The sequence below is a fragment of the Chromobacterium sp. S0633 genome (genome assembly GCF_024158805.1).
Classification (GTDB): Bacteria; Pseudomonadota; Gammaproteobacteria; order Burkholderiales; family Chromobacteriaceae; genus Chromobacterium.
Map to the genome: position 1 here is coordinate 1 of NZ_JAMZGH010000044.1, position 52,268 is coordinate 52,268.

The following is a 52,268-nucleotide window of genomic DNA, read 5'->3' on the forward strand; positions in this document are numbered from 1 at the left end:
TGGGGAGTCGGGGGCGGGGGGGGGGGCCCTGGGGGGCGCGGGGGGGCGCCGCGCGCGGCCGGGGGGCCGCGGCCGCCCCCACCACCAGCAAGATCAGATCGGCGCGCTTCAGCTGCACGAAGGCCTGCTGATTGTCGAGCAGCGCCGGCGCTTCGATCAGCGCCACCTCGCCGGCAGCGACGCGCGCGTCCCCGGCGGCCAGCCGCGCTGGCACGCCGCGCTCGGCCAGCACCCGCAAAAAATGGCCGGCGACGAAGCTGACGCCCTCGCCGCGCCGCGACGACGCCAGGCCGATGACCAGGCCGTCCCGCGCCAGCCTGTCGGCCGGCAACTGGCTGTACAGGCGATAGACGCTGGCCTCGAAGGCCGGCGGCGGGGTCCGCCCCGGCTCCAGCTCCATCAGCGTGCTCCACAGCGGCACGCCGAAACGGCGCTCTACACCGCCGCCGTCGTGGATGCGCTGGTCCAGCAGATAGCACAGGTAAAGCGCGAACAGGCCCACCGCCAGGCCGGCCGGCGCCGCGGCCAGCAGGATGGCCAGGCTCTTGGGAAACACTCGCGCCGGGCTGAAAGTGGCCTGCTCTATCACCGCGATATTGCTGATGCGGCTATTGTCCAGCTCGCGGTCTATGCGCGCTTTTTCCAGGCTGTCGCGGTAGAGCAGGTAGTTCTTTTCCGCCACCGCCAGATTGCGTTCCAGCCGCGATAGCTCCGGCTCCACGCCGAGAATGCGCGCGCGCTCGTCCTTCAGCTCGGCGATGGCCTTGTCGTAAGCCGCCACCTTGGCCTTCAGCTCGCCGGCGCGCATGCCGCGCTCCAACTTGCCGCGCTCCAGCAGATTGACGAGGTCGCTGGGCGCGCGGTTTTCCGAGCGCTGCACCGTGTCTTTTTCCCGGGCGATCAAGTTCTTAAGCGCAGCGATGTTTTCATCCAGTTCGCGGATGGGCGGCGCGTCCGGCAGATAGGTCTTGAGCTTGTCCAGCCGTTCCAGCTCCAGGCCGTTGAGCTTGAGCTTGAGGTCTTGCCGCGCCGGGTTCAGGCTCAGTTCGCGCTCCTTGACGATTTCGCGCGGCAGCTTGCCGCCGCTGGTCTGGGCGTTGGCGATGCCGCCCTGCATCGCCGTCCACTCCGCCTGATCGGCGCGGCGCGCCGCCTCCAGCTTGTTGAGCTGGTCGGTGAGGCTGTCCAGACGCTCCTTGGAGTTGATGCCGTCGATCTGGCGCAATTGCTGGCCGATCCGCTCCTTGTAGCCGGCGATCTGCTCGGCCAGCTTGCCGCTTTCGGTTTCGTAAAACGCGTACAGGCTTTTGCGCCCCAGCGCGCGGCTGCGCTCGTCGATGTACAGCGCCAGCCATTTGTTCAGCACTTGCCGCGCCACCGCCGGATCGTCCCAGCTGAAAGCGATTTCCATCACCGCCGAGCCGCTTTGGTGGCTGACGCTGAATTGCTTTTCCAGCTTGGCGGCCAGCCGCTCCTGCGGCGTCTGCGTTTCCACCACCCCGATCAGGGCCAGCGCGTCGCGCGCGCCGTCCAGCACAGCGCCGGCCGCCTGCTTTAGCCGGTGCTTGACGGTTTTCCACCAGCCTTGCGGCGGCGGCGAGCGCATCTCGTTCAGGTAGTAGTCGGCCACTTGGTGGATGATGGGGCGGCCGGTCAGCAGCTTTTCCTCGTCGACGATGGGGTCGCGCTGAGTGCTGGGCGCCACCAGCGTCTGACGGTCGGCGTATTCGATCGGCAACGTACTGGTGTCGCGGCCGGGTTTGACCAGCAGCCGCGCTTCGGATTCGTAGCGGGCCGGCAGCAGGAAGGCGCCCAGCGCCGCCACCAGCACGGTGGCGACGAAGGCCCATTTGAACTCGCGCCGGAAGATGAAGAACAGGCGGGCCAGGTCGCGGAAGGAGCGGATTTCTATCATATCGCTATCGCCGGTGCGGACCAGGGGCTAGCCGCCGGCCTTGATGGTGGGGTTGTTCTGGATGTTGACGTTGTTGCTGCCCTTGCCGCCCAGGTCGTAATTCAGTCCTATGCCTATCGCCTTGGAGAAGGGCAGCAGCTGGTTGACGTACATGTCCACGCCTTCCACCGCCTTGCCGATGGCGGACTTGGGCACGAACACGATGTCGCCGCGCTGCAGCATCACCCCGCGCCGTCCGGCGGCCGGGTCCAGCATCCGCGCCAGATCGGTGAAATAAATCTGATACAGGCCGGTCTCGTCCATGCGCAGCAGCGCCACGTGCTCGCTGTCGGCGGACGGCAGCACGCCGCCGGCGCCTATCACCGCCTGTTCGATGCTGGCGGCGGCGCTCAGCTCGAAGGCGGACGGATTGCGCACCGCGCCGCCGACGAAGACGCGGTTGCCCGGCGCGACGGCGATGTTGACGGTGACTTGCGGCTGGCGGTACAGCGCGGACAGCCGCTCGGTGATCTCCGCCCCTATCTCCTCCGGCGTACGGCCGCCGCCGCGGACCAGGCCGGCGTTGGGATAGGAAAAGCTGCCGTCCGGGCGCACGAAGAACAGCGCCATCTCGTCTTTTTCCGCCGGGGATTGCGCGTCGCGGACGATGCGCAGGGTGTCGCCGTTCATCACCCGCGTCGTCGGCGGCGGCAATTGGCTGATGTCGCGCAGCGCCAGCCGCCGCGCTTCCACGGTCTTGGCGTCCGGCAGCGCGATGGTGCTGGGGGTGGAACAAGCCGTCAGTCCGCCCAAAAGGGCGGACAACAAGACGGCGGCGAGCTTGGCGGTGGTCATCGCGTTCATTTCCAGTAAGCGGGGAACATGCTGAGGCGGCGCTTGAGCGCGCGCGGCAGCCAGCGTTCGACATGGCCCAGCCGGTAGCCGGCCAGCTTGAGCGCGCAGCGCAGCAGCACTTCGGACTGCCGCCAGGGCTGGCCGGCGCGGCGAACCGTCTCCAGTTCCGAACGCACAAAGCGCCGCCCTTCCGCGCCGGCGCGGCCGAAGCGTTCGGCGATCCAGCGCTCGCGGCCGTAGAACACGCCGATGTCGAAATAACGGCGCATTTCCTCCCACAGCCCGTAATCGTGGGAATGGTGGACGCAGGCGGCGGCTTCGTAGCGCACCGACCAGCCGGCCAGCAGCATGCGGCCGGCGACGTGAGCGTCTTCGGAGCCGATCACGTCCACGGGGAAACCGCCCACCCCGCGCAGCGCCTCGCGGCGATAAGCGGCGAAGGAGTCCGAGCTGAAACAGGTCTTGATGCCCAGCTCGGCGGCGTCGGCCAGCCGCTTGGTGCGGCTGAACGGCGGATAATTGAAGCGGCGCGCGTGCGCGCCCAGCAAGCCGGCGTCCGGCTGCGGCAGTTGACGGCCGTAGGCGACGCCGATGTCGTCCTCCGCCAGCAGCGCGTCGCGCAAGCGGCGCAGGGCGTCGGGGCCGGCGGGAATGGCGTCCTGGGTCAGATAGATCAGCACTTTGGCGTCGGTCAGCTCGCTGGCCAGCCGGCGGGTGCCTCCGTGATTGAAGTCCGCGGCGCGCACCGGCACCACGCTGGCGCCGGCGGCCAGCAGGCGCGCCCGGCTGCCGTCGCTGGACTCGCTGTCCAGCACCAGCCATTCGTCCGGGCGCAGGCTTTGCGCCGCCAGCGCCGGCAGCAGCCGGTCCAGATGGCGGCCGGCGTTGCGCACCGGCAGGATCAGCGCGGTTCGGCTCACGGCGCGGCCTCCGAACGGCCGTAGTCGTCGGCGAAGCGCACGATGTCGTCCTCGCCCAGGTATTCGCCGCTCTGCACCTCGATCAACACCAGGTCGATCAGGCCGGGATTGCTCAATCTATGGGTTTCGCCGGCGGGAATGAAGGTGGATTCATTGGTGTGCAGCAAGCGCTCTTCTTGGCCGTGGGTCACCATCGCCGTGCCGCTGACCACGATCCAGTGCTCGCTGCGGTGATGATGCATCTGCAAGGACAGCGCCGCGCCGGGCTTCACCACGATGCGCTTGATCTTGTAGCGCTCGCTGTCCGCCAGCACGGTGTAATGGCCCCAGGGCCGCTGCGAGCTCAGGTGCAGCCGCCAGGCCGGGTGGTTCTGCTCCTGCAGCCGCCGCGCCAGCTCCCTCACGTCCTGGCTGCGCTCGCGCTTGGCCACCAACAAGGCGTCCGGGGTGTCCACCACCGCCAAATTGTCCACGCCCAGCATCGCGATCAGCCGGCCGCGGCTCTGGATGAAGCAATCCCGGCTGTCCCGCAGCAAGGCGTCGCCGCTGACGCGGTTGCCGTCCGCGTCAGCCGGGAACTGCTCGGCCAGGCTGTCCCAGTTGCCGATATCGCTCCAGCCCAGCTCGCAGCGCACCACCGCCGCGGCGCGGGTATGCTCCATCACCGCGTAGTCGATGGAAATGTCCGGGCAGCGGCCGAAGCGCTCATGCTCCAGCGCGCGCAGCCTGTGGTCCGCGTGCGGGGACGCCGGGCTGTGCGCCAGGCAGTCCCGCACCGCCGCCAGCACCTGGGGCGCGTGTTCGGCCAGCTCTGCGCACAGCGCGGCGGCGGAAAAACAGAACATGCCGCTGTTCCACAGATGACGGCCGCCGGCCAGATAGCTCTCGGCGGCGGCGCGGTCCGGCTTTTCCACGAAACGCGCCACCTCCTGGCCGTCGGCGCCGATCGCCGCGCCGGCCTCGATATAGCCGAAGCCGGTTTCCGCGCGGCTGGGCGTCAGGCCGAAAACGACGATGCGGCCGGCGGCGGCCAGCCGCGCGGCCTTCTCCACCGCGGCGGCGAAAGCGGCTTCGTCGGCGATCAGATGATCCGCCGGCAACGCCAGCAGCAGCGGATCGGCCTCCGGCTCGCGCTCCAGCAGGTCCGCGGCGGCGGCGGCCAGCGCCGGCGCGGTGTTGCGCCCTTCCGGCTCCAGCAGCAGCTCCAGCGCCAGTCCGCCGGCGTTGACCGCCCGGCATTCGTCCAGGGTGCGCAGCTGCGCCTGCTGATTGGTGATGATCATCACCCGTTTCACCCCCGGCAGGCGCGCGGCGCGCAGAAAGGCTTTCTGCAACAGGCTCTGATCGTCGGCCAGCCGGATGAAGGGCTTGGGAAACGCTTGCCGGGACACCGGCCACAAACGGGTGCCGGCGCCGCCGGACACGATGCAGGGAATCAGTTCTGGTCTTGGGCTTTGCATGGCGGCCTCAATAGGCTTCGTCGGCCGAGAGCACGGCCGGCAGGGTGCGGATCAGGATGTAGGCGTCGAACCACAGCGACCAGTTCTCGATGTATTCGAGATCGTGCGCCACCCGGCGCTCTATCTTGGTCAGCGTGTCGGTCTCGCCGCGGTAGCCGTTGACCTGGGCCCAGCCGGTAATGCCCGGCTTGACCCGGTGGCGGGCGGAATATTCCGCCACCGCGTCCTCGAACAAGACGCCGGCGGCCTTGGTGGCGGTGGCGTGCGGACGCGGCCCCACCATGGACATGCTGCCGCCCAGCACATTGAGCAATTGCGGCAACTCGTCCAGGCTGGTCTTGCGGATGAAACGGCCGACGCGGGTCACGCGCGGATCGCTGCGCGTGGTTTGCGCCTCGGCGTCCGCGTCGGCCTGCTCCACGTACATGGAGCGGAATTTGTAGACCTCGATCAGGCGGTTGTTGTAGCCGTAGCGCCGCTGCCGGAACAACACCGGCCCCGGCGAATCCAGCTTGATCGCCGCGGAGATCAACAACATCAGCGGCGCGGCCAGCGTCAGCGCGCAAGCGGCCAGCAACACGTCCTCGCAGCGCTTGAGCAAGGGCGACCAGCCCTTGAGCGGCCGCTCGGAAATATTGAACATGGGCAGCCCGGCCACCGCGCTCACCCGATGATGGGCGTGCCGCAAGCCCGCCATGTCCGGCGCCAGCAGCACCGTCACCGGCAAGCGCCGCAGCAGGCTGACCAAATCCCCCATCCGCTTGACCGCCGCCCAGGGCAGCGCCACCAGGATTTGCTGCACCTCGCCCTCGCGCACCATCGCCTCCAGCCGCTGCATGCCGCCCAAATAGGGCAGGCCGGCCATCGCGTGCTGCAAACGGTCGGAGCGGTCGTCGACAAAACCAATCACGCAAGCGCGGATGTCCGCGTTCTCCCGCAGGAAGCCGGCCAGCAGGTGGCCGCTGGCGGTACAGCCCAGAATCACCGTGCGTTGCAGGCCCACGCCGCGGCGCACCAGCCGGCGGCACCAGACATGCACCAGCAAGCGCTGCGACAGCAAGAGCGTCAGCGTCGCCGCGAACCAGACCGGCCACAGCCGGTCCGGCAAGGCCGCCAGCGCCGGCGACAACCCGCGCGCCAGCCACAAGACCGCAAACAGCAGCGCGCACGCCGCGGCCAAGGGCCGCAAACGCAGCTGACGCAGAAACATGCCGCCGCCGTAGACGCCAAAAGCCTGAAAAGACAGCAAGGCCAGAACGCCGGCAAGCAGCAAGACCTGCACGGCCTGCCCGCGGGCCTCCGCCGAAACCGGCTCAAGCAGCAGCAAAACGCAGCCGGGCGCCAACACCATCGCCAAATGCGTCAGCCGAGCCAGCAGCCGCAGATAGGTCAAGGTCTCGGGGTAGAACTGCACCAAGCTGTCCACATTGCGAATTCGCATCACATAAACCGTTAAGTTTAATTTGCTTAAACAAAAACGCCTTTTCAGTTTAAAATTTTGCTTAAATGTCTTTAAATCTTTTACGCAATATCGCAGCAAAGCTTCTCCGACGCAACCAGATTTGCGTTACAGTTTGAAATCTGTTGTCAAAAAGAATGTAAAGCGGGCGCTCAAGCTGACTGCGCGGCGATTTATCGATTAAAATCACGACATCACCCCAGAAGGAACGATGCGATGTATCAGTCCGATTTCACCCAATTCATCAACGGCTTCCTGGAAGAACATCCGGAAGTGGACAGCCAGCGCCGCGAACTGCGCCTGACCCTGTGGGATCGTCAAGTGAACGCCGACGACCAGGAACGCTGGAAAGAATCCCGCGTGCCGCAGCAGCCCTATGTCTACCAGCCGGAATAAGCCCGGCTCCCCGCCTGACCCGACGCCCGCGCCGCGGGCGTTTCCGATTGCACTGCACACCCCATGACCAGCCGCACCGTGGCGCTAGACGGCGCCTTGCACGATTACCTGCTGAACATCAGCCTCAGCGAACACCCGGTGATGCGCGATCTGCGCGAATTCACCGCCACCCACCGCATGGCCAAAATGCAGATCGCGCCGGAACAGGGCCAGTTCATGGCCTGGCTGGCGCAGCTGATAGGCGCGCGGCGCTATCTGGAGATCGGCGTATTCACCGGTTACAGCGCGCTGGCGGTGACGCTGGCGATGCCGGAAGACGGCCGCACGCTGGCCTGCGACGTCAGCGAAACCTTCACCGCCATCGCCCGCGACTACTGGGCCCGCGCCGGCGTCGCCGAGCGCATCGAACTGGTGCTGCAACCGGCGCTCGCCACCTTGCGCGAGCAGCTGGACGCCGGCCAGGCCGGCCAGTACGACCTGGCCTTCATCGACGCGGACAAACCCGCCTACCGCGACTATTACGAAGCCTGCCTGCAGCTGGTGCGCCCCGGCGGCGTGATCGCCATCGACAATATTTTCCTGTCCGGCCGCGTGGTGGAGCCCAAGCCGGAAGACCCGCCCGGCGTGCATCTGATGCATGAATTCAACGCCGGCCTGAAGCACGACCCGCGCATCCGCATGTGCGTGCTGCCGGTGGGGGACGGGCTGACCCTGTGCACGCGGCTGGCCTAAGAACCTGTTTACGATCTGCTGCGCGTCGGCGATACGGCGTTGAAACCAAGCTCAAAATGCTCATGTACCACGAGTACATTCCGCTTTTTCGCTTGTTTTCGCCTTGTCTCGCCTTAGCTCGCTAGATCGTAAACACGTTCTAAGCGCCCCCAGGCCGGCGCGGCCATGAACTTTTCATGATCCGCCGCGGTCTGATCCGCTTCCCCCGGACACCTAGACCGGAGCCCGGTGTATCATGACCGCTTGCCAACGCTAACAGACGCTCCATGCTCAATCGCCGTCCCCGCCGCCAGATGAACCAGATGAACGTCGTGCCTTACATCGACGTGATGCTGGTGCTGCTGGTCATCTTCATGGTGACCGCGCCGATGTTCACGCCCGGCGTGATCGAAGTGCCCAGCGTGTCCCAGGCCGCCAGCATCGACACCCGTCCGCTGGAAGTGACCGTGGACGCCCAGGGCAAGATCCAACTGATAGACAACGACCGCAAGACCGACGTCGCCTCCGTCGCCGACCTTGCGGTGCAAATCCAGGCCTTGGGCGCGGCCGAACGCCCGGTGGCCATCTCCGCCGACGCCAACCTCAAGTACGCCGAAGTGGTGCAGATCGCCGACAAACTCCACCAGGCCGGCGTCAAGCGCGTGGCGCTGACGGTCAAGCAGCAGAAGCAGGGATGATGGCCGCAGTGTCCACCTCGCCGCGTCCTTGGTCGCTGATCGTTTCGGTACTGCTGCACGTCGCCGTGGTCGGCCTGCTGCTGTGGGGCGGCTTCCATTCCCAAACCCTGCAGGAACAGGCGCCGGTGGCGCTGGAGCTGTGGACCACCGCGCCGCCGCCGCCCGCGCCGGCCGCGGTGGCCGAACCCAAGCCCGCGCCGGTGGCGGAACCGCCGCGCCCCGTCGTGGCGGAGCCGCCGGCCGACGTCAACCTGGGCCGCGGCAAGAAACCGCCGGAACCGCCCAAGCTCAAGCCGGAACCCAAGCCCGAGCCTAAACCGGAGCCCAAGCCGGAACCGGCGAAGAAGCCCGAAGCGAAAAAAGCGGACAAGCCCGCCGAGAAAAAACCGGAGGCCAAAGCGCCGCCGGCGCCGGCCGCCAAACCGCAGGCCAAGCCCAAACCGTCCAAAACCTACAACCCGGAAGCCGACGACCTGTTGGCCAGCCTGGACAGCCCGCGCACCAGCGGCAAGGCCAATGCGCGCAGCGATCAGGCCGGTTCGCCCAACGGCGTGGCCGGCGGCGCGGCCAACGGCTCGTCGACGGCCAAGGCCGGCTGGATCAGCCGGGTCAAGGCCAAAGTCACCCCGCTGGTGCAAGTGCCGCCGGAACTGAGCGGCAACCCCAAGGTGGTGTTGCAGGTCCGCCTGCTGCCCTCGCTGGAAGTGAACCGGGTGCAGCTGCTGCAAAGCAGCGGCAGCAAGGCTTACGACGACGCGGTGCAAAGGGCGATCTGGGAAGCGAAAACCTTCCCGGCGCTGCCGCCCGGCGCCAATTTCAACGATGGCTACCGGCAGTTCAAGATGGAGTTCCGGCCCAAGTCATAAGGCGGACCAAACACAAGCCATGATGGACCGGCTGCGGCGTCGCCTCATGCCGATAGACTGATTCGAGGGAACTAATGTCCAGCTTCAAAACTCTGTTGAATATGCTGCTCGTCACGCTGGGCCTGATGGCCGCAGGCGGCGCGCAAGCGGAAATGACCATCGAGATCGTCGGCGGCGGGGCCAATCGCCACGCCATCGCCATCGCGCCGTTCAAGGACGAAGCCAACGCCCAGGGCGGCCTGAGCCCGGTGATCAAGAACGATCTGACGATTTCCGGCGTCTTCCGCATGGTGGACGCCGCCGGCGTGGCCAATACGCCGTTTGAGCCAGCCGACATCCGCTACCCGCTGTGGCAGGCCGCCGGCGCGCAGTCCGTCGCCATCGGCAAAGTGGAGGCCGCGAGCGGCGGACAGTTGAAAATCAGTTTCCGGCTGATGGACGTCGCGCAGAAGAAGCAGCTGACCGGCGGCGAATTCACCGTCACCCCGGACCGCACACGCCAGGTGGCGCACGCGATCGCCGACATGATCTACGAGGCGATCACCGGCCAGAAAGGCTTCTTCAACACCCGCATCGTTTACGTGCTGAAGACCGGCGGCAGCTATCTCTTGCAAGTGGCGGACGTGGACGGCGGACGCGCCCAGACCATTCTGCGCTCCAGGGAGCCCATCATCTCCCCCAGCTGGAGCCCGGACGGCGGACGCATCGCCTATGTGTCGTTTGAAAGCAAGAAGCCGGTGGTCTGGGTGCAGAGCCTGGCCACCGGCCAGCGTTTCGCCGCCGCCAACTTCAAGGGCAGCAATTCCGCGCCGGCCTGGAGCCCGGACGGCGGCAAGCTGGCGGTGGTGCTGACCACCAGCGGCAATTCGCAGATTTACGTGATCAACGCCAACGGCGGCGGCGCGCGCAGGCTGATGTACAACGGCGGCATCGACACCGAGCCCACATGGAGCCCGGACGGCGGCAGCTTGTACTTTGTCTCCGACCGCGCCGGCGGCCCGCAGATTTACCGCGTGTCCGCCGATGGCGGCAACGCCCAGCGCGTCACCTGGGAAGGACGCTACAACGTGTCGCCCAAGGTGTCGCCGGACGGCAAGACCCTGAGTTACATCCGTCGCGAGGGAGGCAACTTCCGCGTGATGGCGCAAGACCTGGCCACCAACGACAGCCGCGCGCTGTCGGACAGCGGCTACAACGAACGCCCAAGCTTCGCCCCCAACGGCCGCATGGTGCTGTACGCCAGCGACGCCGGCGGCAAGAGCGTGTTGTACGCCGCCACCACGGATGGCAGCAGCAAAGTGAAATTGGCCGTGATCAACGGCGATGTACAGGACCCGGCTTGGGGCCCATTTAATCGTCCTTAATTGGAGCTATTGATATGAACTGGAAACAACTCGTCCTCGGCACCGCCACCGTTACCCTGCTGGCCGCCTGCGCCAGCACCAAACCAGCTGACACCACCGCCGGCACCCAGCAGCCCACCACGCCGCAGACCACCGCGCCGGTGGACACCGGCAGCGGCAACCAGAACCAGGTGTCCGTGGATCCCTTGAACGATCCCAACAGCCCGCTGGCCAAGCGCAGCGTCTACTTCGGCTTCGACTCCTCCTCCGTTGACGCCAGCGGCAAGCCGGTAGTGGAAACCCACTCCGCCTACCTGAAGCAGAACGCTGACAAAAAAGTCATCATCCAGGGCAACACCGACGCCCGCGGCAGCCGCGAATACAACCTGGCCCTGGGTCAGCGTCGCGCCGAAAGCGTGAAAAAGGCGATGGAAGTGCTGGGCGCCAAGGAAAGCCAGCTGGAAGCGGTCAGCTTCGGCAAGGAAAAACCGCGCGCCACCGGCAACACCGACGCGGACTTCGCCGAGAACCGTCGCGCCGACATCGTGTACCAAGGCCACTAAGCCCAAACCGCCGGCCCGATTCAGGGCCGGCTTTTACAGCCGGACATCGGGCGGATGCGTTTTCACGCGCTTGCCGTTAAGATATCCGGCTGTATTCATTGCCACCCACCTTACAAGCGTCGTCCCCTCCGGGCCGGACGGCGGGACATCCCGGGACAACCATGAAACGGCTCACCCTCTGCAGCGCGCTCTTGCTGGTTCTCACCGGCTGCGCCACCACCGGCGATCTGGAAGAAACCCGCCGCCAGCTGGACCAAGTCAACCGCCAGGCGTCCACCCGGCTCAATGAAGTGGAAAGCAAGCTTTCCAATGAAAAGCTGTTGGAAATGGTCAGCCAGCTGGAAGCGATGAAGGCCGAAGTGGCCAAGCTGCGCGGCGACGTGGAAGTGCTGAACTACAATCTGCAAACCACGCAGAAGCGCCAGAACGACCTGTACAACGATCTGGACGGCCGATTGGGCCATCTGGAGAACAGCGGCGCCAAGCCCATGCCCGCCACGCACGGCGACGCGGCCTCCGGCTCCGCGGACGGCGGCGCCGCCACCAGCCCGGATTACGACAAGGCGCTGAACCTGCTGCGCGCTCGCGACTTCGCCAAGGCCGCCGACGCGCTGCGCGGCTTCATCGAACAAAACCCGCAAGCGCCGCAAGTGGCGGAAGCCACATACTGGCTGGGCGTGTCCCACACCGCGCTGCGCCAATACGACGCCGCCATCGACATCCATCGCCGCTTCGTCGAGCAGTTTCCGGACAACCACTTCGCGCCGGAAGCCCTGCGCAATATCGGCAATTGCCAGCGCGACCTAGGCCAGATGGACCAGGCCAAAGCCACTTACAAACGCCTGATCAAACTGTATCCCAAGACGGACTCCGCCCAAAAAGCGCGCCAACAACTGGCAAAAATGTAACACCCCGGCCGGCTCCCCTCCGGCCGTCATGCCCCATTTTGAAGCCAGCCCGCCGCGGCTGGCTTTGTCTTCCGCGTCGTTTCCGTCGCTGGCAAATAGCTGATTTTTCAATAAAAAATTAAAACACAAATAATTATAACCAATGGTTATCCGCTCGCCGCACCAAAATGGCGCAGCGCTCCGCCTCCCTCTCCTTCCGCCGCCTCCGCTCCCGCTTGCCTTATCCATGCGTTTTCTCTACCAAACATGCTTATCGCATGACAATATATTCGTTCTGGGTTTAAACCCAGGATAAAAATACAAACGACAAGATCTACAAAGGAGTTACCCGTGATGAGAACCACACAAGCAAGCGGAACCCAATGGTTCCGGCTTGGCGCTATCGCCGTGGGCGTAGCGCTGATCGGCGGCCTGTCCGGCTGCGAAGACGACGGCAGCGGCAGCCAGCCCGGCGACGGCTCCAGCCATCATGGCGGCAGCGGCCGCCTGGCGGTGGACATCTTCGGCAACCGCGGCGGCGTGCTGACCGCGGTGCCCAGCGGCCTGTGCCTGGGCCAGCCGCGCGTGCAATGGAGCAACGGCGCCCGCGGCTTCAGCGCCGAAGACAGCGCGCCGGACCAGCCGCTGACCGCCACCGTCAGCTGCGCGCTGACCAGCGCCAGCCAGACCCTGGTGCCGCAGAACGTGTTCAGCGCGCCGTCGGTGTTCGCCGTGCTCAAGGCGGACCGCACGCTGGCGGTCTGGGGCAGCCGCCGCCTGGGCGGCGACACCTCCGCCCTGCCCGCCCAACCCAAGGACGTGGTGGCGGTGGCCGGCAATGAACGCGCGATGGCCGCGCTGCAGGCCGACGGCACCGTCGTCGGCTGGGGCCGCGCCGGCTCCGGCGCCAGTTTCGCCGGCCCGGTGGGCGTAGGCAGCGCCGACGCCACCTCCCCGGTGGCGCCGCTGGGCAAGATCGCCAAGCTGTGGCCCACCAAACGCGGCTTCGTCGCGCTCAACGGCGACGGCAGCGCCACCAGCTGGGGCAATATCGAAACCACCTTCGACGGCAGCGGCGGCTCCAAATCCATCTCCTCCTACTTCGACGCCGCCCGACTGGCCGCGCTGAAGGACGTCGCCAGCGTCAGCCACAATCTGGGCGCGGTGGCGGTGCTGAAGAAGGACGGCAGCGTGCTCGCCTTCGGCGATCCCAATTCCGGCGGCGACGCCTCGCCGCTGGCCGCCAAACTCAACAATGTGGCCAGCATCGCCGCCACCGACTACAACTTCGCCGCGCTGAAAAAAGACGGCAGCGTGGTGGTGTGGGGCCTGAACTGGGACGGCCAGACCAGCGACTACTACGACGGCAGCGAGCCCATGCCCGCCGGCGTCAGCGCCGTGCAGACCAACCTCAACGTCTTCGCCGCGCTGAAGCAGGACGGCTCGGTGGCCACCATAGGCAGCGCCTATTTCGACCGCGGCGCCGACACCGGCCCGGTGGCCGGCAACCTGGCCGGCGTGGCCAAGCTCTACGCCAGCAAGACCGCCTTCGCCGCCTTGCGCAAGGACGGCAGCGTGGTCACCTGGGGCGACAGCGCCCGCAACGACGCCAGCGGCGTGCAACACCAGCTCAACCGCGTGCGCGCCATCGCCTCCACCGAGCTGGCCTTCGCCGCGCTGCGTCAGGACGGCAGCGTCGTGACCTGGGGCGACGAACTGCGCGGCGGCGACAGCAGCGCGGTGCGGCACCGCCTGCGCGATGTGGTGGCCGTGTTCGCCAACGACTACGCCTTCGCCGCCTTGAAGGCCGACGGCAGCGTGGTCACCTGGGGCGCGCCCACCCACGGCGGCGACAGCTCCGCCGTCCGCTCGCGCCTGGTCAATATCCGCGCCATTTACAGCACTCCGCTCGGCGGCTTCCTCGCCGTGGCCAAGGACGGCAAGTTCGTCGCCTGGGGCAGCCCGTCCGCCGGCGGCAATGCCCCGGCCGGCCTCGCCGCCATCCCCTACGTCAAGAACTAAGCCGTCGCCGCATTGGAGCAATAACACATGAACCGCAAAACCTCGCTGTCCCTGCTGACCGCCGCGCTGCTGGCCGGCGCCGGCGCCGACATCGCCGCCGCGGCGCCCTCCGCCGCCGGCATCACCGGCATCATCGTCAAATACCACAGCGTCTCCCAGCTGCAACTGACCCAGGCTCGCATCGCCAACGGCGGCCGCGCCCCGTCCAGCCGCCCAGCGGATTTCGCCGCCCGCACCCAACGCGTGCAGCAACTGAGCGGCAGCCCGCTGCAATTCCATCACCAGATGGGCACCGGCGCCTACGTCTATCAAAGCGGCAAGGCGATGAGCGTGGCCGAAGCCCAGACCCTGGCGCGCAAGATCCAGCAAGACCCGGCGGTGGAATACGCCGAGCCGGACTTCGTCATGAGCCCCAACTACCTGCCCAGCAGCCCGCTCTACGCGGCCAAGCAATGGGATATGCAGGCCAGCGCCGGCGAACCGGGCGCGATGAACCTGCCGGCGGCCTGGGACCTGTCGCTGGGCGCCGGCGTCACCGTGGCGGTGCTGGACACCGGCTACCGTCCGCACGCCGACCTCAAGCCCAATCTGCTGGAGCCGGGCTACAACTTCATCTCCGATCCCAAGCGCGCGCGCCTGCCGGCGGTGGCGCAGACCAATGCCGACGGCAGCCCGCTGCTGGACAGCAACGGCCAACCGGTGCAAAACGCGCGCACCAACAACGGCCTGGATCAGGGCGATTACAGCGACGGCAGCCTGTGCCGCGCCGGCAACAGCAGCTGGCACGGCACTCACGTGGCCGGCACCATCGCCGCGGCCGCCGGCGACGCCAACGGCCTGACCGGCGTGGCGCCCAAGTCCAAGCTGCTGCCGCTGCGCGTGCTGGGCCAATGCGGCGGCGCCAGCTCGGACATCGCCGACGCCATGCTGTGGGCGGTGGGCGCCACCGTGCCCGGCGCGCCGGTCAACGCCAATGTGGCGCGGGTGCTGAGCATGTCGCTGGGCGGCGCCCAGCCGTGCAGCCGCACCTACCGCGACGCCATCCAGCAGGTCAACGCCCGCAACGGCGTGGTGGTGGTGGCCGCCGGCAACGCGATGAAGAACGTGCGCAACACCAACCCGGCCAGCTGCCCCGGCGTGATCACCGTCGCTTCCAACGGCAAGTCCGGCGGCATCGCCTCCTACTCCAACTACGGCGCGATCACCACCGTCACCGCGCCGGGCGGCGACCTCAACAGCGGCGACCCCGGCATCTATTCCACGCTGAACAGTGGTACTACCGTGCCGGGCGCGGACAGCTACGCCGCCTTCCAGGGCACCTCCATGGCCACGCCCCACGTGGCCGGCCTGGTGGCGCTGATGCTGTCCTCCAACCCCAGCCTCAACTGGAAAGCGGTGCGCAACATCCTGATCAAGACTGCCCGCCAACCGGCGGCGGATTGCGAAGGTTGCTCCGCCGGCATCACCGACGCCGCCGCCGCGGTGCGCGCGGCCAAAGCCAACTAAGCCGGCCGGCGGTCGGCGCCCCGGCGCCGGCCGCCGGTTCGCTTGCGGCTTCCTTTCCCTGCACACCGGGAGCCTGCCGCCGCGGCTCTGGCCCAAAACCAGACGGCGGCGGCTTTTTTCTCAACGCTTTCAGGGCGCGCTTACGATCTCGCGAACCAAGACATGACATGGCGTTGCGGTGGGGAAAGCGGAATGCACACACGGTACATGAGCATTTTGAATGCCATACTCACCGTGCCACGTCTCACGACGCGCAGCAGATCGTAAACAGGTTCTTAGGTATCATTCAGTATCCAAACCCATCCCGCCGCGAGCCCGCCATGCCCCTGCCCACCCCGCCCCTGCCGGATTCCCTATCCCTTGCCGCCTTCCTCCTATTGGCCCTGGCCTTGCTGGCCGAAAGCCTGCGCCTGCGCTGGCCCTCCCGCCTGGCCGCGCTCAGCAGCGCCGGCGTCGCCGTCGCCTGCGGCCTGGTGCAGCCCTTGGGCGCCGCGGCCCTCCTCGCCGCCCTCGCCGTCAGCCTGGCCGCGCGCCACTACCGGCGGCCGGAGCTGTGGCTGGTCTGGATCGCGCTGCTGCTGGCGCTGGCGCTGCACGCCTTGCCCGGCTTCAACAACCCGCTGCTGTGGCAGGGCCTGAGCACGCCGAACAGCGCGCCCTACCGGCTGTACTGGAGTTACGACAAGGGCGCCGCCGGCTGGCTGCTCTTGATGGTGCTGGCCGCCAGCCCGCAAGTGGAGCGGCGCTGGGGCCCGGCGGCGGCCGGCGTCGGCGCGCTGCTGCTGCTGGTCGTGCTGGGCCTGGCCAGCGTGGCCGGCGTCATCGCCTGGGCGCCGAAATGGCCGCATTGGCTGCTGCCCTGGCTGTTCGCCAACTTCTTCCTGGTTTCGCTGGCCGAGGAAGCCTTCTTCCGCGCCGGCCTGCAACGCTGGCTGGAATTGCGCACCGAGCCCTTTCCCGCCCTGATGGCCGCCGCGGTGGCCTTCGGCCTGGTCCACGTCGCCGGCGGCTGGGTCTGGGTGGGGCTCGCCACCCTGGCCGGCCTGGGTTACGGCCTGGTCTACGCCGCCACCCGCCAGGTCTTGTGGGCGGTGCTGGCCCATGTCGCCTTCAACGCTGTGCACCTGATTCTGTTCACTTATCCGCGGCTGATGTGATATGCCCTAAGTACCTTGATGTCAAAATAAAAAACCATAACGGCAGCAGGCCCCAATCGGGTAAAATCCCGGCTTTAGCCTCAACCAGCGAGCTTCTCCGCCATGATTGAAGTCGGCATCGTGATGGGTAGCAACAGCGATTGGGAAGTCATGCAGAACGCCGCCCGCGTGCTCAAAGACTTCGGCATCGCCTGTGAAACCCGCGTCGTCTCCGCCCACCGTACTCCCGACCTGCTGTTCCAATACGCAGAAACCGCTGCCGAGCGCGGCCTGAAGGCCATCATCGCCGGCGCCGGCGGCGCCGCCCACCTGCCGGGCATGCTGGCCGCCAAGACCCATGTGCCGGTGCTGGGCGTGCCGGTGCCGTCCAAATACCTGCGCGGCGAGGATTCCCTGCTCTCCATCGTGCAAATGCCCAAGGGCATCCCGGTGGCCACCTTCGCCATCGGCGAGGCCGGCGCCGCCAACGCCGCGCTGTTCGCCGTGGCCATGCTGGCCGCCACCCGCCCGGAACTGGCGGAACAACTGATCGCCTTCCGCCGCAAGCAAGAAGAAACCGTGCTGGCGATGACCCTGCCGGAGATCGAATAATGGCCGCCATCCTGCCCCCGGCGATGCTGGGCATCCTGGGCGGCGGCCAGTTGGGCCGCATGTTCGCCGTCGCCGCCAAGACCATGGGCTACCGCGTCACCGTGCTGGATCCGGATGAAGCCGCGCCGGCGGCGGACTTCGCCGACCGCCACCTGTGCGCGCCGTTCAACGATCCGGCCGCGCTGGAAGACCTGGCCAAGAGCTGCGCCGCCGTCACCACCGAATTCGAGAACGTCAACGCCGACGCGATGCGCCTGCTGGCCAAGACCACCCGCGTGTCCCCGTCCGGCGACTGCGTCGCCATCGCCCAGGACCGCATCGCGGAAAAAGCCTGGATCGCCAAGGCCGGCCTGCCCACCGCGCCCTATCTGGCCATCCAGAGCGTGGAAGACATCCAGGTCGAACTCTCGCCCTATCTGCCCGGCATCCTGAAAACCGCGCGTCTGGGCTACGACGGCAAAGGCCAGGTGCGGGTGAGCACCGCGGCCGAGGCGCGCGCCGCCTACGCCAACCTGGGCGGACAGGCCTGCGTGCTGGAAAAAATGCTGGACCTGCAGCTGGAAGTGTCCGCCATCGTCACCCGGGTCAGCGCCACCCAGAGCGCGGTGTTCCCGGTGGCCGAGAACATCCACGCCGACGGCATCTTGGACGAATCCATCGTGCCGGCGCGCATCAAGCCGGCGCTGGCGGCCGAAGCGCAAGCCATGGCGATGCGGCTGGCCGAGGCGCTGGACTACGTTGGCGTGCTGGCGGTGGAATTCTTCGTGCTGGCCGACGACAGCCTGGTGGTCAACGAAATCGCGCCGCGGCCGCACAACTCCGGCCATTACACGCTCACCGCCTGCCTGACCGACCAGTTCCAGCAACAGGTGCGCGCAATGTGCGGCCTGCTGCCGGGCCGCACCGAGCTGCTCAGCCCGGTGGTGATGGTCAATCTGCTGGGCGATGTGTGGAAGGACAACGGCGCCCAGCCCAATTGGGACGTGCTGGCGGAAGCGCCCAACGCCCAACTGCATCTGTACGGCAAGAAAAGCGCGCGCCCCGGCCGCAAGATGGGCCACTTCAATGTGATGGCGGCTACGGCCGACGAAGCCTTGGATCAGGCCCGGGCCTTGAAGGATACCTTGTAAGCAGATGGCGAAGCTTTCCGGCTTCGCCATTTTTTCGCCATGAAGCTGAACGGACTCAATCACCTGACCCTGGCGGTGCGCGATCTGGAGCGCGCCTGGGACTTCTACGCCCTCACCCTGGGCTGCCAGCCCCACGCGCGCTGGGACGGCGGCGGCTATCTGAGCCTGGACGGCCTGTGGCTGTGCCTGTCCTTGGACCCGGCCGCCGCGCCAGCCCCCGGCTACACCCATTACGCCTTCGGCGTGGACGCCGCCGACTTCCCGGCCTGGCGCGAACGCCTGGCCGCCGCCGGCGTCCGTCAATGGCGGGACAACCGCAGCGAAGGCGACTCGCTCTACTTCCTGGACCCGGACGGCCATCAGCTCGAGCTGCACGTCGGCAGCCTCGCCTCGCGGCTGGCCGCCTGCCGCGCCCGGCCTTACGCCGGCATGCGCTTCTTCGACGAGGCGCCGGCATGAACGCCGACATCGCCGCGCTGCGCGCCGGACTGAGCGCCGCCGCCGTCCCGGAACAGGCCGCGCCGATGCGCGCCTATATGCGCGGGCAGTTCGACTTTCTCGGCGTGCCCACGCCGGCGCGCCGCAAGGTGTCCACGCCCTGGATCCGCGCGCTGAAGACCCAAACCGCGGAATACTGCCTGGAGCTGGCCGAACAACTGTGGCGGCAGCCGGAACGCGAATTCCAATACGCGGCGGTGGACCTGCTGACCGCGCGCGCCGAGGCACTGCCGGCCGCCAGCCTGCCGCGGCTGCTGACCCTGGCCGCCGCCAAGCCCTGGTGGGACTGCGTGGACGGCTTGGCCGCCTGGGTGGTCGGCACGCTCGCGCGCCAACACCGCGATCTGCAACACGATATGGACGCGCTCAGCGGCGACGCCGACTTCTGGCTGCGCCGCGTCGCCATCCTGCACCAGCTGCGCTGGAAAACCGACACCGACGCCGAACGCCTGTTCCGCTACTGCGCCGCCAATGCCGGCGACGCCGAATTCTTCATTCGCAAGGCCATAGGCTGGGCCTTGCGCGAATACGCTTACACCGACGCCCGCGCCGTGCGCGCCTTTGTCGCGGCCACGCCGCTATCCGGGCTCAGCCGGCGCGAAGCCTTGAAACACATTGCCCGCTCCACCGAGGATTTCCGATGACCGGACTCAACACCACCCAACTGACCAGCTTGAAGAAAATCTACTCCGGCAAGGTCCGCGACCTGTACGAGATCGACGACCAGCGCATGCTGATGATCGCCACCGACCGGCTGTCCGCCTTCGACGTGATCCTGGACGATCCCATTCCCGGCAAGGGCCAGATCCTCACCGCCATCTCCAACTTCTGGTTCGACAAGCTCAAAGATCTGGTGCCCTGCCACCTGACCGGCGATGCGCCGGAAGACGTGGTCTCCGCCGCCGACCTGCCGCAAGTGACCGGCCGCGCCGTGGTGGCCAAGCGCCTGAAACCGGTGCCGATCGAAGCCGTGGTGCGCGGCTACCTGGCCGGCTCCGGCTGGAAGGAATACCGCCAAAGCGGCACCGTCTGCGGCCTGGCGCTGCCGGCCGGCCTGCGCGAGGCCGACAAGCTGCCCGAACCCATCTTCACCCCGTCCACCAAGGCGGCGGTGGGCGACCACGACGAAAACATCAGCTACCAGCGCTGCGAGGAAATCGTCGGCGCCGAGCTGGCCGCCCAGGTGCGCGACACCGCGATCAAGCTCTACCGCGCCGCCGCCGAATTCGCCGCCAGCCGCGGCATCATCATCTGCGACACCAAGTTCGAGTTCGGCCTGGACGAGAACGGCGTGCTGACGCTGATGGACGAGGCGCTGACCCCGGACTCCAGCCGCTTCTGGCCGGCGGACAGCTACGCGCCGGGCGGCAACCCGCCGTCCTTCGACAAGCAGTTCGTGCGCGACTGGCTGGAAGCCTCCGGCTGGAACAAGCAGGCGCCGGCGCCGACGGTGCCGCTGGAGGTGCGCGAGAAGACCGCGGCCAAGTATAGGGAAGCGCTGGACAGGCTGACCGCCTGAGAACCTGCTTACGATCTGCTGCGCGTCGGCGATACGGCGTTGAAAACCGTTTCGAAATGCTCATGTACCGTATGTACACTCCGCTTTCTCAGCAGTTTTCGCCTTGTCTCGCCTTAGCTCGCGAGATCGTAAACAGATTCCAAGTTTCCACCCAAGCCCCGCCCCGGCGGGGCTTGCTTTTTAAGCCGTTTCATATGACATTGGCGACTCAATCCCGCGACAGGAAACCCCGATGAAAACCGCCCTGCTGATCATCGACGTGCAAAGCGGCATGTTCGACCACGAACCCCGCGCCGACCACGCCGACGCCGTCATCGCCCGCCTCAATCAACTGGCCGCCGCCGCGCGCGCGGCCGGAACGCCGGTGGTCTGGGTTCAGCATGAACGCGCCAGCGCGCCGCTGATCCACGGCTCGGCGGAATGGCAATTGGCCCGCGGCCTGGACGCCCAGCCGGACGACCACTACCTGCGCAAGACCACGCCGGACTCCTTCCTGCGCACCGGCCTGCATCAGCAACTGCAACAATGGGGCGTCGGCCAACTGGTCATCGCCGGCTACGCCAGCGAATTCTGCATCGACACCACCACCCGCAGCGCGGCGGCCCACGGCTACGCCATCATCCTGGCCAGCGACGCGCACACCACCCACGACAAGGACCACGCCAGCGCCGCCCAGATTCGCGCCCATGAAAACGCCACCCTGCCCAAGCTGGGCAGCTTCGGCGTGCCCATCCTGCTGCGCGCGGCGGCCGAGATCGCCTTCCCCGCCAGCGCCTGACCGCTCCGCATGCCCATCGCCCAGCCCACCCTCAACACGCCGCGCCTGCTGCTGTTGCCGGCTCAGCCGGCGCAGGCGCGCGCGATGCTGGATTTCCACGTCCGCAACCGCCAGCACTTCGAACCCTGGGACCCCAAGCCCGGCGACATGTTCTTCACCGAGCTGTACTGGACCATGCAGCTGCGCCAGCGCGCCCGCGACTGGGAAGAAGGCCGCGGCGGCCGCTTCCTGCTGGCGCTGCACGCCGAGCCGGAACGGGTGATCGGCAGCGTCGGCCTCAGCAATATCAGCCGCGGCGCCTTCCAATCCTGTCACCTGGGCTATGGGCTGGACCAGCACTGCCAGGGCCAGGGCCTGATGCGCGAAGCGCTGGAAGCGGTGATACGCTGCGCCTTCGACACCCTCAGGCTGCACCGGGTCCAGGCCAACTACCAGCCACACAATCTGCGCAGCGCCGGCCTGCTCAAGCGGCTGGGCTTCGAGATCGAAGGCCACGCCAAAAATTATCTCTATCTGAACGGCGCCTGGCGCGACCACGTGCTGAGCTCGCGGCTGAATCCGGACTTCGACCCGGAACACATGCTGGCCTGAGCGCCTGTCCACCATCCGCTGCGCATCAGTAGGACGAGTAGCCACGCTAAAAGCCTGTGCACGACCTGTTCAGTGTTTTGGCCCTGGCTTGGCGCACAGGACACCGCCGATCCGAAGCTCTCCAAGACCTCCGCGTGGGTATCGCTGCGCTCCACCCACCCTACTCATGGCAAACGGTCGTGCGTAGGGTGGGTGGAGCCGCAGGCGATACCCACCAGCACCCGCGGTTGAGGATTACGCCAACCAAGGCGAAACAAGGCCTTGCTCGCGACACGCAACGGATCGTAAACAGGTTCTAAGACGTGACCGTCTCCAGCCTCTCCATCGCCCCCTGCAAACGCTGCTGCAAAGGCTCCAGCAAGGCCCACAGCGCCTTGCCGCGCACTTGCGCGTTTTCGGTGTGACGCAGCATCAACAGCACCGCGCCCAAGGCCTCATTGCATTGACGCAACTCTTCGGCGATATCGTCGTAATGCTCGCAGCAACGAGCTAAATGAATCAGAACGGGATCGATGGCGGCAAGCGCGGTATTTTCCGAACGCAGACCTTGCAGATGTTTGACGGTCTTGATCAGACGGCTGGCCGCTGGGAGAGCGGCTGGAGATTGAGCGGCCTCCTTGGGCGGAGGCGGTTTGGAAAGCAGGGATAGAACTGACAATAGAGGCATGACGGGCTCCGATCCAAAATGAGCCTGCCATCCCGCTTCCAATCACGATGGGCAGGCATATGACAGGGTTGGAAGGCAGGCGAATCGGAGCCAGCAGGCCAAAGGCCTCCCTGCCATAACCTGCCCTGATGGGCGCAGCTATAGCGTGGCATTGGGATGATATCCCCCGATTCTATTCAGGCTTCCATTCCTGATGCCACGCTGTATGAAACGGCACGCGGCTCATGGTGCCCACCCAGCTTGGTCTGGTCAAGCGCGGCGCGTCCGGGAAGGCCTAGCAAAACGGCCCCCACCCCATGGCGGCGAACAGGCCAGGACATTTGGATAGCGCTTGCCAGCATCCTTGCGCCATGTTCTGCTGTGAAGCCGCCGCTTCGCCGCAACCCTGATGCCGCGGCGCAGTCAAAACAGGCCATAAAAGGGCTCAACACCATGCAAACCTTCCATCTGAACGCCGACGACGGGGAAATCCTGCACGCCGCCTGCTGGCTGCCGGACGGCGCGCCGCGCGCCGTGGTGCTGATCTCCCACGGCATGAGCGAATACGCGGTGCGCTACCACCGCTTCGCCCAAACCCTGACCGCCGCCGGCTACGCGGTCTACGCCCACGACCACCGCGGCCACGGCGCCGCGCCGCGGCTGCGCGGCCATTTCTCTGCCGACGGCGGCTGGGACAAGGTGGTGGCCGACGTGGACACCCTGCGCCGCCACGCCACGGAACGCCATCCCGGCCTGCCGGTGGCGCTGTTCGGCCACAGCATGGGCTCCTTCATCGCCCGCGCCTATTTCCTGCGCCACGGCGCGGCGCTGTCCGGCCTGGTCCTGTCCGCTACCGGCTACCGCCAGTGGCCGCTGGCCTGGCTGCTGCGCGGCCTGGCGCGGCTGGTGGCCCGCTTCGGCAGCCCGGAACGCCCCAGCCGGCTGCTGGCGCGGCTGGTCTTCGGCAGCTTCAACCTGGGCTTTCTGCCCGCCCGCACCGGCATGGACTGGCTGAGCCGCGACCCGGCGGAAGTGGACAAATACCTGGCGGACCCGCTATGCGGTTTCGACCCCTGCCCCGGCCTGTGGATAGATTTGTTCGGCGGCATCATCGCCATGGAACGCGGCGAGGCGAGCGGCGACAGCCTGCCGCGCCGCTGTCCGGTCTGGCTGCTGGCCGGCAGCCGCGACCCGGTCAGCCTGGGCAAGCTGGGCCTGGGCCAGCTGGAAATCCGCTACCGCGAGGCCGGCCTGCTCGACGTGCAGACCACGGTCTACCCCGGCGGCCGCCACGAAATGCTGAACGAAACCAACCGCGTGGAAGTGGAGCAGGACATGCTGCGCTGGCTGGAGCGGATTAGCGCGCAGCCGGCCAGTTAGACAGGCGCATTGAAACCAGCGCCCAAGCGCGCCGGCGCGAATTGGACTAAAATCCGGCGATTCGTTTTTCGCAGGAGGCCGCCATGAGCCTGATTCCCGAGATCAAACCGCAGCAATCGCTGGAACTGCTCAAAGAGCTGCACATCCTGACCCGCGACGGCAAGATCAACCAGGACACCCGCCGCAAGCTGAAACAGGTTTACCACCTGTACCAGTTCATCGAGCCGCTGATGGCCGACGTGCTGGCGGAAAAAGGCGAGATGAGCCTGGCCGACCACGGCGCCGGCAAATCCTATCTGGGCTTCATCCTTTACGACCTGTTCCTGAAGGACAAGGCCGCCGGCAGCGTCTACGGCATCGAAACCCGGCCGGAACTGGTCAGCCGCTCGCAAGAGCTGGCCGCCCGCCTAGGCTTCGAACGCATGGGCTTTTTGAACCTGAGCGTGGAACAGTCGATCACCTCGGAGCAATTGCCGGAGCAGGTGGACATCATCACCGCGCTGCACGCCTGCAATACCGCCACCGACGACGCCATCCGCTTCGCGCTGGCCAAGAACGCGCGCTACATCGTGCTGGTGCCCTGCTGCCAGGCGGAAGTGGCCGGCGTGCTGCGCCAGAAGAAAAACCAGAGCTTCGGCCTGACCCCGCTGTCCGAGATGTGGCGCCACCCCATCCACACCCGCGAGTTCGGCAGCCATCTGACCAATGTGCTGCGCTGCCTGCAGCTGGAAGCGCGCGGCTATCAGCTCACCGTCACCGAGCTGGTGGGCTGGGAACACTCGATGAAGAACGAGCTGATCATCGCCAAGTACACCGGCCAGCGCAAAAACAGCGCACGCGAACGCCAGGAGGCGATTTTGAAAGAGCTGAACCTGGAAGACCTGCGCGAGCGCTTTGTTTACTAGTAGCCAGTTCAAAGGCTTTAATGATTCGCGGGTTGCGGCATCGTTAATACGATGGAAACCGCGTATTCGACGCGCCCTCACTCCCTTCAAGCCTGCCGACGGGTGGCAGGCCCGAGGTCTTAAGCGGCTGCCTGTTCGAGCAGCGCGACGTTAGCGCGCTGCGAGTTCAGCCGCGCCTCGGGACTGACGGGAACCGGCGGGAAGCCGTAGGCCAGGCTTGCAGGGCGGCCTTTGGGGTAAAGGGGAATTTGGCCGCGCAAATTCCCCTTTCCGTTTTATTCCCTCGCGACGCTACGCTTGCTTCGCTCGGTCAGGGCGGAACCGGCCCTAAATCATCATCCGCGTAGCGGACTCAAAACTCAAAATATCGTAAACAGGTCCAACTACGCCACTGACACCCGTCGCCTCGGCCCGTTTCCGGGCCCTGAGCATAATGGGAACGACGCACCCGGACCGCCCCGCGCGGCCGGTCCCGCCCCCGCCCGCTTCTCCTCCCGCCTCAGATTCTTCCGAGCGTTTCTCCGCGTCCGCCGGGGGCCCTTCCCAGGAGCCCGACATGAATATCAGCGCCAACGGCGTCAAACTGATCCAGCAATTCGAAGGCCTGCGCCTCAAGGCCTACCAGGACGCGGTGGGCGTCTGGACCATAGGCTACGGCCACACCGGTCCGGACGTGACGCCGGGTCTGGTCATCAGCCAGGCCCAGGCCGACGCGCTGCTGGCGCGCGATTTGAACCGCTTCGAAACCGGCGTCTCCCGGCTGGTCCAGGTGCCGCTGAACCAGAACCAGTTCGACGCGCTGCTCAGCTTCAGCTACAACCTGGGCCTGGGTTCGCTGCAGAACTCCACCCTGCTGCGCCTGCTCAATCAGCGCGACTACGCCGGCGCCGCCGCCCAGTTTCCGCGCTGGAACAAGGCCGGCGGCAAAGTGCTGCCCGGCCTCACCCGCCGCCGCGCGGCGGAGCAGGCCCTGTTTCTGCAACCGGTCTGAGCACGTGGTCTGAGCCATGAAAAAAGCCCAAGCATCCGCTTGGGCTTTTTTACGGAACGCGGCGAACTCAGCCGCGCCGCCGCCGTGTCTTATTGCGGCGACTGCACCAGTTGGGACTCTTTCACCCCTTTTTGACCTTCGGCCTCGTCAACGCTCTGCAGCTTGTTGCGAGCGTACAGCACGCCCATCTTCACTTCCTGCCAAACGTAGTAAATCTTGCCCGCCACCATGTCCAGGGTCAGGCTGGAATCGTTCTCGGCCTTGCCCACCAGCGTGTGCGAACCCGGCTCCAGATCGGCCATGATGTAGGTTTTGGCCACGGTGTCGCCCAAGGCCTTGTTGTCGGCCAGAACATTCATTTTCACGGCGGCGCCCATCGCCTCGTTGCGATAGATGTAGACGCGGGCCTTGGCCGGCTGGGCGTTGAACTGCTTGGCTTGAGCGTCCGCCTCGGGCGTGGCCAGCGTGGTGGAGGCGCAGCCGGACAGCAGGGCCAACAGAGAAGCAGCGGCAAATAGTTTTTTCACGGAAAGTTCTTTCTTATATTTAAATGGTATGGCGGCGGGGATTCTACATGCAAATATTCCGCCTCGCATCCATCCATTTTCACTTTCCGAAAATGCCGAACCGGCCTCGCGGCCCCGGCTCAATCCTCGTCCGCCAACACCGTCTCGCCGTCGCGCTGCGCCAGCATGAAACGGCGCAGCGGCCGGTGCCGCGCGATCAGCTCCGCCAAGCGCGGCGAATGGCTGGTCACCCACAGCTGGCTGTGGCGGCCGGCCTCGGCGATCAGCCGCGCCAAGGCCGGCAACAAGTCCGGGTGCAGGCTGTTTTCCGGCTCGTTCAAGGCCATGAAGGCCGGCGGACGCGGGCTGAGCAAGGCCACCGCCAGGCATAGGAAACGCAAGGTGCCGTCGGACAATTCGGCCGCCTCCAGCGGCCGCAGAATGCCGTCGCGCTGCATCAGCATCTGGAAACGGCCATGCAGCGCCTCCGTCTGGAAGCGGCTGTCCGGAAACGCGTCGGCCAGCACGCTGTGCAGCAGTTCGACGTCGCCGATCTCCACAATGGTCTGGAAGGCGGCCGCCAAGTTGCCGCCGTCGTGCGCCAGCACCGGCGAGCGGATGCCCACTTGCGGCGCGCGCGGCGGCGAGCCGGGCCACACCGCGAACTCATGGTAGAAACGCCAGCGCCGCAGCGTCTCCCGCACTTGCGACACCTCGGGATAGAGATGCGGCTCAGCCAATTGGCCGAACACCGACTCCTCGGCCTGCAGGCCCAAGGGATAGGTGGTCCTGACCCCGTCCACGCTGGTGAGAAAGGCGCTCTGATTGCGCCGCTCCAGCACCTGGGCCGAGGGGCGGCGGCCCTGGCCGGCCAGCCACAGCGTTTCCTCCTTCACCAATGGGTCCAGCGAGAACAGGCTGCGGCTGGGCTCGGGGTAGCCCAGCTGCAATTCGTAGTCGTAATCGGCCAGCCGCGCCGCCAGCGCCATGCGCTTGGGCTCGCCCTTGCGGTCGCCGCGGCGCAGGCCACCGGCCCACATCGCCTTCTGAATGCCGCCCTCTTCCGCCAGCGCCGCGGACAGGCGGCCGCAGGCGGCCTCGTGGAGCAGGCGCACCGCTTTGTAGAGATTGGATTTGCCGCAGCCGTTGGGCCCGACGACGACGTTGAGCGGCTCCAGCTCCAGCCGCAGCTGACGGATGGAACGGAAACCCTTGAGGCTGAGCTCGTGAATGGACATGGCGGCTCCGGTGACGACGGAGCCGCCATTCTAGCGCGGACGCGCCGTTTTACTGCAGCGCCTGGTTGATCACCATGGCGATGCGCGCGCCGGCCTTGACCAGCTGCTGTTTGACCAGCTGAGCGCCGGCGGTCTGGTAGGTGCGGTCCAGGTAGGCCACGTCGCTGGGGGCTTGGCCGCAGCTGAAGTTGGACAGCGGGCCGTAGACCTCGCTGCGCGCGTACTGATTGGATTCCTTGATCCAGTCATTGACCTGCCCGCTCTGCCAGCCGGCGATGTTGCGCGCGTAGTACTTGAGGTTCTGCGTCGCCCAGCTCTGCTCGTTGGCGCCGCTCAAGGCCTGCTGCACCAGGGCGGTGTCCCACACCGAATGCAGATTGCCGGTCTTGTTGCTGCCGGCCAGCCGCGTCTTGACGTCGTTGCCGCCGCGGTCGTGGTTGTCGGCCGCGTGCAGCGGCTGGTGGATGTCGCCGATCATGTGGAGCAGGAAGGTCAGCGCCTGGGCGCGGGCGGACTTGCTCGCGGTTTTGTCGGCCAGCACCTTGCTGTAGCGCCCGATCTGATTGGACGCGCAGTTGCCGCTGGGACAATCGTCCTCTTCCACGCCGTCGCACACCGGTTCGTCGTTGTAATGCCATTGATCCGAGCCCGGCAGCTGCTGTTTCAATTCCTGCTTGTGCTGGTCCATGTACAAGGCCAGCTGGGCGAAGTCCGCGTTGGGGATCAATTGATTGACCGCGGCCTTGGCCTGGGGGCTCAACAATTGCTGAGCGACGTAGCCGGTGACGCGGTGGCCTTCCTGACCCCAGGCCAGCGCTTGGGCGCTGGGCAGCGCGAAAGCGGCGGACAACAGCAGGGCGAGCGTAAATTTCTTCATGACGGTTTCTCTTGTGATTGTGATATGCCGAGACGGGCGCGCCGCCCGTCTTTTTATGGCGAACGGATATTACCCGAAAACCGTTAAATTAAGATGCCAATATCATTTCATTTGAAGATATACGCTGTACGACCCCGTAAAAAAACCCGGCAATGCCGGGTTTCCTTTTCCTGCTCATTCCGCCGCGCTCAACGCGGCCGGTCGCCCAGGATGGTGGCGCGGTGCATCACCCGCCGCTGCGGCAGGTAATCCGCCACCGCGTAATGCTGGGTCACGCGGTTGTCCCAGAACGCCAGATCGTTTTCCTTCCAGCGCCAGCGCACGGTGAATTCCGGCCGCGCGGCGTGGGCGAACAGCAGGGCCAGCAGGGCATCGCTCTCGCGCGGCGCCAGTTCCAGGATGCGGGTGGTAAAGCCTTCGTTGACGAACAGGCCCTTGCGGCCGGTGACCGGATGGGTGCGCACCACCGGGTGCACCACCGGCGGATGGTCGCGGCTGGCCTGTTGCCAGCGCGTGTATTGCGGCGTGTCCTTGAAGCGGCTTTCCGGGAAGGAATGAATAAAGCTGTGCTCAGCGCTGAGGCCGTCCAGCAGCGCGCGCAAGGCCGGCGACAGCGCGTCGTAAGCGGCGCTGTTGCTGCTCCACAGCGTGTCGCCGCCCACCTCCGGCAGCTGCCGCGCCGCCAGCACCGCGCCCAGCGGCGGGGCGGCGATGAAGGTGACGTCGGTATGCCAGTTGTCGTTGTCCGGCAGATTGTCGACATGGGTGTCCAACACGATGATTTCCGGCTGCTCCGCCACCGTCGGGTAGACCGGATGCAGGTGCAGATCGCCGAAGCGGGCGGCGAAATCGCGCTGCTGGCGCGGCGTCAACGGCTGGTTCTCGAAGAACAATACCTGATGGCGCAACAGCGCCGCCTCGATCGCGTCGCGCTCGGCGCCGGACAGCGGCGCGCTCAGATCGACGCCGGAAACAATGGCCCCCAGGGCCGGGCTGATGGCTTGCAGTTGCAGGCTCATGAATGTGCTCCTTATCCGCGCGGCGGAAACCAAATCCAAAAAATCGAAAACTCGCTCAAAAACGTTCCGGCGCGGCCCAGCCGGCGAAGCGCCGCTCCACCCAACGCAGCCCCAATTCCAGCGCCAGCGCGATCCAGGCGATGATCAGGATGCCGGCGATCACCGCGTCGGTGACCAGGAACTGGGCGGCGGACTGCACCATGAAACCCAGGCCGCGGGTGGCGGCCACCAGCTCCGCCGCCACCAGGGTGGACCAGCCCACGCCCAGGCCGATGCGCAGCCCGGTCAGGATCTCCGGCAGCGCGCTGGGCAGCACCACCAGCCGCAGCAGCTGGCCGCGGCTGGCGCCCAGCGAGCGCGCCGCCTGCAGCCGCGCCGGGTCCGCGCGGCGCACGCCGGCGGCGGTGGCGATGGCCAGCGGCGCGAAGATGGCGAGATAGATCAGCAGCACCTTGCTGGCCTCGCCAATGCCGAACCAGATCACGATCAAGGGCAGATAGGCCAAGGGCGGCACCGGCCGGTAGAACTCGATCAGCGGGTCCAGCGCCGCATGCGCGCGCCGGCTCAGGCCCATCAGCATGCCCAGCGGCACCGCGGTGGCCGCGGCCAGCAATAGCGCCAGGCCCACCCGGCCCAGGCTGGCGGCGGCGTGACGCCACAGGCTGGCGTCCATGAAGCCGTTGACGGCCAGGTCCGCCAGCCGCGCCGCCACCTGGGCCGGGCCGGGCAGGAATAGCGGCGACACCAGCCCGCCGGCGCTGGCCGCCCACCACAGCAGCAGCAGGCCGCCCACGGACAGCGCGCTGGGCCAGCGCCGACGCCAGGCGGCGAAGCGGCCGGAGAGCGGTGCGGGGGCATGGGCCGGCGGCGGCGCGCTCAGCTCGGCCTGCGCGGCCGGACCCAATTCAGTCAGTTCAAGCGGCGGCATGGTCGGCCTCCTCGGCGCGGAAAATCCAGTCCAGCAAATGCTCGCGCATGGCGATGAAGGCGGGATCGGCCTTGATCGAGCGCGCCGATTCGCCGACGGCGTAGCGGTGGGCGAAGCCCAGTTTCTGCCGCAGCGCGATGCGGCCGGGGCGCGGCGTCAGCACCAAGAGCTCGGTGCCGAGGAACAGCGCTTCCTCGATGCTGTGGGTGATCAGGAAGATGCCCTTGCCGCTGCGCTGCCACAGGCTAAGGATCAGCGACTGCATCTTTTCCCGGGTCAGCGCGTCCAGCGCGCCCAAGGGCTCGTCCAGCAGCAGGAAGTCGGGATCGGCCGCCAGCGCGCGCGCCAGGCCCAGGCGCTGACGCATGCCGCCGGACATCTGGCTGAGCGCGTGGCCGGCGAAGGCTTCCAGCCCCACCCAGCCCAGCATGCGGCGCGCCTCGAGTCGCCGCTGTTCGCGCGGCATCCCGCGCAGGCGCAGGCCGAAGGCGACATTGTCCTCGGCGTTGAGCCAGGGCATCAGCGCGTCGTCCTGGAACACCACGCCGCGGTCCGCGCCCGGCCCGCGCACCGGCCGGCCATTGGCCAGCACCCGGCCCTGGCTGGGCGTCTGGAAGCCGGCCATCAGCCCCAGCAAGGTGGACTTGCCGCAGCCGGACGGCCCCAGGGCCACCACGATCTCACCGGAACGCAGCTCCAGCGACACCCGGTCCAGCGCCTGCACCGGGCCGGACGGGCCGGCGTAGCTGACGCCGGCGTTTTCCACGATCAAGCTCGCCATCGCGGCCTCCTCGCGCTCAGCGCGGCTGCGCCAGCCGCACGAAGCGCGGCTCGACATAGGCTTGATAATCCGGCAGCACCGCTTCCACCTTCTTCTGTTCCTTCAGGAACAAGGCGGTGTCGCGCAGCGCCTTGGCGGTGCCGCCGCCCAGCAAGCGCGGCGACAGCTGCTCCTGCGCCAGCGGGAAGCGGCTGCCGGCCAGCAGGCCGGGAATCTGCGCCGGATCGGCCCCGGTCAGCCGCGCGATCTTGGCCACCTGCGGCGAGCCGGCGCTCCAGGCCGCCGGCTTGGCGCGGTAATCGGCGAAGGCCTGCAAGGTCACCTTGGCGAAGGCGGCCAGCGCCTGCGGCTGGGCGGCGGCGAAATCCTTGCGCGCCACCCAGGCTTCGAAAGTGGGCGCGCCCCACTGCCCCACTTGTTCGGAATTGACCAGCACCGAGCCGGTTTTCAGCGCCTGGCTCAAGGCCGGGTCCCAGACATAGGCGGCGTCGATGTCGCCGCGCTGCCAGGCGGCGCTGATCTCGGACGGGCGCAGATTGACGATGGACAGCTTGGCCGGGTCCAGCTTCCAGTGTTTGAGCGCGGCCAGCAGGCTGTAATGGGTGGTGGAGACATAGGGCACCGCCACCTTTTTGCCGATCAGGTCCCGCGGGGTCTTGATGCCGCTGCCCTTGCGCGCCACCAGCGCCTCGGAGTTGCCGATCTCGGCGACGATCAGAAAGGTCTGGATCGGCAGTTGGCGGGTGGCGGCGGCGCTGAGCGGGCTGGAGCCCAGATCGGCGATATGCACATCGCCGGAAGCCAGCGCGGCCAGCACTTCCGCGCCGCTCTCGAACTTGCGCCATTGCAGCGGCCGGCCGATGGCTTTTTCATACAAGCCGTCGGCCTGGGCCACTTTGGAGGGATCGACCCCGGTCTGGTAGCCGATGACGATGGGCGCCTCGGCGGCGTGTGCCGCCAAGGCGAGGAAGGACAGGCTGGCGAGGCTGAGCGCCAGCAGGGAACGGCGGGAGATGAACATGGACATGGCGAGTTCCTGAACAAGGGGGACTCAGCACACTATAAAAGCCATGTTTAATATCAAAAAGTAATTAAATTTGCTTTCAATATTCCAAATAAATCAATAGCGTATTGGAGCTTGTTCAAAGGCTCGCGAGCAAGAGCGAGACAAGGCGAAAACGAGCGAAAAAGCGGAATGTACACGTGGTACATGAGCATTTTGAGTTCGTTTTCAACGCCGTATCGCCGACGCGCAGCAGATCGTAAACAGGTTCTTACCAGTTCACCTGATCACTCAGCGTCAGCCCGCCGGCCGGCGCCTGCAACACCCGGTTGCCGGCGCGCTGCTCCCAGCTCACGCTGCCGTCGGCGTTCTTGCGGTAGTACTTGTACTCGATGCGCTGGCCGGCCGGCAGATTGACCCGGGTCTTCCACAGCGGGTAGGCCGCCGCGTCCGCCGGCAGGCCCAGATCGGTGTTCCAATTGCCCAGCGCGCGCGCCGCTCCGGTCACGTACAGCTGCTGCCCCCAGCTGGTATCGGCGGCGGCCTGGATCTCCACCGTCGCCTCTCCGGCCCTGGGTTCCACCCGGCAGGCGTAGTAACGCGCGCAGGCGGCTTCCGGCAGATCGACGACGCGTCCGGCGCGGATGGAGGCCAGCAGGCTGATGTACTCGCCCATCGCCCAGCTCAGCGGCGCGATCGAGCGGGTGGGCGTGCCGGCGCGGTTGCCGGCCGGCGTCTCCACCGCCCAGCCGTCCGGCAGCACCGCGCTGTGCGGCCACACCTGTTCCGGCAGCATGCCCTCCGGCGTGGCCAGTTGCTTCAAGGCGGCCAGATAGGGCTGGCCGGCCGCGCCGCCGCCCTGGCGCGCAATCTCGTAGACGCCGCGCTCGGCGGTGAAGATGGGCCACAGCCGGCCCACGCCGCTGCCGGCGAAATCGCCGCCGTCGTTGCGTTCGCCGTAGCCGTCGAAGTTGTAGCGGAACCAGGCGTTGACCGGCAGCGCCGGCGCGCCGGGCAGGTCCAAGCGCTGGCCCAGCACCGCGTCGTAAATGCCCAGCGTGGCGAGCACCGCCGGATCGTCGGCGCGCTTCACGCCCATGCGCACCAGTTCCAGGAAGCCGCCGTCCACCACCCGGCGCGCGTCGCGGCTGCCGCCGCCGTTCTTCACTTCCAGCGCCTGCGGCGTGTCCGGACCCAGCATCGGCGCCTGGCCGGCACGGCCGGCCCCGCCGGCGCGCGCGGACGGATTGAGGCGCAGATAATAACGGCCGTCGCCAAAGCCGCCGCTACGGGTGAAGGTCCAGGCGTCCACGTTCTGCTGCCAGTAATCGGCGGCGGACAGATAGTGCGCGGCGCTGGCGTCGTCGCCGTTGGCGCGGGCGATGTCGGCGGCGGCGGCCAGGCCGGCGATCTGCGCCGCCAGCGTGGACGGCGAATAGCCGCTGTTTTCCTCCCAGCGCTCCTGGTAGGTCCACGGCCCGGCGCTCAGGATGTAGTCGGCGGCCAGCTTGATGCGCGGCCACAGCGGCGAATACACCGCCGGCCCCTGGCGCCAGGCCAGCAGGATGGGCATGGCCTGCTCGTCCATCTGGGTGCCCTGCCAATACTGCGCGCCGCTAACCCAGGCGTTTTGCGGAAAGCGGCCGTTGCGGCTGAAGCCGTCCGGGCAGCCGGCGGCGTCGTATTCCGCCGCGCCGCAGTCGCGGCGCTGCTGCAGGGTGTTGAACAGATAATCCGTCACCCGCGCGGCGGTGGCGCGGTCGCCGGCGGTGAGCAGGGCGTTGGCGAACTTGAACAGGTCGCGCGGCCACACCAGGTGGTAGCCGCCGGCGTTGGCGTCGCCCTGGCTGGCGCCCCACGGCGTGCCCAGGCCGGCCACCATCGCGCCGCTGGCCTTGTCCTGCATGGTTTTCAGCGTCATCGCCGCCAGGTAGTAGCCGTCGTCGGCGCTGCCGCCCTGATCGGACAGGCCGGCGGCGTAAGCCTGCCAGCCGGCGTCGTAGCGCCGCTGCGCCGCGTCCAGATCGCCGCTCAGCGCCGCCTCGGCCGTGTCCAGCGCCTGCCCCTGGCTGGCGCCGAAGCCCAGCACCACGTCGAAGGACACGCTGGCCGCGCGCGGGTCGCCCAGTTCCAGCCAGCCCATCTGCGCCACATTGCCATTGCCGGCGGAATCGAAAGTCCAGTCCATGCGCTTGTCGGCGCCGCCGCCCAGCAGATCGGTCCAGCCGTCGCTGAGGCCGACAAAGCCGTTGGACAGCATGCGGCGGCCGTTCTGCGTCTTCCACGGCAGGCTGCTCAGCAGCGCCGAGGCGCGCTGATTGCGGCTGGCCGCCAAGGCCGCGCCGCCGCCGGCGCGCGCCAGGGTGGCGGCGCTATTGCCGGCGCCGGCGTTGTCCAGATAGGGTTTGAACAGCAGATAAAGCCGGAAATCGCCGACGCGGCGGCCGTCCAGCGCGCTGAAGGTGACGCGCTGGATCAGCGCGTCGCGCGCCGGATCAGTGAAGATGCGCTTGCTGATGCGCCAGTGATGGGCCGGGTTGCCGGTCTGCGCCTGCCAGCTCATGCTGCGCGGATGCAGCCGCTGCACGCGGTAGTCCTGCCGCTTTTCCTCGTCGACGAAGCCGCCGCCGGCGTCGCCCACCAGGAATTGCAGATCCACCGCCGCCTGGGTGTCCACAGCCGGGTAGAACACCTCGGACACCACGCCGCGATAGCCGGTGAAATACACCCGCGACGGCCCCTCCGTCGCCACGCCCACGAAAGACTTGGCCGCCGGGCCGCGCACCGCCGTCAGTCCCGGCGCGCCAAACGCCTCGCCGGCCTGCGCCGCGCCACCCAAACCGCCCAACAGCAGGGCCAGGCCCATCCATTGCTTGATCATGTCCGCTCGCTCCTGATTTTGGCAGGGAGCGTAGCAAAACAAAATCCAAATGTCATTTAGAATGAAAAGGATTTTCAGCCTATCCAAGCCTTAGGGTCAGGCGCTGAAATTTTCCTACCCGTCGCTTAGCCGCGGTTCAAAGTCTCGCGAGCCAGGGCGAGACAAGGCGTTTTCCGCTCAACAGCGCATAAGCCGCTTCAGAACACCGTCTCCCATTCCTCCCTCACCCGGTACTCCTCGTCCACCAGGAACACGCGCTTCCATTTGTCGAAGCTCAGGCAAGGGTGGGAGCTGCCAAACACCAGCAAATCGCCTATCCGCAGGTCCAGGCCGGGGCCGCAGTCCAGCAAGGCGTGCTGATCCATCAAGGCGCGGGTGCGCAGGCCGCCGGGCGCGAATTCCACGCGCCGCCCCTGGCGGTACTGCGCGAACGGCTGCGGCAGGCCGGCGTCGAAGGCCACGTCGCGCTTGCCCAAGCCCACGACGGCCAGGCCCGGCTCCGGCAGCGACTGCACCAGCGCGCACAACTCCAATGCCGGGGACAGCCCGCCGTCCAGCCGCGCCGCCAGCGGCTCGCGCGCTTGCAGCGCGGCGTAAGCCTGCCGATAGATGCCGTGGTCCTGCGTCACATAGCAGCCGGGGCGGATCACATGACGCACCCCGGACAGGCCGGCGTCCCGCAGCTGCCGGCTGACGATGTCGAACCAGACCGAGCCGGCCCCGGTCAGCAACACTTCCGGCGCGCCGGCGAAGTCGCCGTTGCGCAGCAGCGTGCCGCACACCGCGACCGCGCGCTGAATCAGCGCCTGTATCGCCGCGATGTCCGCCTGCTCGTCGTCGCCATGGATTACGCCCTCGTAGAAGGCCACGCCGGCCAGCGCCAGGCCCGGCAGCTTGGCGATGTGCTCCGCCAGCGCATAAGCCTGCCGCTCGGTGCGGCAGCCGCAACGCCCGCCGGGCGCGCCCATTTCCAGCAAGACCGACATCCGCAGTTGCCGGGCGGCGAAAAAGTCCGACAGCCGCCGCGCATTGTCCACGCTGTCCACGCAGCAATGGAGGGCGGCGCGCCCTTGCCGCAGCAGCGCGGCAAGCAGCTCCATATTCGCCCGGCCCAGCAATTGATTGGCGATGATCACGTTCTCGGCCCCGGCCGCCACCGCCGCCTGGGCCTGAAACGCGCTGGCCACGCCCAGTCCCCAGGCGCCGGCAGCCAATTGCCGCCGGAAAATCGCCGGCGTCATCGTGGTCTTGCCGTGCGGCGCCAGCGAAACCCCCATCGCGTCCGCGAAACCTTGCATCCAACGGATATTGCCGTCCAGCGCGGCCTCCTTGATCACCAGTGCCGGCAGGCAGGCGTCCTCATGCAGGATATTGGCCCCGCCCTCTCCGCGGAACATCAGCGCCGCCTTGTGCCGCGCGGGCTCCGCTCCAAATTCGCTCAGCATCATCCTGTTCTCCCTGGTATCCCTATCCGCCAGTTGTAGAGCCTGTTCAAAGTCTCGCGAGCTAGAGCGAGACAAGGCGAAAACAGCTGAGAAAGCGGAATGTACAAGTGGTACATGAGCATTTCGAAGTTGTTTTCAACGCCGTATCGCCGACGCGCAGCAGACATTGAACAGGTTCTCAGCCATGGCTTTCACGCTCAGTCGTAATCATCTCCAGCACCTCCTCCCGGGAACGCGCGCTCGCCGGCGTCAGCCAGGTGACGACAACGGCCAGCAGCAGGCTGAGCAGCACCGCGGGAATCACCGGATTGCCCAGCCGCGCCAGCCACGACGGCGACAGGATGACGGCCAGCGAGGCGAGGCTGCCGCCCAGCAGCGCGGCGATGCAGCCCTGCCAATTGAAGCGCGGCCAGAAACGGCCCAGCAGCACGGTGACGAACATGCCGGACATCACCATGGAGATCATCTTGGTGATGTAGCCGATGATGTCGTTGGAGGTCAGCGCGAAGAGATAGGCCAGCAGGATCACCAGCAGCAGGAACAGCCGGGACAGCGCAATCGCCCGCTCCGGCGGCGGCATCCGGCCGCGGAGCCAGACGTAGAGATCGCGCAGGATGATGGAGACCCCGGCAATCGCGTCCGAGCTGCCGGAGGACATATTGGCCGACATGCCGGCGATCAGCACCACCACGGCCAGCGCCTGCGGCAAAGCGGTGGTGGCGTGCAGGAAGGCGAAGCTGCTATTGGCCAGATTGGGCTCCATCGCATGCGTGGCCATGCCGATGATGGCCGGTAGAAAGGAAAAACCCATATACAGCAGGCCGGTGATGATGAAGGACTGGCGGATCACGCTGGCGGATTCGGCGGCGTAGATGCGCTGGCGGTAGGAGGGCGTGGCCAGCACGCCCACGCCGATCACCGCGGCCAGCGACAAGGCCGGCAGCAGGCCCAGCTTGCCGATGCCGAAGGGCGTGAACGCGGCCGGATCGGTCCGGCTCACCACCACCTCCCAGCCGCCGACATGGCGCACCGACAGGGCCGCCAGCACGATGAAGCCGAGGAAGAGCACGATGGACTGCAAGGTGTCGATCCAGGACACCGCCTTGTAGCCGCCGATGCCGACGTAGAACACGAAGCCGACGGCGACAATGGTCTTGGCCGCCCGGATATCAATGCCGGAGGCCCAGGCCAGGTACAGGCCGCCGCCCAGGATGTGCGCGCCCAGCCAGCCCAGGGAGGCGCAGAAAATGATGACCGCCACCAGGTTTTTGACCAGCTTGCTGCCGCCGGTGTAGTAGCAGACCTCCTCGCTCATGGTCATGAAGCGGAGGTTCCGGACCGGCGCGAACCACCAGGCCGTCAACAGGATGCCGGTGGCGCCGCCAACGCCGTACAACATGCCGGCCCAGCCGTTGGCGTAACCGAAGCTGACCGCGCCGATGCTGGAGCCGGTGCCCACCATGGTGCCCACCGTCGAACCCAGCGTCAGCAGCATCGGCATCTTGCGGCCGCCCAGGATGAAGTCCTCGCCGGTTTTCTGATGCCGGGTCACATACCAGCCCAATGTCATCATGCCGGCGGCGTAGATCAGAAACCATGTCAGAAAATCGCTATTCGCCATCGCCCTCTCCTTTTCATCGGCCGCGCTGCCGCGCCTGGCGCAACATGCTTAATATTTGAACTTGGCGTTAAAACACCTCATGTCCACCTCAACCATGCAATCCACCACCAGCTCCGCCACGCAGCACACCCGCGCCGGCGGATGCTCGGCGAAGAACGAGCGGAACACCCGGTTGAAAGAGGGGAAATAACGGGCGTCGCTGAGAAAGACCTGCATATGCACGATGTCCGCCGGCGCGAAGCCGGCCTCGGCCACAATGTCCAGGCAGTTCTGTATCGCCAGCCGCGACTGTTCCACGATGCCGCCGGCGATGATTTCGCCGTCCCGCATCGGGGTTTGCCCGGACACGTACAACCAGCCGTCCGCCGCCGCCGCCGCGGCGAAAGGCAGCGCTTGCCCGCCGGCGCCGGCGCTGCCGCTTACTCCATAACGTTTAATCATGCTGCCTCTCCCTAAGAGCCTGTTTACGATCTGCTGCGCGTCGGCGGAATAGTTAGACAAGGGCGTTGAAAACCGCTTCGAAATGCTCATGTACCGTATGCACATTCCGCTTTCTCAGCCGTTTTCGCCTTGTCTCGCTCTTGCTCGCTAGAGCGTAAACACGCTCTAACCGGCCTGACGGCTTCTGCTCAAGAACCGCCCGGCGCGGACTCCGCTCAGCCGCTGCTGGGCATAGGTTTGCACCCCGTTGACGAAGACCCGCTCAATGCCCGCCGCCGCCTGCCGCGGCTGCTGGAAGCTGGCGACGTCGTCGATCCGCTGGTAGTCAAACAGCACCAGATCGGCGAAATAGCCGGCACGGATCAAGCCCCGGTCGCGCAGCGCGAAGCGCCGCGCCGGCAGGCCGGTCATTTTGTGGACGGCGGTGGACAGCGGGAACAGTTGCAAGTCCCGGCTGTAATGGCCCAGCACCCGGGGGAAAGTCCCCCACAGCCGCGGATGCGGATTGGGATCGCAGGGCAGGCCGTCCGAGCCCACCATCGCCGCCGGGTGGCTCAGGATGCGCCGCACATCGTCCTCATGCATCTGGAAGTAAATGGCGCCGGCGGGCAGCAGGCGGCCGGCCGCCTGGTGGATGTCGCACGCCCAGAGGCCGGCGATCTGTTGCAGGGTTTTCCCCGCCATCTCCGGATGCGGCGCGGACCAGGTGATCAGGATGTCGTAGTCGGCGGTGACCTGGCCGGGGTCGAGATTGGAGGAGCCGGCGCGGTAGGGGTAGCAATCGAGGCTGATGTCCTGCCCCAGGCGCCGGATGTCGATCAGCGCCAGCGTCTCCGCCGAGCGTCCCCAGTTTTTCAGCCCGGCGCATTTGTGGTGCGAGATCTGCACCGGCACCTTGGCGCTGCGGCCGATGAGGAAGGCTTCCTCCATCGCCTCCAGCACCCCGTCGTACTCGGTGCGCATATGGGTGGCGTAGACGCCCTGGTATTCGGCCAGCGGCGCGGCCAGCCGGCAGACTTCCTCGGTGGACGCCTGCGCCGCGCTGTCATAGGACAGGCCGGTGCTCAAGCCCAGCGCGCCCTGCTCCAGCGCCAGGATCAAATGCTCGCGCATCGCGGCGATGCCGGCCTCGTCCGCCGGCCCCTGCTGCGACGCCAGGCAGCGGTGCCGCAAGGTGGTGTGGCCGATCAAGGTGGCGACGTTGACCGAGGGCCGCGCCGCTTCGATGGCGGCGCGGTAGCTGGCCAGGTCCGGATAACGGAAGTCCTCCAATTCGCCCAGCAGATTGATCGGCGCCGGCACCTCGTCGCCCAGCACCGCGCCCACCGCGCTGAGTCCGCAGTTCCCGACGATGATGCTGGTCACGCCCTGCGAGGTTTTTTCCAGGTAGTCCGGGCGCCGGATCACCGCCAGGTCGTCATGGGTGTGAACGTCGATGAAGCCGGGCACCAATACCAGGCCGGCGCAGTCGATGCGCTGTCCGGCGTCGCCGTCAAGCTCGGCGGCCACCGCCGCGATGCGTTCGCCTATCACCCCGACATCCGCCCGCCGCTCCGGCGCGCCGCTGCCGTCCGCCACCAAGGCGCCCTTGAACAAGTAGTCGTATCGCATATTGCTCTCCTATCCCGCCATTGCCTCCCGGTAAGCGCGGGCGAAAGCCCGCGCCTGCGCCCGCGTCCTCTCCGGCGGCTGGCCGGCGCGATACAACTCGCCGCCCAGCCCCGCCCCCCGGCAGCCGGCGCGTAGATAATCCGCCAGCGTCTCCGGTCTCACTCCGCCCACCGCGTAGATGTCCACCGCTTCCGGCAGCACCGTCCGCAAGGCGGCCACATAAGCCGGCCCCAGCGCGCCGGCGGGGAACAGCTTGATCCGGCGCGCGCCGGCCGCGATGGCGTCGAAAGCCTCGGTGGCCGTGGCGCAGCCCGGCAGCAATTGCATGCCCGCGGCCAGGCCCTGGCGGATCACCTCGGCATCGACGTTGGGCGTAACGATCAAGCGGCAGCCCAGTTCGGCCAAGCGCCGCACCTGTTCCGGCCGCAGCACGGTGCCGGCGCCGATCAACGCCTGATCGCCATAGCGCTGCGCCGCCAGCTGAATGCCGGCCTCCCAGCGCTCCGAATTCAGCGGTATCTCCACCGCCTCGAAGCCCGCCTCGATCAAGGCCGGCACGTGCAGCTCCAGCTCCTCCGGCCGGATGCCCCGTAAAATCGCCACCAGCGGCAGCTTGCTGTCCATTTCTTGCTCCCTGTTGAATCCACCACCCCGCCCACGAGACTTTGAACAAGCTCTCAGAGCAAGCCCCGAGTCCGCGCCAGCAAAATCGCTCCATGACCGGCCAGATCCGCCTGCGTCGCCTCGTCCACCATCGCCACATTGCCGGAGAAGAACTCATCGCCGGCCACCAGGCAGCCCAGCGCCGCGCGCAGCAGCGGCCGGCCGGTGGCGATGAATTGCGTGCCCGGACTCATATTCAGCGCGCGGCTGTTTTTCAAGGTCAGCAAGTCCGCGCCCAGCACCGCGCCCAACAGGAAATTGGCCCTGGCGTTGTGGTCGTACACCGTGAACTGGTCCAGCGTGCGCACCATGAAACAGGCCCGGCCCAGGCCGATGCGGCTGGCCTGCTCGGCCCCGGCCAACAACATCTCCACATCCAGCTCCGCGGCGAACGAGCCGCCCAGCGCATCCGCCAGCAAGGTGTTGTGGGTAATCACGTGCAAGAGCTCGCCGGCCAGCGTGGTCACGCAGCCGGCGATCCGCTGCCGCGCGTCCAGATGGATGAATTTGGAATGCGAGCCGGGAATGGCCAGAATGGCCGGCTGGCGGATGGACAGCCTGTCGATCAAGGCCATCGCCTCGACCTCTTCGCCGCGCATCATGTCCATGCGCTCGCAGTTGTGCAGGCCGATGTCCTCGGACAGATTCTTCACCCCAGGCACAAACCAGATCGGCCGCGCGCACACCTCAGGCACCACGCAGGCCCTCATCCCGGCGGCCAGTGCCTCGCGGCCGGCGGGCGCCAGCAGGTGGGGAATCTCCAACAGGCCCATATTCGAACTGATCATTCCCGTCGCCAGCAGCAGGCTTGGCTCGTCGATGTCGGCATTTGCCTGGCTCAACGCCTGCGCCAGCGTTTCCCTCACCGCCCGCCGCAATGCGTTCCGGCTGCCCGTCATCGCCGTATCCCGGCTCCCCACCCGCTGCGCCGCGCGCGCAATCGGCACTGAATCGCGCCATAAGGTAGCGCGGGTATTCGTGGTGCCGGCATCAATGGTCAATATCATTTCCACGCTTTAAATAATGGACTTGTGTGATATTGTTAATGAGCTAATTTTTTATCGCAAGACAGTTATATTTGACATCGGTTTAGTTTTATTAAACGAATGGATCTGGCGGATTTTATTTGCACGAGGGGAAATCATGTACCAACGCCTGCCACCGCTGCATGCCTTGAGAGTTTTTGAATCCGCCGCGCGGCATATGAGTTTTACCCGAGCCGCGGAAGAATTATTCGTCACCAAGGCGGCCGTCAGCCATCAAATAAAACAGCTGGAGCAATTTCTGAATCAGCCCTTATTCGAACGCCAAAACAATCGTTTAAAACTCACCACGGCGGGCGAGCATTATTTACCTAGAATCAGAGAGTCATTCCGCACGCTGCAACAAGCCACGGACGGATTGATGTTGCAGACGGCGCCGGCTTTGAATATCCATGTGCCGCGCCTGTTTGGCAGCAAATGGCTGATTCCCCGGCTGTACCGGTTTTTGAAACGGCACCCCGGCCTGCCGGTGGAAATCCATACCGAGCCGGCGGCCGAATATTCCGCCGCCGATATCGTCATCAGCACGGGACCGCCGTGGCCGGCCCGCTTCAACACCGAGCCCTTCGCCTCCTCCGCCTTCTTTCCGGTCTGCAGCCCCGACTTGGCCCGGCGCCTGCGGCGGCCGCGGGATTTGGCGCAATGCACGCTGCTGCACGAGCGGCAGTTCGCCGGCTGGCGGCAATGGCTGGATCACGTCCAGATCGATCTGGATCTCAAGGCGCAGCCGAGCTTGAGCTTTTCGGATGAATCCATGTTGTTGCAGGCGGCGATAGACGGACAGGGCGTCGCCCTGGGACAGGCGCTGTGCGTGGAATACGATTTGCTGGCCGGACGTCTGGCGCGGCCGCTGCGCGGCGAAGCGCCATTCCGCCAGGCCTATTACCTGAGCGTCGCGCAACGCGACGCCAACCAGCCGGCGGCGCGGGCCTTGCGCGACTGGCTGTTTGAAGAAGCCGCCGAGGGCTTGCCCGCGCCCCAAGCCGACATCGGCTAGCGCCAGCCCGTCATTGTCGACGCGCGACACGGCCAAGACAGCCGCGCCGCGACGGCCGTCGAAGCCAGGCGACTCCCCCGCCCCAAGGCCAAGCTCAGCATTTGCCAGCCTCGCCCTCTCACCGCTCGTCTATAAAACAATGTCATTCAAAACGCATAGCCGCCGTCGCGGCCGCACAAGGAGAAGAGCGCATGGGCCTGAATGCCATCACCCCGGACGACCCCCGTTACGAAACGCTGAAAAAAGGCTTCAATCTGCGCTGGCCGGAGGCCGGCCAGGCCGCCGGCGGCATCGTCGTCTGCAGCGACGAGAACGAAGCCGCCGCCGCCTTGCAATACGCGCTGGACCACCGTCTCAAACCCACCATCCGCAGCGGCGGCCATTGCTACGAGGGCTTCGTCAGCAACAACCCCGGCGGCCTGATCATAGACATCGGCCAGCTCTCCGGCCTGCGCCGCGACGTGACGGCGGATGGCCGCCGTTACGGCTTTCAGCTCTTGGCCGGCAATCAGAACTGGGACGGCTATGTCGGCCTGTACAAGCTCACCGGCAAGACCGTGCCCGGCGGCTCTTGCTACTCGGTGGGCGCCGGCGGCCATATCAGCGGCGGCGGCTACGGCCTGCTGTCGCGGCTGCAAGGCCTGACCGTGGATTGGCTGAGCGCGGTGGACATTCTGCTGGCGGACGGCGGCAAGGCGCGCAAGGTCCACGCCCGCGCCGACAATGAATTCGCCGACCTGCTCAAGCTGTGCAAGGGCGCCGGCGGCGGCAACGTCGGCCTGATCACCAGCTATTACTTCGACGACTTGCCGCCGGCGCCGCAACAGGTGGGCGTACAGCTCTTACAATTCGACTGGAACGATTTCCAGGACCTGGGCCGCTTCACCGCCTTGCTGCAGACCTATGGCGAGTATTGGCTGGAAGCGGACCGCCAGCCCGAAGGCTACGGCCTGTTCAGCCTGCTCAAGCTCACCCATGTCAGCGCCAAAAATCTGGGGCTGGTGGTGCAGTACACGGACCGGGACGGCAAGCTGAACGACACCGCGCCGTTCAATGATTTTTACCAACGCATCGCGCAAGTGGCCTCGCCGCAATTGCTGAACACCTATCTGCCCGGCGGCGGCCATCTGCCCCACATCCCGCACCGCTCGCCGCCCAGAAACAGCGCGCCCTTGCCGGAACACGCGCAGGCGATGGACTGGCTGTACGCCACCCAGACGCTGAACGGCTCCGGCAACAATCAGCGCGGCAAGTACAAATCCGCCTATATGAAACAGAACTTCAGCCAGACCGAGTGCAAGGCGATCCACCGGCATCTGAACACCCATCCCCACGATCTGGACTTCTCCCAATCGCTGCTGCAAGTGGACTCCTACGGCGGCGCGATCAACCGCCGCGGCGCCGGCAACAACGGCTTCGATCCGGCCGACAACCAGACCGCTGTGCCGCAGCGCGCCTCGGTGATGAAGCTGCAATACCAGAGCTACTGGACCGACCCGGCCAACGACGCCAAGCATGTGCGCTGGATGCGCGAGTTCTTCGACGCCGTCTACGCCGCCGACGGCTTCAACGGCACGCCCTACCCGGCCTCGGCGGCCTTGCCGGATTCGCCCTACGAAGGCTGCTACATCAACTACCCGGACGTGGACATGCTGAACGGCGCTCAGCCGGGCACGCCCGGCTATAGCTGGGGCGAGCTGTATTACGGCGTGCTGTATCCGGAGCTGACGGCGATCAAGCGCAAATACGACCCGGGCAATGTCTTCAATCACGCGATGTCGCTGGGCGAGGAATAAGCGCCCGGCTCCGGCCGGCGCGGGACACGCGCCGGCCTCCTGTCCTTTCCCTCCGGCCCCCCTCCTGGCCTAAAGAACATTGCCCTTATGGCCAGCGCCGCCTATACCCGCGCTATGCCCATGGAATTAAATCGCCTACAAAAGCCGTCAGCGGATTTTCCTGCCGGCAAGGAGCCCATATGAGCTATCTGCAGTTCCCCCGCTTGGCCTTTTCCGGCCAGTTCCAGTCCGACGTCTCCACCGTCAACAACGATCCGCGCCATTACGACAACGCCACTTTCGAACCGCGCTTTCAGGAATATCAGCAGGCGGGGGACAACGGGCGCACCAAAACCTACAACGGCTGGTGGCACCCCACCGGCACCGCCATCATGCGCTTCGCCAACTGCCAGGTGAGCAGCTTGCGCGGCCCCAGCGGCATTCTGATCACCGATCCGGCGCAAGACCCGCTGCTGTCCTGCAGCGTGGGCAACGCCATCGGCAAGCCGTCCGGCAAAATGGTGGATCTGGACCCGGACTGGCAGCTGGCCTCCAGCATCTACGGCCTGGCGGTGTCCTTGCTCAAGCCGGACGGCACGCCGCTGATGACCGCCGACTACCAGAGCAACCCTTTCCGCGACCTGTGGTTCTCCCGCGCCGCCAGCCAGGGCGACAGCGCCGCCTCCGCCGTCTTTCAGTCCGTGCTCACCAATATCCAGTGGCATCTGGACGGCTTCGACAGCCCGCTGCTGGCCCGCCTGATCGAGTTGAGCGAGCAGAACCGGCTATCCATCCGGCTGACCACCTACGGCTACAGCACCACCTACAGCGACCCCGGCTTCGGCTACGGCACCGTGCTCGGCGCCATCGGCCCGGCCTATCTCGGCCAGCCGCGCTCCTTCATCCTGGGCCGCCGCTTCATGCCCACCACGCAACAGGGCAGCGATCTTGCCAGCCAGAACGGCATCGGCTGTTTCTCCTCCTGGCTGGATCAGGATACCGCCAGCCTGCAAGTGGACCTGAGCAACGCGCTGCCGCTGGACAGCCGTTATCAGGTGACGGCGCTGCCGTCGCTGCAATACGCGATCCTGCACAATGAATGGACGGCGCAGGACGCGGAGATAGGGCCGGGCGACTACACCGCCATCGCCGGCGTAGACACCTCGCAGACGCTGCAAGACCAGCAGGCCGGCATCCAGTCCGTGCCGCTGAACGAGGCGCAGCTGCGGCTGGCCAATCAGCCCTTGCCGCTGGCCATCGTCCAGCCGGTGGGCGCGGAGGGACGCGCCGTGGTCTGCGTGCGCGAAGCGCTGCTGGGCAACGAGGTCCGCGCCGAGGACTTCGCCATCCGCCTGGACCCCAACCACCCGGACAAGAACCACCTGCACACCCATCTCTACGCGGCGCGCTACGGCCAGCCGCTGGCCGGCGCGGCGCTGGCCTTCTGGGCCGGCGCGCCCATGCTGGACTACGGCGACACCCCCACCGACAAGACTCAGGGCACCACCCCGCGCGCGCTGTTGCCGGTCAACAACGTGCCCAACGCCGCCGTCCGCTTCAGCCCGGCGGAACCGGTCACCGATCAGGCCGGCCGGGTCGCCGTCACCCTGCACGGGCCGGAAAGCTTCGGCACCCCGCGCGAATACATGGACGGCCAGCTGTTCACCATCAACTACAATCTGGCCGGCTCCGATCCGGCGCTGCAACAGCCCTTCGACAATTTCGCCGTCGTGGTTTTCAGCAGCTTCCCGCAGCCGGGCCAGGACATCGACCTGGACAACCCGCGCTGGGAGGACGTGCAGCCCATCCTGCAGCAATACGCCAACCTCTACCCGGTGATGAGCCAGGGTCTGTTCGACTTTTCCAAGCAAGCGGTGGCCGACGCCAGCGCCTTCATCATGCGCTTCGTGTTCGACAAGCCCATCGAAGACCCGGACCAGATGCCGGTGACGCGCGACCTGTCCGCCAGCAAGCGGCGCATGCTGATCAACTATTTCCAGAACGTGATAGACCGCACCGGCAAAACCTTCGACCGCCAGCTGATGTACGGCAAGCGCTGCCCGCTGCGCCAGAGCGCGGCTCCCAGCGAGGCCGACATCGCCGCCACCCGCGGCTCTCTGAGCACGAGCAAGAGCCGCAAGGGCAACGACGCCTGAGCGCCCAGACCGCCCCTCTTTCAAGGAAACCAAGCCAGGAAACCAAGCCATGCTGAAGATACGTCAAGAACTGATGGCCGAACTGCTTCAGGCCGAGCACATCAACGATGTGCGGACCATGCTGGCCGGCGCGGTGCGGCTGGAGCTGTCCACCATTCCCACTTATCTGACCGCGCTGTTCTCCATCAAGCCCGGCCAGAACCAGGAAGCGCGCGCGCTGGTGCAATCCGTGGTGGTGGAGGAAATGCTGCACATGACCCTGGCCGCCAACACCCTGATCGCCATCGGCGGCAACCCGCGCGTCATCGAAGACGGCCGGGCGCTCAGCTACCCGGGGCCGCTGCCGATGTGCGTGGACACCGGCCTGATCGTCACCCTCAAGGCGCTGAGCCGGCAGCAGGCTCAGGAAGTGTTCATGGAGATTGAACGCCCGGACACCCAGGCCGTCCTGCCCGGAGAGACCCAGGCCTCTGTCGACAACCAGCCCGGCTTCGACTCCATCGGCCGCTTTTACCAGGCCATCCTGGAACGGCTGCAATATTTGGAAAACCACGGCCACGACTGCTTCGCCCAGCCGCGGCTGGACGAACAGGTGGACGTCAGCCAGTGGTTCCCGCAGGAGGTGCCGGGCTGTCCGGACGGCAAGGTCTACGACATGGCCAGCGCCCGCGTGGTGATAGACACCATTGTGCGCCAGGGCGAAGGCGTGCAGGTGGAGGACGACTGGATCAACCCCAAGGAAGAAGCCGGCGGCGGCTACGCCCATTATTTCAAGTTTGGCGAGATCTACTACGGCAAGCGCCTGGTGCGCGACGACTCCAGCCCCTCCGGCTGGTCCTATACCGGCGAGCCGGTGCCGCTGGACGAAACCGGGGTGTTCAATCTGCTGCCCAACGCCGCGCTGTCAGACTATCCGGCGGGCAGCGGCGCGGCCGTCAGCGGCGCCCAGTTCTACCAGGCCTACCAGAACCTGCTGGCCGCGCTGGACCGCACCTTCAACGGCCAGCCGCGGGAGTTGGACGCCGCCATCGGCATCATGTACGAGCTGAAGCTGGTGGCACAAAAAGTGATGCGGAACCCGGTCAACAGCAGCGTGCCGGACGTGGTGGCCGCGCCGCCGTTCATGCTCCGGCATTCGTCGTCCTGAGCGCCTGTTCAAGGTCTAGCGCGCCAGGGCGGGAACCGCAAAGACAGCGGGATGCGCAAGGGGCGCATGCGCATTTTTAAAGGGGCGCTCGCCGCGCCGCGTCCGGCGAAGCGCGGCAGGCTATGAAGAGCTTCTGAGCACCGGCAGCGTCAGGGCGGCGCATAGCCCGCCCTCCTCGCCGGCCAGCAGTTCCAGACGGCCGCCAAAGCGCCCGGCGATCGCGGTGACGATGGACAGGCCCAGGCCGCTGCCGGCGCCGGCATGCCGCCCGCGCCAAAAGCGCTGCGCGGCCTGTTCGCGCTGCTCCGCCGTCAGCCCCGGCCCCTGATCGCGGATTTCAAAGCGCAAGCCCTCCTCGCACAGCGCGGCCTCCAAACGCACCGGCGCGTCCGGCGGCGAATACCGCAAGGCGTTGTCCAGCAGATTGCGCAGCGCGGTGGCCGCCAGCGCCTGGGGCAAGGCCAGCGCGGCCTCCGGCAGCGGAGCGCAGACAATGCGCCGCGGCGGCGCGGGCTCCGCGTCGCGCATCGCCAGCCGCGCCACCTCGTCGGCGCAGGCCGGAGGGCCTTCTTCCCAGTCGAAAGCCCCTTCCAGCCGCGCCAGCATCAGCAACTGCCCCAGGGTGTTCTGCAAGCGTTCCGCCCCCTCGGCCGCGTGGGCCAGCGCCTGCGCCGCGTCCGGCCCCTGGGTGATGCGCGCCACTTGCAGATGCGTCTTGATTGCCGTCAGCGGGGTGCGCAGCTCATGGGCGGCGTCGCTGGTCAGACGCCGCTCGCGTTGCAGCGCTTCGCCAACGCGTCGCAAGAGCTGATTCAGGCTGTCCGCCAGCGGCAGCACGTCGCGCGGCAAACCCTGAGTGGCCACCGGCTCCAGCGCTTCCGGCGCGCGGCGCGCCAAGGCGCGGCGCAGCCGCTCCAGCGGCCTCAGCCCCCGGCTCACGCCCAGCCACAAGGCCACCAGGCTGCCGGCCAGGGCCGCGATGAAGGGCACGGCGGCGGCCCAGCGGATATCCGTCAACATCGCCTCGCGTTCGGTCAGCCGGTCCGCCGTGGTCACCCGCAAGCCGTTGGCCACCACCGTATAGCTGCGCCAGCGCTCGCCGCGCAGGGTTTGCTCGGCATAGCCCGGCGCCGGGTCCGCGCGGGTATCCGGCGCGCCCGGCGTGCGCGCCAGCACCTCGCCGCGCACGGAAACAATCTGGCACGCGATGCCGGCGCCTATGCCCTCGAAACGCGGCACGGCGCGCGGCGGCGGCGCCGGCAATTGCTCCATCAGGCCGGCCACCATCTGCGCCGACATCGCCAGCCGCCGGTCCAGCGTCAGCCGCATCTGCCGGTCCAGATCATGCAGCGTCCAGGCCGCCACGCCGCCCCACAGCAGGCACAGCGACACCCCTATCCATAACAGCAGTCGCAGACGCAAGCTCATTCGCCGGCCCTGCCGTAGCGGTAGCCCAGGCCGCGCACCGTCTCCACCACCGCCGGCCCCAGCTTGCGCCGCAAATGGTGGATGTGCACGTTCAGGGCGTTGCTTTCGATTTCCTCGCTGTAATCGTAGAGCCGGTCCTTTAACTGCTCGGCGCTGAGAATCCGCTCCCGCGCCTGCATCAAGGCCGCCAACAGCGCCAGTTCGCGGCGCGCCAGCGCCACCGGCCGGCCGTGCAGCCAGACTTCGCCGCGCATCGGGTCCAGCCGCAGCGGGCCGTCCTCGATCACGTCCACGCAACGCCCGGCGGCGCGGCGGCGCAAGGCGTGCAGCCTCGCCACCAGTTCGTCCAGATCAAAGGGCTTGAGCAGATAATCGTCCGCGCCGGCGCGCAGGCCGGCCACCCGGTCTTCCACCGCGTCGCGCGCGGTCAACACCAGCACCGGCAACGCCGCGCCGCGCGCGCGCAAGCGCGCCAGCAAGCGCATGCCGTCCTCGTCCGGCAGCCCCAGGTCCAGAATCATCAAATCGGCGTCCAGCGTCGCCAGCGCCGCCTCGGCCTGGGCCGCGCTGCCCACCGCGTCCACCGTCAGGCCGTGGGCGCGCAGCCCGGCGACGATGCCCAGCGCGATCAACTCATTGTCTTCCACCAATAACACCCGCATTCCCGCCTCCTTGTCGCCGCCAGCTTGCCGGCAACGGATTATCCCATTGTTAACGGCGGCTTAATCCCCGGCGCCCAGGCTGTGGGCATTCATCGCCATGGAGACCGCAATGCCGCTTATTTTCCGCAGCCTGTTGCTGCTGCTTTTCCTCTGGATGCCCACCGTCCAGGCGCAAACCGGCTTTCTGCCGCCGGAACAAGCCTTCCGCCTCAGCGTCAGCGAGCTGGGCGACGGCCAGGTCCGCCTGCGCTGGGACATCCGCGACGGCTATTATTTGTATCGCAAAAATATCAAGATCGCGGCCGAACCCGCCGGCAGCGTCCCGCCGCCGGCGATGCCGGCCGGCAAGACCATCCATGATGAATTCTTTGGCGAATCCGAGGTGTATTACCAGCGGCTGGAACTGCTGGTGCGGGCCGGCCAGGCGCGCCGCCTCGCGCTGAGCTGGCAGGGCTGCGCCGAAGCCGGGCTGTGCTATCCGCCGCAGCATCGCGTCGTCGAGCTGTCCGGCGGCGGCCAGGCCGTTAAAACCGCCACGGCGGGGCTTGCCGGCACGGCCCCCGCCGCGCCGGCCCTGGGCGAAGACCAGGCGCTGGCGGCGCGGCTGGCGCAATCCGGCGTCGGCTGGGTCTTGCTGGCCTTCTTCGGCCTGGGCCTGCTGATGACCTTCACCCCCTGCGTGCTGCCCATGGTGCCCATTCTCAGCAGCCTGATCGTCGGCAGCGGCGCCACGCCGCGACGCGGCCTGGTCCTGGCGCTGGCCTTTGTGCTGCCGATGGCGCTGACCTACGCGGCGCTGGGCGCGCTGGCCGCCAGCATGGGCGCCAATCTTCAGGCCGCGCTGCAAACGCCGTGGGCGCTGGGCCTGTTCGCCGCGCTGTTCATCCTGCTGGCGCTGGCCATGTTCGGCGTTTACGAGCTGCAATTGCCGGCGGTGCTGCGCGACCGGCTGGCCATGGCCAGCCAGCGCCAGCGCGGCGGCACCCTGGGCGGCGCGGCGGCGATGGGCGTGCTGTCCGCCTTGCTGGTGGGCCCCTGCATGACCGCGCCGCTGGCCGGCGCCCTGCTCTACATCAGCGACAGCGGCGACGTGCTCAAAGGCGGCCTGGCCTTGCTGGCCATGGGCCTGGGCATGGGCGTGCCGCTCTTGCTGGTGGGCGCGCTGGGGGCCAAACTGCTGCCGCGTCCCGGCCTGTGGATGAACCGGGTCAAAGCGGTGTTCGGCTTCCTGCTGCTGGGCATGGCCATCTGGTTCCTCGACCGCGTGCTGCCCCCGGCCGCCAGCCTGGCCTTGTGGGGCGCGTGGCTGTTCGCCGTCGCCGTCGGCCTGCTGACGCTGAGCCGGCCCTGGCGCGCCAGCCCCGGCCAATGGACGCTGCGCGGCGCGGCGGCGCTGCTGGGCCTGTGGGCGGCGGCGATGCTGATCGGCGCGGCCGCCGGGCAAAGCGATCCGCTGCGGCCGCTCGCCTTCGTCTCCTCCGCGGCCGCGCCCGCCACCGACATGGAACAACTCGGCTTCGTCACCGTGCGCGATGTCCGCGCGCTGCAACAGGGCCTGGACGAGGCCGCGCGCCAAGGCCGCTGGGCGCTGGTGGACTACTACGCCGACTGGTGCGTGGCCTGCAAGGAAATCGAGCACAAGGTGTTTGGCGATCCCCTCGTGCGACAAGCGCTGGCCGGCATGACGCTGCTGCGGCCCGACGTGACCGAATCCGGCCCGGACAGCGCCGCGCTGCTGGCCTCGCGCCAGGTGATAGGACCACCCACGCTGTTGCTGATCGGCCCGGACGGCCAGGAGCGCCGCGCCCAGCGCATCGTCGGCGCGCTGGGCCCGGACGCCTTTCTCGAACGCCTGAGCCAGGCGCGGCGGGCCCGCTGAATCTTTTGGAAAGGACCCAGTCTATTCAAACGTTTAAAAAAATAGCCTCCGCCACCCCGCTCCGCGCGGCACAGGACTGAACCATGCTTGCTTTCAACCTTGGCCCGCTGGCCATTCCGGTCAGCCTGGCCATCATCGCCGCCGCCTGGCTCACCGCCCACGGCGCCGGCCTGCTCGCCGGCCGCGGCCGCCGCGTCAGCGTGGCGGCCCACCTCAACGACATGCTGCTGTGGGGCTTCGTCGCCGCGCGCGTCGGCTTCGTCCTGTACTGGTTTTCGCTGTACTCGCAGCGGCCGCTGGCGGTGCTGGATCTGCGCGACGGCGGCTTCCTGCCCTGGGCCGGCGTCGCCGCCGCGCTCGCCCTGGCCGCGTGGCGCGGCTGGCGTCGGCCGGAGCTGCGC

48 protein-coding genes are annotated in these 52,268 nt (G+C 67.0%); 26 read left to right on the forward strand and 22 right to left on the reverse strand.

The window, feature by feature from the left end:
• From NK214_RS20195 to NK214_RS20215, 5 genes are all read right to left on the reverse strand, one after another.
• Nucleotides 1-1,915: hypothetical protein (locus tag NK214_RS20195; protein WP_253315343.1), on the reverse strand; the 1,915-nt coding region annotated here is incomplete at its 3' end.
• Between the two features lie 27 nt (nucleotides 1,916-1,942).
• Nucleotides 1,943-2,749 carry a polysaccharide biosynthesis/export family protein gene (locus NK214_RS20200; RefSeq protein WP_253315344.1) on the reverse strand — a complete coding sequence of 269 codons (807 nt, stop codon included), beginning with the start codon at nucleotides 2,747-2,749 and terminating at the stop codon, nucleotides 1,943-1,945.
• 5 nt (nucleotides 2,750-2,754) lie between these two features.
• Nucleotides 2,755-3,669, reverse strand: coding sequence for a glycosyltransferase family 2 protein (locus NK214_RS20205; protein ID WP_235085160.1), 915 nt, complete (start codon nucleotides 3,667-3,669; stop codon nucleotides 2,755-2,757).
• Nucleotides 3,666-5,129, reverse strand: a complete 1,464-nt coding sequence (locus NK214_RS20210; protein ID WP_253315345.1) for a mannose-1-phosphate guanylyltransferase/mannose-6-phosphate isomerase — start codon at nucleotides 5,127-5,129, stop codon at nucleotides 3,666-3,668. The genes NK214_RS20205 and NK214_RS20210 overlap by 4 nt, the downstream gene beginning before the upstream one ends.
• A gap of 7 nt (nucleotides 5,130-5,136) precedes the next feature.
• Nucleotides 5,137-6,570: an undecaprenyl-phosphate glucose phosphotransferase gene (locus NK214_RS20215; protein ID WP_107801480.1), complete on the reverse strand. Its 1,434-nt coding sequence runs from the start codon at nucleotides 6,568-6,570 to the stop codon at nucleotides 5,137-5,139.
• 234 nt (nucleotides 6,571-6,804) lie between these two features.
• On the opposite strand from NK214_RS20215, the gene NK214_RS20220 reads away from it, so the two are divergent.
• The 17 genes from NK214_RS20220 to NK214_RS20300 all read left to right on the forward strand — a co-directional run bounded on the left by NK214_RS20220 (nucleotide 6,805) and on the right by NK214_RS20300 (nucleotide 21,844).
• Nucleotides 6,805-6,984, forward strand: a complete 180-nt coding sequence (locus tag NK214_RS20220; protein WP_235085168.1) for a DUF3460 family protein — start codon at nucleotides 6,805-6,807, stop codon at nucleotides 6,982-6,984.
• A 63-nt stretch (nucleotides 6,985-7,047) separates the two neighbouring features.
• Nucleotides 7,048-7,716 carry a class I SAM-dependent methyltransferase gene (locus tag NK214_RS20225; protein WP_253315346.1) on the forward strand — a complete coding sequence of 223 codons (669 nt, stop codon included), beginning with the start codon at nucleotides 7,048-7,050 and terminating at the stop codon, nucleotides 7,714-7,716.
• A gap of 266 nt (nucleotides 7,717-7,982) precedes the next feature.
• On the forward strand, nucleotides 7,983-8,393 hold the full coding sequence (locus NK214_RS20230; RefSeq protein ID WP_227106289.1) for a biopolymer transporter ExbD: 411 nt from the start codon (nucleotides 7,983-7,985) through the stop codon (nucleotides 8,391-8,393).
• Nucleotides 8,390-9,259 carry an energy transducer TonB gene (locus NK214_RS20235; protein WP_253315347.1) on the forward strand — a complete coding sequence of 290 codons (870 nt, stop codon included), beginning with the start codon at nucleotides 8,390-8,392 and terminating at the stop codon, nucleotides 9,257-9,259. The genes NK214_RS20230 and NK214_RS20235 overlap by 4 nt, the downstream gene beginning before the upstream one ends.
• A gap of 74 nt (nucleotides 9,260-9,333) precedes the next feature.
• Nucleotides 9,334-10,623, forward strand: a complete 1,290-nt coding sequence (gene tolB, locus NK214_RS20240; protein WP_253315348.1) for a Tol-Pal system beta propeller repeat protein TolB — start codon at nucleotides 9,334-9,336, stop codon at nucleotides 10,621-10,623.
• A 14-nt stretch (nucleotides 10,624-10,637) separates the two neighbouring features.
• On the forward strand, nucleotides 10,638-11,165 hold the full coding sequence (pal, locus tag NK214_RS20245) for a peptidoglycan-associated lipoprotein Pal (RefSeq protein WP_107801475.1): 528 nt from the start codon (nucleotides 10,638-10,640) through the stop codon (nucleotides 11,163-11,165).
• Between the two features lie 161 nt (nucleotides 11,166-11,326).
• Nucleotides 11,327-12,073, forward strand: coding sequence for a tol-pal system protein YbgF (ybgF, locus tag NK214_RS20250; RefSeq protein ID WP_107801474.1), 747 nt, complete (start codon nucleotides 11,327-11,329; stop codon nucleotides 12,071-12,073).
• A gap of 333 nt (nucleotides 12,074-12,406) precedes the next feature.
• Nucleotides 12,407-14,074 carry a hypothetical protein gene (locus tag NK214_RS20255; protein WP_146176773.1) on the forward strand — a complete coding sequence of 556 codons (1,668 nt, stop codon included), beginning with the start codon at nucleotides 12,407-12,409 and terminating at the stop codon, nucleotides 14,072-14,074.
• A 27-nt stretch (nucleotides 14,075-14,101) separates the two neighbouring features.
• A complete protein-coding gene (locus NK214_RS20260; protein WP_107801472.1) occupies nucleotides 14,102-15,580 on the forward strand; it encodes a S8 family peptidase in 1,479 nt (492 codons plus the stop codon).
• Nucleotides 15,581-15,900: 320 nt separating this feature from the next.
• On the forward strand, nucleotides 15,901-16,737 hold the full coding sequence (locus NK214_RS20265) for a CPBP family intramembrane glutamic endopeptidase (protein ID WP_253315349.1): 837 nt from the start codon (nucleotides 15,901-15,903) through the stop codon (nucleotides 16,735-16,737).
• 102 nt (nucleotides 16,738-16,839) lie between these two features.
• Complete coding sequence (purE, locus tag NK214_RS20270) at nucleotides 16,840-17,328, forward strand: 5-(carboxyamino)imidazole ribonucleotide mutase (protein WP_191186231.1); 489 nt, start codon at nucleotides 16,840-16,842, stop codon at nucleotides 17,326-17,328.
• Nucleotides 17,328-18,458, forward strand: a complete 1,131-nt coding sequence (locus tag NK214_RS20275; protein WP_227106279.1) for a 5-(carboxyamino)imidazole ribonucleotide synthase — start codon at nucleotides 17,328-17,330, stop codon at nucleotides 18,456-18,458. The genes purE and NK214_RS20275 overlap by 1 nt, the downstream gene beginning before the upstream one ends.
• 39 nt (nucleotides 18,459-18,497) lie before the next feature.
• Complete coding sequence (locus NK214_RS20280) at nucleotides 18,498-18,917, forward strand: fosfomycin resistance glutathione transferase (protein ID WP_253315350.1); 420 nt, start codon at nucleotides 18,498-18,500, stop codon at nucleotides 18,915-18,917.
• Nucleotides 18,914-19,600, forward strand: a complete 687-nt coding sequence (locus NK214_RS20285; protein ID WP_107801467.1) for a DNA alkylation repair protein — start codon at nucleotides 18,914-18,916, stop codon at nucleotides 19,598-19,600. The genes NK214_RS20280 and NK214_RS20285 overlap by 4 nt, the downstream gene beginning before the upstream one ends.
• Complete coding sequence (locus tag NK214_RS20290) at nucleotides 19,597-20,475, forward strand: phosphoribosylaminoimidazolesuccinocarboxamide synthase (protein ID WP_253315351.1); 879 nt, start codon at nucleotides 19,597-19,599, stop codon at nucleotides 20,473-20,475. The genes NK214_RS20285 and NK214_RS20290 overlap by 4 nt, the downstream gene beginning before the upstream one ends.
• A gap of 232 nt (nucleotides 20,476-20,707) precedes the next feature.
• Nucleotides 20,708-21,253: a cysteine hydrolase family protein gene (locus NK214_RS20295; protein ID WP_107801465.1), complete on the forward strand. Its 546-nt coding sequence runs from the start codon at nucleotides 20,708-20,710 to the stop codon at nucleotides 21,251-21,253.
• Nucleotides 21,254-21,262: 9 nt separating this feature from the next.
• Nucleotides 21,263-21,844 carry a GNAT family N-acetyltransferase gene (locus tag NK214_RS20300; protein ID WP_253315352.1) on the forward strand — a complete coding sequence of 194 codons (582 nt, stop codon included), beginning with the start codon at nucleotides 21,263-21,265 and terminating at the stop codon, nucleotides 21,842-21,844.
• Nucleotides 21,845-22,139: 295 nt separating this feature from the next.
• On the opposite strand, the gene NK214_RS20305 is transcribed toward NK214_RS20300, so the two are convergent.
• The gene (locus NK214_RS20305; RefSeq protein WP_227106267.1) at nucleotides 22,140-22,511 is read right to left on the reverse strand and encodes a hypothetical protein; all 372 of its coding nucleotides are present in this window, start codon (nucleotides 22,509-22,511) and stop codon (nucleotides 22,140-22,142) included.
• A gap of 432 nt (nucleotides 22,512-22,943) precedes the next feature.
• Here NK214_RS20305 and NK214_RS20310 point away from each other — a divergent pair, with 432 nt between their 5' ends.
• From NK214_RS20310 to NK214_RS20320, 3 genes are all read left to right on the forward strand, one after another.
• Nucleotides 22,944-23,870, forward strand: coding sequence for an alpha/beta hydrolase (locus tag NK214_RS20310; protein WP_253315353.1), 927 nt, complete (start codon nucleotides 22,944-22,946; stop codon nucleotides 23,868-23,870).
• Between the two features lie 83 nt (nucleotides 23,871-23,953).
• Entirely contained in the window at nucleotides 23,954-24,775 is an 822-nt protein-coding gene (locus tag NK214_RS20315) for an SAM-dependent methyltransferase (RefSeq protein ID WP_107801461.1), read from the forward strand.
• 556 nt (nucleotides 24,776-25,331) lie between these two features.
• Nucleotides 25,332-25,766 (forward strand): lysozyme, encoded by a 435-nt coding sequence (locus tag NK214_RS20320; RefSeq protein ID WP_253315354.1) that lies wholly within the window; start codon nucleotides 25,332-25,334, stop codon nucleotides 25,764-25,766.
• A gap of 89 nt (nucleotides 25,767-25,855) precedes the next feature.
• Here the strand turns inward: NK214_RS20320 and NK214_RS20325 are convergent, their stop codons facing one another.
• The 14 genes from NK214_RS20325 to NK214_RS20390 form a co-directional block, all read right to left on the reverse strand.
• Complete coding sequence (locus tag NK214_RS20325; RefSeq protein ID WP_200123092.1) at nucleotides 25,856-26,293, reverse strand: DUF2846 domain-containing protein; 438 nt, start codon at nucleotides 26,291-26,293, stop codon at nucleotides 25,856-25,858.
• A 119-nt stretch (nucleotides 26,294-26,412) separates the two neighbouring features.
• Nucleotides 26,413-27,510 (reverse strand): AAA family ATPase, encoded by a 1,098-nt coding sequence (locus NK214_RS20330; protein ID WP_107801458.1) that lies wholly within the window; start codon nucleotides 27,508-27,510, stop codon nucleotides 26,413-26,415.
• Nucleotides 27,511-27,559: 49 nt separating this feature from the next.
• The gene (locus tag NK214_RS20335) at nucleotides 27,560-28,387 is read right to left on the reverse strand and encodes a S1/P1 nuclease (protein ID WP_227106258.1); all 828 of its coding nucleotides are present in this window, start codon (nucleotides 28,385-28,387) and stop codon (nucleotides 27,560-27,562) included.
• 188 nt (nucleotides 28,388-28,575) lie between these two features.
• Entirely contained in the window at nucleotides 28,576-29,406 is an 831-nt protein-coding gene (gene tauD / locus NK214_RS20340) for a taurine dioxygenase (RefSeq protein ID WP_227106256.1), read from the reverse strand.
• Nucleotides 29,407-29,461: 55 nt separating this feature from the next.
• Nucleotides 29,462-30,334, reverse strand: a complete 873-nt coding sequence (tauC, locus tag NK214_RS20345; RefSeq protein WP_253315355.1) for a taurine ABC transporter permease TauC — start codon at nucleotides 30,332-30,334, stop codon at nucleotides 29,462-29,464.
• Complete coding sequence (locus tag NK214_RS20350; RefSeq protein ID WP_253315356.1) at nucleotides 30,321-31,115, reverse strand: taurine ABC transporter ATP-binding protein; 795 nt, start codon at nucleotides 31,113-31,115, stop codon at nucleotides 30,321-30,323. Before NK214_RS20350 ends, tauC begins: the two co-directional genes overlap by 14 nt.
• A 16-nt stretch (nucleotides 31,116-31,131) precedes the next feature.
• A complete protein-coding gene (tauA, locus tag NK214_RS20355; RefSeq protein ID WP_231580945.1) occupies nucleotides 31,132-32,142 on the reverse strand; it encodes a taurine ABC transporter substrate-binding protein in 1,011 nt (336 codons plus the stop codon).
• 247 nt (nucleotides 32,143-32,389) lie between these two features.
• Nucleotides 32,390-34,999: a glycoside hydrolase family 15 protein gene (locus NK214_RS20360; protein WP_253315357.1), complete on the reverse strand. Its 2,610-nt coding sequence runs from the start codon at nucleotides 34,997-34,999 to the stop codon at nucleotides 32,390-32,392.
• Between the two features lie 197 nt (nucleotides 35,000-35,196).
• Nucleotides 35,197-36,447 (reverse strand): alanine racemase, encoded by a 1,251-nt coding sequence (locus NK214_RS20365; RefSeq protein ID WP_253315358.1) that lies wholly within the window; start codon nucleotides 36,445-36,447, stop codon nucleotides 35,197-35,199.
• A 175-nt stretch (nucleotides 36,448-36,622) separates the two neighbouring features.
• Complete coding sequence (locus NK214_RS20370; protein WP_253315359.1) at nucleotides 36,623-38,065, reverse strand: sodium:solute symporter family protein; 1,443 nt, start codon at nucleotides 38,063-38,065, stop codon at nucleotides 36,623-36,625.
• Nucleotides 38,066-38,113: 48 nt separating this feature from the next.
• Nucleotides 38,114-38,506, reverse strand: coding sequence for a RidA family protein (locus NK214_RS20375; protein ID WP_107801450.1), 393 nt, complete (start codon nucleotides 38,504-38,506; stop codon nucleotides 38,114-38,116).
• A 165-nt stretch (nucleotides 38,507-38,671) separates the two neighbouring features.
• On the reverse strand, nucleotides 38,672-40,117 hold the full coding sequence (locus tag NK214_RS20380) for an amidohydrolase family protein (RefSeq protein ID WP_253315360.1): 1,446 nt from the start codon (nucleotides 40,115-40,117) through the stop codon (nucleotides 38,672-38,674).
• A gap of 9 nt (nucleotides 40,118-40,126) precedes the next feature.
• A complete protein-coding gene (locus tag NK214_RS20385) occupies nucleotides 40,127-40,741 on the reverse strand; it encodes a 2-dehydro-3-deoxy-6-phosphogalactonate aldolase (protein WP_107801448.1) in 615 nt (204 codons plus the stop codon).
• A 53-nt stretch (nucleotides 40,742-40,794) separates the two neighbouring features.
• Nucleotides 40,795-41,787: a 2-dehydro-3-deoxygalactonokinase gene (locus tag NK214_RS20390; protein ID WP_253315361.1), complete on the reverse strand. Its 993-nt coding sequence runs from the start codon at nucleotides 41,785-41,787 to the stop codon at nucleotides 40,795-40,797.
• 136 nt (nucleotides 41,788-41,923) lie between these two features.
• Here NK214_RS20390 and gcvA point away from each other — a divergent pair, with 136 nt between their 5' ends.
• From gcvA to NK214_RS20410, 4 genes are all read left to right on the forward strand, one after another.
• Nucleotides 41,924-42,820, forward strand: a complete 897-nt coding sequence (gene gcvA, locus NK214_RS20395; protein WP_199225969.1) for a transcriptional regulator GcvA — start codon at nucleotides 41,924-41,926, stop codon at nucleotides 42,818-42,820.
• Between the two features lie 191 nt (nucleotides 42,821-43,011).
• A complete protein-coding gene (locus NK214_RS20400; RefSeq protein WP_253315362.1) occupies nucleotides 43,012-44,616 on the forward strand; it encodes an FAD-binding protein in 1,605 nt (534 codons plus the stop codon).
• A 179-nt stretch (nucleotides 44,617-44,795) separates the two neighbouring features.
• Nucleotides 44,796-46,751 (forward strand): hypothetical protein, encoded by a 1,956-nt coding sequence (locus NK214_RS20405; protein ID WP_107801445.1) that lies wholly within the window; start codon nucleotides 44,796-44,798, stop codon nucleotides 46,749-46,751.
• A 49-nt stretch (nucleotides 46,752-46,800) separates the two neighbouring features.
• Nucleotides 46,801-47,898, forward strand: coding sequence for a ferritin-like protein (locus tag NK214_RS20410; protein WP_107801444.1), 1,098 nt, complete (start codon nucleotides 46,801-46,803; stop codon nucleotides 47,896-47,898).
• Nucleotides 47,899-48,018: 120 nt separating this feature from the next.
• On the opposite strand, the gene NK214_RS20415 is transcribed toward NK214_RS20410, so the two are convergent.
• Both NK214_RS20415 and NK214_RS20420 read right to left on the reverse strand, forming a co-directional pair.
• Nucleotides 48,019-49,326: an ATP-binding protein gene (locus NK214_RS20415; RefSeq protein WP_253315363.1), complete on the reverse strand. Its 1,308-nt coding sequence runs from the start codon at nucleotides 49,324-49,326 to the stop codon at nucleotides 48,019-48,021.
• Nucleotides 49,323-49,988: a response regulator gene (locus tag NK214_RS20420; protein ID WP_107801442.1), complete on the reverse strand. Its 666-nt coding sequence runs from the start codon at nucleotides 49,986-49,988 to the stop codon at nucleotides 49,323-49,325. Before NK214_RS20420 ends, NK214_RS20415 begins: the two co-directional genes overlap by 4 nt.
• A 109-nt stretch (nucleotides 49,989-50,097) precedes the next feature.
• Here NK214_RS20420 and dsbD point away from each other — a divergent pair, with 109 nt between their 5' ends.
• Complete coding sequence (dsbD, locus tag NK214_RS20425; RefSeq protein ID WP_235085210.1) at nucleotides 50,098-51,867, forward strand: protein-disulfide reductase DsbD; 1,770 nt, start codon at nucleotides 50,098-50,100, stop codon at nucleotides 51,865-51,867.
• Nucleotides 51,868-51,950: 83 nt separating this feature from the next.
• A partial coding sequence (locus NK214_RS20430) for a prolipoprotein diacylglyceryl transferase family protein (protein WP_253315364.1) occupies nucleotides 51,951-52,268 on the forward strand: 318 nt, incomplete at its 3' end.

Excerpts from the sequence above, each read along its gene's own strand:
- NK214_RS20200 (WP_253315344.1), bottom strand. The coding sequence starts at position 2,749 with ATGACCACCGCCAAGCTCGCCGCCGTCTTGTTGTCCGCCCTTTTGGGC.
- NK214_RS20210 (WP_253315345.1), bottom strand. The coding sequence starts at position 5,129 with ATGCAAAGCCCAAGACCAGAACTGATTCCCTGCATCGTGTCCGGCGGC.
- NK214_RS20215 (WP_107801480.1), bottom strand. The coding sequence starts at position 6,570 with ATGCGAATTCGCAATGTGGACAGCTTGGTGCAGTTCTACCCCGAGACC.
- NK214_RS20220 (WP_235085168.1), top strand. The coding sequence starts at position 6,805 with ATGTATCAGTCCGATTTCACCCAATTCATCAACGGCTTCCTGGAAGAA.
- NK214_RS20225 (WP_253315346.1), top strand. The coding sequence starts at position 7,048 with ATGACCAGCCGCACCGTGGCGCTAGACGGCGCCTTGCACGATTACCTG.
- NK214_RS20230 (WP_227106289.1), top strand. The coding sequence starts at position 7,983 with ATGCTCAATCGCCGTCCCCGCCGCCAGATGAACCAGATGAACGTCGTG.
- NK214_RS20235 (WP_253315347.1), top strand. The coding sequence starts at position 8,390 with ATGATGGCCGCAGTGTCCACCTCGCCGCGTCCTTGGTCGCTGATCGTT.
- tolB (WP_253315348.1), top strand. The coding sequence starts at position 9,334 with ATGTCCAGCTTCAAAACTCTGTTGAATATGCTGCTCGTCACGCTGGGC.
- pal (WP_107801475.1), top strand. The coding sequence starts at position 10,638 with ATGAACTGGAAACAACTCGTCCTCGGCACCGCCACCGTTACCCTGCTG.
- ybgF (WP_107801474.1), top strand. The coding sequence starts at position 11,327 with ATGAAACGGCTCACCCTCTGCAGCGCGCTCTTGCTGGTTCTCACCGGC.
- NK214_RS20255 (WP_146176773.1), top strand. The coding sequence starts at position 12,407 with ATGAGAACCACACAAGCAAGCGGAACCCAATGGTTCCGGCTTGGCGCT.
- NK214_RS20260 (WP_107801472.1), top strand. The coding sequence starts at position 14,102 with ATGAACCGCAAAACCTCGCTGTCCCTGCTGACCGCCGCGCTGCTGGCC.
- NK214_RS20265 (WP_253315349.1), top strand. The coding sequence starts at position 15,901 with ATGCCCCTGCCCACCCCGCCCCTGCCGGATTCCCTATCCCTTGCCGCC.
- purE (WP_191186231.1), top strand. The coding sequence starts at position 16,840 with ATGATTGAAGTCGGCATCGTGATGGGTAGCAACAGCGATTGGGAAGTC.
- NK214_RS20275 (WP_227106279.1), top strand. The coding sequence starts at position 17,328 with ATGGCCGCCATCCTGCCCCCGGCGATGCTGGGCATCCTGGGCGGCGGC.
- NK214_RS20280 (WP_253315350.1), top strand. The coding sequence starts at position 18,498 with ATGAAGCTGAACGGACTCAATCACCTGACCCTGGCGGTGCGCGATCTG.
- NK214_RS20285 (WP_107801467.1), top strand. The coding sequence starts at position 18,914 with ATGAACGCCGACATCGCCGCGCTGCGCGCCGGACTGAGCGCCGCCGCC.
- NK214_RS20290 (WP_253315351.1), top strand. The coding sequence starts at position 19,597 with ATGACCGGACTCAACACCACCCAACTGACCAGCTTGAAGAAAATCTAC.
- NK214_RS20295 (WP_107801465.1), top strand. The coding sequence starts at position 20,708 with ATGAAAACCGCCCTGCTGATCATCGACGTGCAAAGCGGCATGTTCGAC.
- NK214_RS20300 (WP_253315352.1), top strand. The coding sequence starts at position 21,263 with ATGCCCATCGCCCAGCCCACCCTCAACACGCCGCGCCTGCTGCTGTTG.
- NK214_RS20305 (WP_227106267.1), bottom strand. The coding sequence starts at position 22,511 with ATGCCTCTATTGTCAGTTCTATCCCTGCTTTCCAAACCGCCTCCGCCC.
- NK214_RS20310 (WP_253315353.1), top strand. The coding sequence starts at position 22,944 with ATGCAAACCTTCCATCTGAACGCCGACGACGGGGAAATCCTGCACGCC.
- NK214_RS20315 (WP_107801461.1), top strand. The coding sequence starts at position 23,954 with ATGAGCCTGATTCCCGAGATCAAACCGCAGCAATCGCTGGAACTGCTC.
- NK214_RS20320 (WP_253315354.1), top strand. The coding sequence starts at position 25,332 with ATGAATATCAGCGCCAACGGCGTCAAACTGATCCAGCAATTCGAAGGC.
- NK214_RS20330 (WP_107801458.1), bottom strand. The coding sequence starts at position 27,510 with ATGTCCATTCACGAGCTCAGCCTCAAGGGTTTCCGTTCCATCCGTCAG.
- NK214_RS20335 (WP_227106258.1), bottom strand. The coding sequence starts at position 28,387 with ATGAAGAAATTTACGCTCGCCCTGCTGTTGTCCGCCGCTTTCGCGCTG.
- tauD (WP_227106256.1), bottom strand. The coding sequence starts at position 29,406 with ATGAGCCTGCAACTGCAAGCCATCAGCCCGGCCCTGGGGGCCATTGTT.
- tauC (WP_253315355.1), bottom strand. The coding sequence starts at position 30,334 with ATGCCGCCGCTTGAACTGACTGAATTGGGTCCGGCCGCGCAGGCCGAG.
- NK214_RS20350 (WP_253315356.1), bottom strand. The coding sequence starts at position 31,115 with ATGGCGAGCTTGATCGTGGAAAACGCCGGCGTCAGCTACGCCGGCCCG.
- tauA (WP_231580945.1), bottom strand. The coding sequence starts at position 32,142 with ATGTCCATGTTCATCTCCCGCCGTTCCCTGCTGGCGCTCAGCCTCGCC.
- NK214_RS20360 (WP_253315357.1), bottom strand. The coding sequence starts at position 34,999 with ATGATCAAGCAATGGATGGGCCTGGCCCTGCTGTTGGGCGGTTTGGGT.
- NK214_RS20365 (WP_253315358.1), bottom strand. The coding sequence starts at position 36,447 with ATGATGCTGAGCGAATTTGGAGCGGAGCCCGCGCGGCACAAGGCGGCG.
- NK214_RS20370 (WP_253315359.1), bottom strand. The coding sequence starts at position 38,065 with ATGGCGAATAGCGATTTTCTGACATGGTTTCTGATCTACGCCGCCGGC.
- NK214_RS20375 (WP_107801450.1), bottom strand. The coding sequence starts at position 38,506 with ATGATTAAACGTTATGGAGTAAGCGGCAGCGCCGGCGCCGGCGGGCAA.
- NK214_RS20380 (WP_253315360.1), bottom strand. The coding sequence starts at position 40,117 with ATGCGATACGACTACTTGTTCAAGGGCGCCTTGGTGGCGGACGGCAGC.
- NK214_RS20385 (WP_107801448.1), bottom strand. The coding sequence starts at position 40,741 with ATGGACAGCAAGCTGCCGCTGGTGGCGATTTTACGGGGCATCCGGCCG.
- NK214_RS20390 (WP_253315361.1), bottom strand. The coding sequence starts at position 41,787 with ATGATATTGACCATTGATGCCGGCACCACGAATACCCGCGCTACCTTA.
- gcvA (WP_199225969.1), top strand. The coding sequence starts at position 41,924 with ATGTACCAACGCCTGCCACCGCTGCATGCCTTGAGAGTTTTTGAATCC.
- NK214_RS20400 (WP_253315362.1), top strand. The coding sequence starts at position 43,012 with ATGGGCCTGAATGCCATCACCCCGGACGACCCCCGTTACGAAACGCTG.
- NK214_RS20405 (WP_107801445.1), top strand. The coding sequence starts at position 44,796 with ATGAGCTATCTGCAGTTCCCCCGCTTGGCCTTTTCCGGCCAGTTCCAG.
- NK214_RS20410 (WP_107801444.1), top strand. The coding sequence starts at position 46,801 with ATGCTGAAGATACGTCAAGAACTGATGGCCGAACTGCTTCAGGCCGAG.
- NK214_RS20415 (WP_253315363.1), bottom strand. The coding sequence starts at position 49,326 with ATGAGCTTGCGTCTGCGACTGCTGTTATGGATAGGGGTGTCGCTGTGC.
- NK214_RS20420 (WP_107801442.1), bottom strand. The coding sequence starts at position 49,988 with ATGCGGGTGTTATTGGTGGAAGACAATGAGTTGATCGCGCTGGGCATC.
- dsbD (WP_235085210.1), top strand. The coding sequence starts at position 50,098 with ATGCCGCTTATTTTCCGCAGCCTGTTGCTGCTGCTTTTCCTCTGGATG.